The following is a 56,372-nucleotide window of genomic DNA, read 5'->3' as shown; positions in this document are numbered from 1 at the left end:
CTTCGCCCGGGTGGACGGAAGGATCATTGGCCACGCGTCCTGCGAAGTTCCGCTCAAGGACAACATCCAAACCGCGTGGCTCGAGGTAGATGTGCTGGAGGCGTACCGCCGGTACGGAATTGGAACCGCGTTGCTTCACACCGTAGAAGGCATCGCGAAGGCCCAGGGGAGGCACGTCCTGCAGGCGCACACCGAACACCCCATCGGCCTCGCAGGAGCAGAGGGAGTACCCGGGGGAGTACCCGACGTTGCTCCGGGCGCAGCCTTCTGCCTCAAGAACGGTTACACCTTGGAACAGGCCAGCAGATTCAGCACGTTGGACATGGACCACAACGCGGAATGGGCAAGGCTGGAGTTTGCGGCGCACTCCAAAGCAGACGCCGATTACGGGGTCCTTGCCTGGACGAACCGTTGCCCCGCCGAATACGTGGACCGCATGGCCGGGCTGATGGGCCGGATGAGCACGGATACTCCGGCGGGAGGCCTTGAGATCGAGGCAGAGGACTGGGACGCTGCCCGCGTCAGGCAACTCGAAGACACCATGCTTGCCGAGGGCCAGACTGCCCTCGTGGCCGCCGCACAAGACCGGCGGACGGGGGAGCTCGTTGCGTACACCGTGATCTACCTTGATCCCGCGAAGCCCGGTGTGGCCGAGCAGGACGATACTTTGGTGGCACCGCCGCATCGGGGCCATGGGCTGGGAATGCTCGTCAAACTGGCCAATCTGCGCAGGCTGCAGACGGAATATCCGGCCGTGGGGCGCGTCATGACTTTTAACGCCGAGGAAAACGAACATATGCTGTCCATCAACGTACAGCTCGGCTTCAAACCGGCCGGATACGACGGCGAATGGCAAAAGAGGATCAAATGACGAGCACGGTGGAGATCGGCCAACTCTGGATCCCGGATTCCCTTGACGCCGATGACGCAAAGGATTTCCTGGCCGCCGTCGAAGTCAGCCGCAGGGTCCGCATGCAGATCTGGGGCACGGACGATCTTGCCTACACGCCGTTGGAAAAACTGCTCGAACTCGGCGACCCTTACGAACGCCAGGTCATTCTCGTGGCCCGCGTCGACGGCCGCATTGTCGGTACGGTAGACATCGCGCTTCCCCTTGCCGACAACATGGACCTGGCCGAGTTCACCCTCGACATCCTTCCCGAATTCCAGCGCAGGGGCGTCGGGCGGCAGCTCCTGGAAGCTGCCGAGCACTTCGCCAGAAGCGAGGGCCGGACCATGATCATGGTGGACACGAACCATCCTGCCGAGTCCCTCCGGGGTGGTGCCGAAGGGCAACTCGTGCCTGGCAGCGGCCTGGGCTTCGTTCCCTTGGCCAGCCGCGAGGTCGATTTTGCCCGGCGCACCGGCTACACCCTGCAGCACATCGAACAGTTCAGTTCCTGCGCGCTCCCGCTGGATTCAAAGCTCGTAGCCGAGCTTGAGGCTGAAGCCGAAGACGCGAACGCCGGCCGTTACCAGGTCCACCACTGGACCGACCGGTGCCCCCAACAATGGCTCGAAGCTGTGGCTGCCCTGGAGAACGCAGCCGGCGAGGTGGTGTCGGAAGGCAACGAGGCCCCGGAAGCCGAACAGCAGCAATTAGTGTTCGACGCCGGTGTGTTGCGGCAGGCGGAGGACGCCGCCGTCGCGCAGGGACGCCGAACGGTGGTCACCGCCGTCGAACACGTCGCCAGCGGGCGGATTGTCGGACTCACCACGATCGGGGTCCTGGCGCAACGCCAGGATGTCGTCTTCCAAGACGACACGATCGTGCTGCAGGAGCACCGCGGAAACAAGCTCGGGCTCCTCATCAAGGTGGCCAACATGCAGCGCCTCAGCGAACAGTTTCCCGATGCCCGCGTGATCTACACCTGGAATGCCCCGGAAAACCGGTACTTGCTGACGGTGAACAAGCAACTGGGATTCACCACGGCCGGGGTCACGGGGTTGTGGCAGAAGGAACTGCCGAACATGGGGCCGAAGGTCACCTCCTCCGAGTAGGCGGCGCGATTTGGCGATGCACTTGCCCGTCCCGTAAGCTTGAACTACCAAAGACCGTCGGTTGATGGGAATCCACTCCTCCGGGCACAGCTCAACTCTGTAGCTGCGTGCGGAAGAATCAAGTGGTTTCCTAGACGAAGGACCCTGACAAAGGGCGGCCGGCGCAGGTGAACGAAGCAAATCTCCATGATCGTTGGATCGTGTTGAGCCAAGCCCCGTGCATCTGCGCGGGGCGTTTTTTAGTTGCAGCTCTTTTGAGCGGGGACCCGGAAAACCGGCTTTATTCCCCGGAAGGAGGGTTATGGCAACGCCTAGCAAGATCTCTGCAGTAGCTGAGATCACCAACGATTTCAAGGAATCGAACGCCGCTGTCCTGACCGAATACCGCGGGCTCTCTGTTGCACAGCTCAAGCAGCTGCGTGTTTCTCTCGGCCTGGACACCAAGTTCTCGGTCGTCAAGAACACCCTGACCGCCATTGCAGCCAAGGAAGCTGGTGTCGAAGCATTCGACGGTCAGCTTGCCGGCCCCACTGCAATCGCATTCATCAAGGGTGACGCGGTTGCTGCCGCCAAGAGCCTGACGGACTTTGCCAAGGCCAACAAGCAGCTTGTCATCAAGACCGGCTACTTCGAAGGCAAGGCACTGAACGCAGCAGAGGTTGCCGCACTGGCAGCCCTCGAGTCCCGTGAGCTGCAGCTCGCCAAGGTTGCAGGCATCCTCAAGGCACCTGCTGCCGCGGCTGCACGCATCATTGACGCTCTGCGCCTCAAGCTTGAAGAAGAGGGCGGCGCTGTAGCACCGGCCGCTGACGAAGCACCGGCTGCCGACGAGGCTCCCGCCGAGGCTGCTGCAGAAGAGGCTGCCGCTCCGGCTGAAGCCGCTGAAGCAGCAACCGAAGAGAACTAAGTTCTCCCCACTCAAACTGCGGTGCAGTAACGGACAACGTCCGTGGCAGCACCACCTATAGGAAGGACGCCAAACATGGCGAAGCTCAGCAACGAAGAGCTCATTGAAGCTTTCAAGGAACTGACCATCATCGAGCTCTCCGAGTTCGTCAAGCTCTTCGAAGAGACCTTCGAAGTTACCGCTGCTGCTGTTGCAGTCGCCGGCCCTGCCGGTGGCGCTGCTGCTGAAGAGGCCGAAGAGAAGACTGAATTCGATGTCGTCCTCGAAGCTGCCGGTGACAAGAAGATCGCAGTGATCAAGGAAGTTCGCGCCATCACCTCCCTCGGCCTCAAGGAAGCCAAGGACCTGGTTGACGGTGCACCGAAGGCTGTTCTCGAAGGCGCCACCAAGGAAGCCGCTGAGAAGGCCAAGGAGCAGCTCGAAGCTGCCGGCGCCACGGTTACTGTCAAGTAACTCGCGTTCGCGCTTTCAGGAAGCCCCGTCCGGATTCGTCCGGGCGGGGCTTTCCTGCGTTTAACAGCAACGCGGGGTCGCTGATGTCGGCTACGATCGCGCCCAAGGCCTCAGTGAGGGAATCCGCTTTCACGAAAGCGCTGAATCCGTGTTCGCCTGCTCCCATGGAGATCCTGCGTCCGGCGATGCTGGCATCCGCATAGACCGGCCAGGGCGTCGAACTTCCCAGCGGCGTGATGGTGCCGCGCTCATAGCCGGTTGCCTCGAAAGCGATGTCGGCCGAGGGCATCGACAGCTTGTTGACGCCCAGGAGGGCGCGCAACTTGGGCCAGGAGATCTGCCGGTCACCCGGAACCAGCGCGAACAGGAACGAGCCGTCCCGGTGTTTGACCACAAGGGACTTCACGATGTCCGCCGGTGTGACCCCCATGATGCGGGCAGCTTCCTCAAGGCTGCTAGCCGCCGCCCGCTCTACGAGTTGGACGTCGAGTCCGCGTGCGGCCGCGTCAGCCAGGAATCGCTCAGTGCCCCGCATACATGCTCCATTTCCGTTCACGGCCACTCCGCCGCCGAACTCGCCGAATATCTAGTCGCGGTAGAGAAGCAGTGCTTCACCTTGGCCGCCGCCACCACAGAGCGCAACCGCCGCCTTACCCTTACCGCGGCGCTTCAGCTCGTGGGCCGCGTGGAGGGCCAGCCGCGCTCCTGAGGCACCGATCGGGTGTCCAATCGCGATTGCTCCGCCGTGCACATTGCACTTCTCCAAGGGATAGTCCAGGTCCTTCAAGGACTGTACCGCCACCGAACCGAAGGCTTCATTGATCTCGATGAAGTCCAGGTCGGCCGTTGTCCACCCAGCACGGTCCAGCGCGTGCCGTATCGCGTTGGAAGGCTGCGAATGCAGGCTGTTGTCGGGTCCCGCCACCTGGCCGGGCTTGCCGACGACGGCAAGGTAGTCAAGGCCGTTCTCCTCGGCGAAGCGGCGGCTCGTGAGCACGAGTGCGGAGGCGCCGTCGGACAGGGGAGAGGAGTTGCCTGCGGTGATGGTTCCGTCGGTGGCAAAGGCGCCCTTCAAGGGGGCCAGGGTCTCGAGCGTGGTCTGCGGGCGGACGCCTTCGTCCCTTGTCAGCACCAAGGGTTCTCCCTTGCGCTGCTTGACGCTGATGGGGGTGATCTCGCCGTCGAACACTCCTTGCTCGGCGGCCGCGGCCGCACGCTGGTGCGAAGCGGCGGCCACTTCATCCTGGGACCGGCGGTCGATGCCCAGCGAGAGGTTCTTGATCTCGGTGGACAGGCCCATTGACTGGCCATCAAAGGCGTCGGTGAGCCCGTCGTGGGCAGCGACGTCGAGGGCCTGGATGGCGCCGTAGCTCCAGCCTTGCCGGGAACCGGGCAGCAAGTGCGGAGCGCGGCTCATCGATTCCTGGCCGCCGGCAACCACGACGGCGGCATCGCCACTGCGGATCATTCGCGCTGCGTCGATCACGGCGGTCAGTCCGGAGAGGCAGACCTTGTTGATGGTGACGGCGGGGATGTTCCAGCCGATGCCGGCGGCGATGGCGCTTTGCCGGGCCGGATTCTGGCCGGCGCCTGCCTGCAGGACCTGCCCCATGATCACTGCGTCCACTTTGTCCGCGGTGAGCCCGCTCGCCGCAATGGCGCCTGAAATGGCGTGAGCGCCGAGCTCGACGGCGGTGAGCCCGGCCAGTTGCCCGTTCAACCGTCCCTGTGGGGTACGGCTGGCGGAAAGGATGACAACGTCGTTGTTGTTGTCCGTTGTGTCTGAGGGGGTGCCCATTTTCTCTCTTCCGATCAAGGGTGGTGAGCCTAGGTTACCGTGGCGTAGATCACCTCTCCATTCAACAATGGAGCCTGGATCAACATTCCGCCCGCGCCAGCAAGAGGCCGTTGCCGCATAGGTGCCTGCGGCAACGGTGCTTGCATTCAGGCGGGATGTGGGGTAGACAGGTGGGTTGATTTGCCGTATTGTGGATATTTGCGTCTTCCCTGTTAACCTTCAGCCTTCATATAGCGGTGGGCTTTACCTCTCAGCTGCGCCATCGACGTGCCGTTAAGAACGAGCATGGTCTTGGTCAGCCGGGGTCCCGGGTCATATAGCGGAACCGGAAAGGTACACTGCGGATTCAATCTGCAGGGTGCAAGCGGGGGAGATCTGAAAACGCCTGAAGGTCTGTGGAAGGATCCCTCTTGGTCGCCTCGAGCACCTCTAATAACGAAACCGCTAATACGGCAAGCACCGATGGTGCAACTCGCCGGCTCTCATTCGCAAAGATTCACGAACCGCTGGACGTTCCGAATCTGCTCGCACTGCAGACAGACAGCTTTGACTGGCTGGTCGGAAACGAACGCTGGCAGTCGCGGGTAGCGAAGGCTGTCGAGGAAGGCGACCTGAGCGTCGCCACCACCTCCGGACTTGCCGACATCTTCGAAGAGATCTCCCCCATCGAGGACTTCCAGGGCACCATGTCCCTGAGCTTCTCCGAGCCGGAGTTCGCTGATCCGAAGTACACCATGGCCGAATGCAAAGACCGTGACGCCACTTACTCGGCACCGCTGTATGTCAAGGCCGAGTTCATGAACAACAACACGGGTGAAATCAAGCAGCAGACCGTGTTCATGGGCGATTTCCCTCTCATGACCGAGAAGGGAACGTTCGTCGTCAACGGCACCGAGCGTGTCGTCGTCTCCCAGCTGGTCCGTTCGCCGGGCGCCTACTTTGAGCGCACCGCCGACAAGACCAGTGACAAGGACATCTTCACTGCAAAGATCATCCCGTCCCGCGGTGCATGGTTCGAACTCGAAATCGACAAGCGCGACCAGGTCGGCGTACGCCTCGACCGCAAGCGCAAGCAGTCGGTCACCGTTCTGCTGAAGGCCCTCGGCTGGACCGAAGGCCAGATCCTCGAAGAGTTCGGCCAGTACGACTCCATGCGCGCAACGCTAGAGAAGGACGCCACCGAAACCCGCGAAGACGCCCTGCTGGACATCTACCGCAAGCTGCGTCCGGGCGAGCCGCCCACCGTCGAGGCTGCCCAGTCCCTGCTGGACAACCTGTACTTCAACGCCAAGCGCTACGATCTGGCCAAGGTTGGCCGTTACAAGATCAACCGCAAGCTCGGCATCGACCGCTCCCTTGGCGACAAGGAAGCTTCGGTCCTGCACGTTGAAGACATCGTGGCCATGATCAAGTTCCTCGTCGCGCTCCACGCCGGCGAGAAGACCCTCATGGGCAAGCGCGATGGCGAAGACCACGAGCTCCGCGTCGAGATCGATGACATCGACCACTTCGGCAACCGTCGCATCCGCGCCGTCGGCGAACTGATCGAAAACCAGGTCCGCACCGGCCTCTCCCGCATGGAACGCGTCGTCCGCGAACGCATGACCACGCAGGACGTCGAAGCGATCACGCCGCAGACCCTGATCAACATCCGCCCCGTTGTGGCAGCCATCAAGGAGTTCTTCGGAACGTCCCAGCTGTCGCAGTTCATGGACCAGAACAACCCGTTGTCGGGTCTGACCCACAAGCGCCGCCTGTCGGCCCTTGGTCCGGGTGGTCTGTCCCGTGACCGCGCAGGCATGGAAGTCCGAGACGTTCACCCGTCCCACTACGGACGTATGTGCCCCATTGAAACTCCTGAAGGCCCGAACATCGGCCTGATCGGTTCGCTGGCTTCCTACGGCCGCATCAACCCGTTCGGTTTCATCGAGACTCCGTACCGCCTGGTGTCCGAGGGCGTCGTTTCCGATGAGGTCCAGTACCTCACCGCCGACGACGAAGCCGAAGTCCTGATTGCACAGGCCAACGCACCGCTGGATGCCGACAAGAAGTTCGCGGAAGAGACCGTGCTTGTCCGTGCCCGTGGTGGTGGAGGCGAGCCCGTTCTGGTTCCGGCCGGCGAAGTTCAGTTCATGGACGTTTCCCCGCGCCAGATGGTGTCCGTAGCTACCGCCCTGATTCCGTTCCTCGAGCATGACGATGCAAACCGCGCACTCATGGGTGCCAACATGCAGCGCCAGGCTGTGCCGCTGGTCCGTTCCGAGGCCCCGTTCGTGGGTACCGGCATGGAGCGCGCTGCCGCCGTCGACGCCGGTGACGTCGTCATCGCGAAGAAGGCCGGTGTCGTCAACGAAGTTTCCGCTGACCTCGTCACCATGCTTAACGACGACGGCACGGAAACCAGCTACCGCATCAACAAGTTCGCCCGTTCCAACCAGGGCAACTGCTACAACCACCGTGTCCTGGTCAACGAAGGCCAGCGCCTCGAAGTCGGCGGCATCATCGCTGACGGCCCGGCAACGGACCAGGGTGAGCTCGCCCTCGGCAAGAACCTTCTCGTGGCATTCATGTCCTGGGAAGGCCACAACTTCGAGGACGCCATCATCCTGTCGCAGCGCATCGTCGCTGAGGACGTCCTTTCCTCCATCCACATCGAGGAGCACGAGATCGATGCCCGCGACACCAAGCTTGGTGCCGAGGAAATCACCCGTGACATCCCCAACGTGTCCGAGGAAGTCCTCGCAGGACTGGACGAGCGCGGCATCATCCACATTGGTGCCGAGGTTGAAGCCGGCGACATCCTGGTCGGAAAGGTCACCCCGAAGGGTGAAACCGAACTGACTCCGGAAGAGCGCCTCCTCCGCGCGATCTTCGGCGAGAAGTCCCGCGAAGTGCGTGACACCTCCCTGAAGGTTCCCCACGGTGAGTCCGGCACGGTTATCGGCGTGCGCGTCTTCGACCGCGACAACGACGACGAGCTGCCCCCGGGCGTCAACCAGCTGGTCCGCGTCTACGTTGCCGCCAAGCGCAAGATCACCGACGGCGACAAGCTCGCCGGCCGCCACGGTAACAAGGGCGTCATCTCCAAGATCCTGCCGATCGAAGACATGCCGTTCCTTGCCGACGGTACCCCTGTGGACATCGTCCTGAACCCCCTGGGTGTTCCGGGTCGTATGAACGTCGGCCAGGTGCTCGAAACGCACCTTGGATGGGTTGCCAAGACCGGTTGGAAGATCGAAGGCGAGCCGGAGTGGGTCAAGAACCTCCCGAACCTGCCTCGTGAAACCGGCCAGACGACCGTTGCCACCCCGGTGTTCGACGGTGCACGCGAAGAGGAAATCACAGGTCTGCTGGATTCCACCAACGTGACCCGCGACGGCGACCGCCTGATCGACTCCTCCGGCAAGACCCGTCTGTTCGACGGCCGCTCCGGCGAGCCGTTCCCGGACCCGATCTCCGTGGGCTACATGTACATCCTGAAGCTCCACCACCTGGTGGACGACAAGATCCACGCACGCTCCACCGGCCCGTACTCCATGATCACGCAGCAGCCGCTGGGTGGTAAGGCTCAGTTCGGTGGCCAGCGCTTCGGTGAAATGGAAGTGTGGGCGCTCGAAGCATACGGCGCTGCCTACACCCTCCAGGAACTGCTGACGATCAAGTCGGACGATATCCACGGCCGCGTGAAGGTCTACGAAGCCATCGTCAAGGGCGAGAACATCCCCGAGCCTGGCGTTCCGGAATCCTTCAAGGTCTTGATCAAGGAAATGCAGTCGCTGTGCCTGAACGTGGAAGTCCTTTCCACGGATGGTACGACGATCGAAATGCGTGACTCTGATGACGCAGTCTTTACGGCTGCGGAAGAACTGGGCATCGATCTGTCTCGCGCAGAGCCCAGCTCCGTAGAAGAGGTCTAAACAGCCGCTCTGGCTGGCGGTGCAGACCGCCAGCCAAGGCTGCTGCCTCTTTCCGTAAACCCAAGACTTCAGAATTTAGAGAACAAGAGAGAACAGGGACCATATGTCCAGCGAATCCTCCTTCGGCCTCATGCAGATCGGCCTCGCCACCGCGGAAGACATCCGCGGCTGGTCTTACGGTGAGGTCAAGAAGCCGGAAACTATCAACTACCGCACGCTCAAGCCCGAGAAGGACGGCCTCTTCTGCGAGAAGATCTTCGGCCCGTCCCGGGACTGGGAATGCTACTGCGGCAAGTACAAGCGCGTGCGCTTCAAGGGCATCATCTGCGAGCGTTGTGGCGTTGAAGTCACCCGCGCCAAGGTGCGCCGCGAGCGCATGGGCCACATCGAGCTGGCCGCTCCCGTCACGCACATCTGGTACTTCAAGGGTGTTCCCTCCCGTTTGGGCTACCTCCTTGACCTGGCACCGAAGGACCTTGAAAAGGTCATCTACTTCGCTGCCTACATGATTACGAGCGTCGACACCGAGAGCCGTCACGCGGAACTGCCGAACCTTCAGGTGGAGCACGACCTCGAGAAGAAGCAGCTCGTCGACAACCGCGACAGTGACATCGCCACGATTGCCCGCGACCTTGAGGACGAGCTTGCCCGCCTCGAAGGTGAAGGCGCCAAGGCTGCGGACAAGAAGAAGGCCCGCGACTCCGCGGACCGCCAGATGGCCAACGTCCGCAAGCGCGCGGATGCTGAGATCGAGCGCCTCGAGCAGGTCTGGGACCGCTTCAAGAACCTGAAGGTCGCCGACCTCGAGGGTGACGAAGGCCTGTACCGCGAACTGCGCGACCGTTACGGCATGTACTTCGAAGGCTCCATGGGTGCCGAAGCCATCAAGAAGCGTCTTGAGAACTTCGACATGCAGGCAGAGTCGGAGTCCCTCCGCGACACCATCCAGAACGGCAAGGGCCAGCGCAAGACACGTGCCCTCAAGCGCCTGAAGGTTGTCAACGCTTTCCTGACCACCAACAACAGCCCGCTTGGCATGGTGCTGGACGCCGTCCCGGTGATCCCGCCAGAACTGCGCCCGATGGTCCAGCTGGACGGTGGCCGCTTCGCGACCTCCGACCTCAACGACCTGTACCGCCGTGTGATCAACCGCAACAACCGACTCAAGCGACTGCTTGACCTCGGCGCTCCGGAGATCATCGTCAACAACGAGAAGCGCATGCTTCAGGAAGCTGTTGACAGCCTCTTCGACAACGGCCGTCGCGGCCGTCCCGTCACGGGTCCGGGCAACCGTCCGCTGAAGTCCCTGAGCGACATGCTCAAGGGCAAGCAGGGCCGTTTCCGCCAGAACCTCCTCGGCAAGCGCGTCGACTACTCCGGCCGTTCGGTCATCGTCGTCGGTCCGCAGCTGAAGCTGCACCAGTGTGGTCTGCCCAAGCAGATGGCCCTGGAGCTCTTCAAGCCGTTCGTGATGAAGCGCCTGGTTGACCTCAACCACGCGCAGAACATCAAGTCGGCAAAGCGCATGGTCGAGCGTTACCGCCCGCAGGTCTGGGACGTGCTGGAAGAGATCATCACCGAACACCCGGTGCTGCTCAACCGTGCACCTACCCTGCACCGCCTCGGCATCCAGGCATTCGAGCCGCAGCTTGTTGAAGGCAAGGCCATCCAGCTTCACCCGCTGGTGTGTGGCGCCTTCAACGCCGACTTCGACGGTGACCAGATGGCAGTCCACCTGCCGCTGAGCCCCGAAGCGCAGGCTGAAGCCCGGATCCTGATGCTGTCCTCCAACAACATCTTGAAGCCGTCAGATGGCCGTCCGGTGACCCTGCCTTCGCAGGACATGATCATCGGTCTGTACCACCTGACCACCAAGCGCGTTGGTTCCGCAGGCGAAGGCCGTATCTTCTCCTCGGTTTCGGAAGCCATCATGGCCTACGATGCCCGCGAGCTGCACCTGAACTCCCAGGTCAAGATCCGCCTTGAGGGCTTTGTGCCTTACGCCGGCTGGGAAGCTCCGGAAGGTTGGGAGCCGGGTCAGACCGCACTGGTCCAGACCTCCCTCGGCCAGGTTCTCTTCAACGAGACCCTGCCGGAGGACTACCCGTGGGTTGAGGCTGTTGCCGACAAGGGCGAGCTTTCCCGTATCGTCAACGACCTCGCAGAGCGCTACCCGAAGGTTGTCACGGCTGCAACGCTGGACAACCTGAAGGACGCCGGTTTCTACTGGGCAACCCGCTCGGGCGTCACCGTGGCAATCTCCGACATCGAGGTGCCCACCTCCAAGCCGGCCATCCTTGCCGGTTACGAGACCATGGCTGCCAAGATCCAGGGCCAGTACGACAAGGGCCTGATCGACGACGACGAGCGTCGCCAGGAACTGATCGAGATCTGGAACAAGGCCACCAACGAAATCGCCCAGGCGATGCGTGACAGCCTGTCCCCGATGAACACCATCAACCGCATGGTGTCCTCCGGTGCACGTGGTAACTGGATGCAGGTCCGCCAGATCGCGGGTATCCGTGGTCTTGTGGCCAACCCGAAGGGTGAGATCATCCCGCGTCCGATCAAGTCCTCGTACCGCGAGGGCCTGTCGGTGCTGGAATACTTCATCGCCACGCACGGTGCCCGTAAGGGTCTCGCCGACACCGCGCTGCGTACCGCCAACTCGGGTTACCTGACCCGTCGTCTGGTGGACGTTTCGCAGGACGTCATCGTCCGTGAAGAGGACTGTGGCACCGAGCGTGGTCTCATGACCGCAATCGCCGTGCCGGACTCCAACGGTGAGCTGGTCCTTGACGAGAACGTCGAGAACAGCGCCTACGCACGTACCCTCGCCGTCGACGTCGTCGACTCCAAGGGTGCTGTGCTGGCAGCTGCCGGCACTGACTGCGGCGACGTCGTCATTGCCGAGCTGCTCGCAGCCGGCATCACCGAGGTCAAGGTCCGTTCCGTGCTCACGTGTGAGTCCAAGGTCGGTACCTGTGCGCTCTGCTACGGCCGTTCGCTGGCCACTGGCAAGACCGTGGACATCGGAGAGGCCGTCGGCATCATCGCCGCACAGTCCATCGGTGAACCCGGTACCCAGCTGACCATGCGTACGTTCCACACCGGTGGTGCTGTTTCCGCCAGCGGTGGCGACGACATCACCCAGGGTCTGCCCCGTATCCAGGAGCTCTTCGAAGCCCGTACTCCGAAGGGTGTTGCACCGATTGCTGAAGCAGCCGGCCGCATCGCCATCGAAGAGTCCGAGCGCCAGATGCGCCTCATCATCACCCCGGACGATGGTTCCGAGGAGATCGCCTACCCGGTGCTGCGCCGTTCCCGCCTCCTCATCGAGGATGGCGAGCACGTCAGCGTCGGCCAGAAGCTGATCAACGGTCCTGTGGACCCGAAGCAGGTTCTGCGCATCATGGGTCCGCGTGCCGCCCAGAAGTTCCTGGTGGACGAGGTCCAGGGCGTTTACCGCAGTCAGGGCATCGGCATCCACGACAAGCACGTGGAAGTCATCGTCCGTCAGATGCTGCGCCGCGTGACCGTCATCGAATCCGGCGACTCCGATCTGCTTCCGGGCGAGCTCGCTGAGCGCAGCCGCTTCGAAGACGAGAACCGTCGCGTGGTGTCCGAAGGCCGTACCCCGGCTTCCGGCCGTCCGGAACTGATGGGTATCACCAAGGCATCTCTGGCAACTGAGTCCTGGCTGTCGGCCGCTTCCTTCCAGGAGACCACCCGCGTTCTGACGCAGGCGGCCATGGAAGGCAAGAGCGACCCGTTGCTCGGCCTCAAGGAGAACGTCATCATCGGTAAGCTCATCCCGGCCGGTACGGGTTTGCCCCGTTACACCGAGGTCACCGTGGAGCCGACTGAAGAAGCAAAGGCAAGCCTGTTCACGGGCCCCAGCGCCTTCACCGACTTCTCGTATGACGCCCTGGGCGGCGACGGAGCTCCCGAGTTCCACGCCATCCCGCTGGATGACTACGATCTCGGCAACGACTTCCGCTGAGAAGTCTGAAACGCAAGGACCCCGTACTCACTGAGTGCGGGGTCCTTCCCGTTAAGCGCCCGACGACGGCGGCCGGCACCCGCCGTCGTGGTTCACCCCTCTACACCCGATTAAGGCCTCAGATCAAGCCATGCTAGAATTTTGGTAATTGTTCTGTGTGGCAGTGGATGAAGGCCGCCGCAGCATCATTTCGGTTTTGTTCTCATGATGTTGGGCGGAGCCTGTTTCCGGGTTGCGGGCTACGTGCGCAACGAATGCCGCACTTTTGCACGCCCACCGGTCTTCGGGCCAGGGTCGCATGGACAACGCCAAAGCTCTCACGCAAACACAGGCCAACGCCTGGGCGCGGAGCAGAGATCAACCAACGGAGAACACGAAAGTGCCTACGATTAACCAGCTGGTCCGCAAGGGCCGCACGCCGAAGGTCTCCAAGACCAAGGCTCCCGCGCTTAAGGGCAGCCCGATGCGCCGCGGTGTTTGCACCCGCGTTTACACGACCACCCCGAAGAAGCCGAACTCGGCTCTCCGTAAGGTTGCTCGTGTCCGCCTCAACGGTGGCGTTGAAGTTACCGCCTACATCCCCGGTGTTGGCCACAACCTCCAGGAGCACTCCATCGTGCTGGTCCGTGGTGGTCGTGTGAAGGACCTTCCGGGTGTCCGTTACAAGATCGTCCGTGGTGCCCTCGATACCCAGGGTGTCAAGAACCGCAAGCAGGCCCGCAGCCGCTACGGCGCAAAGATGGAGAAGAAGTAATATGCCTCGCAAGGGTCCGGCCCCGAAGCGGCCGCTAGTTTCCGATCCCGTTTACGGTTCCCCGTTGGTCACCCAGCTGATCAACAAGGTTCTGATCGACGGCAAGAAGTCCACCGCAGAGCGCATCGTTTACGGCGCACTCGAAGGTGCACGCGCCAAGTCCGGTGGCGACCCCGTCGCCGCCCTCAAGAAGGCCATGGACAACGTCAAGCCTTCCCTTGAGGTCCGCTCCCGCCGTGTCGGTGGCGCAACCTACCAGGTTCCCGTTGAGGTCAAGCCGGGCCGCTCCACCGCCCTCGCTCTCCGCTGGCTGGTTGGCTACTCCAAGGCCCGCCGCGAGAAGACGATGACCGAGCGCCTCCAGAACGAAATCCTGGATGCGTCCAACGGTCTCGGTGCCGCTGTGAAGCGTCGCGAAGACACCCACAAGATGGCCGAGTCGAACAAGGCCTTCGCACACTACCGCTGGTAAAACTTCCCGTACGCCGCCGGCTCCCTGAGCTGGCGGCGAACGTGTAGTCCATCCGAAAGGGAGACACCGTGGCACAGGACGTGCTTACCGACCTTAGCAAGGTCCGCAACATCGGCATCATGGCCCACATCGATGCCGGCAAGACCACCACCACCGAGCGCATCCTGTTCTACACGGGTGTGAACCACAAGATCGGCGAAACGCACGACGGTGCTTCGACGACTGACTGGATGGAACAGGAAAAGGAACGCGGCATCACCATCACGTCTGCCGCCGTGACCTGCTTCTGGGACAAGAACCAGATCAACATCATTGACACCCCGGGCCACGTGGACTTCACGGTTGAGGTCGAGCGCTCGCTGCGCGTCCTCGACGGCGCCGTTGCTGTCTTCGATGGCAAGGAAGGCGTTGAGCCGCAGTCCGAGACTGTTTGGCGCCAGGCCGACAAGTACAACGTGCCGCGTATCTGCTTCGTCAACAAGATGGACAAGCTCGGCGCTGACTTCTACTTCACCGTAGACACCATCATCAGCCGCCTCGGCGCCAAGCCGCTGGTTCTCCAGCTGCCCATCGGTGCAGAGAACGACTTCATCGGCGTCGTGGATCTCCTTGAGATGCGCGCACTGGTGTGGCCGGGCGATGCCAAGGGTGACGTCACCATGGGTGCCAAGTACGAGGTCCAGGAGATCCCCGCCGATCTCCAGGCCAAGGCTGAGGAATACCGTGCACAGCTCGTTGAGACTGTTGCCGAGGCTTCCGAGGAACTCATGGAGAAGTACCTCGACGGTGAAGAACTCACTGTCGAGGAGCTCAAGGCCGGCATCCGCAAGATGACCATCAACTCCGAGCTCTACCCGGTTCTCTGTGGTTCTGCCTTCAAGAACCGCGGCGTACAGCCGATGCTGGATGCTGTTGTTGACTTCCTGCCGAACCCGCTCGACGTCCCGCCCATGGTCGGTCACGACCCGCGCGACGAAGAGAAGGAGCTCACCCGCAAGCCTTCCGCCGAGGAGCCGTTCTCGGCCCTCGCGTTCAAGATTGCGGCGCACCCGTTCTTCGGTCAGCTCACCTTCATCCGCGTGTACTCCGGTCACGTGGAAGCAGGCGCCCAGGTGGTCAACTCCACCAAGGGCAAGAAGGAGCGCATCGGCAAGCTGTTCCAGATGCACGCCAACAAGGAAATGCCTGTTGAAGGCGCTACCGCGGGCCACATCTACGCAGCAATCGGTCTGAAGGACACCACCACGGGCGACACCCTGTGCGACGCCAACAACCAGATCGTCCTCGAGTCCATGAGCTTCCCGGAGCCCGTGATCTCGGTTGCCATCGAGCCGAACACCAAGGGTGACCAGGAGAAGCTCTCCACGGCCATCCAGAAGCTCTCCGCTGAGGACCCGACCTTCCAGGTCTCCCTCAACGAAGACACCGGTCAGACCATCATCGCCGGCATGGGCGAGCTCCACCTGGACATCCTGGTGGACCGCATGCGCCGCGAATTCAAGGTCGAGGCAAACGTCGGCAAGCCGCAGGTTGCTTACCGCGAAACCATCAAGCGCGCTGTAGAGCGTCACGACTACACGCACAAGAAGCAGACTGGTGGTTCGGGTCAGTTCGCAAAGATCCAGATCGCTATCGAGCCGATGGATACCGCCGACGGCGAGCTCTACGCGTTCGAGAACAAGGTCACCGGTGGCCGCGTGCCCCGCGAGTACATCCCGTCCGTTGACGCGGGCATCCAGGATGCGCTCAACGACGGCGTTCTGGCAGGCTACCCGGTTGTCGGCATCAAGGCCACGCTGATTGACGGCGCGTACCACGATGTTGACTCCTCGGAAATGGCGTTCAAGATCGCCGGCCGTATGGCTTTCAAGGAAGCCGCACGCAAGGCGAACCCGGTTCTGCTCGAACCGCTGATGGATGTTGAGGTCCGCACCCCTGAGGAATACATGGGTGAAGTAATCGGTGACCTGAACTCCCGCCGTGGCCAGATGCAGTCCATGGAAGACGCCGCTGGCGTCAAGGTGATCCGTGCGCACGTTCCGCTGTCCGGCATGTTCGGCTACATCGGTGACCTGCGTTCGAAGACCCAGGGCCGTGCTGTGTACTCCATGACGTTCAACAGCTACGCCGAGGTCCCGAAGGCAGTTGCCGACGAGATCATCCAGAAGAACCGCGGCGAGTAATCACCGACGGATAAACCAGGATGTTGGCCCGTTCCGGGAAAGCATTCAGCGCAGGCGCCGGGCTGTAGCCCAGGCCGCAGTCCGGTCCTTGCGCGAACAGACTCCAGGTACCAACATTGGTCCCTGAATCTGCAATTTCACCAAATCCAAAGCCCCCAAGTAGACTTGCTGGAGTTTCTGCCGCGAAAAGCGCGGCCGAGGAGCAACTCACTTGAAATCGTTCTAGGAGGAACCTGTGGCAAAGGCAAAGTTCGAGCGGACTAAGCCGCACGTCAACATCGGCACCATTGGTCACGTTGACCACGGTAAGACGACGCTGACTGCCGCCATTTCCAAGGTGCTGTACGACAAGTACCCCACTCTCAACGAGCAGCGCGACTTCGCGTCGATTGACTCTGCTCCGGAAGAGCGCCAGCGTGGTATTACCATCAACATCTCCCACGTTGAGTACCAGACCGAGAAGCGCCACTACGCACACGTAGACGCTCCGGGTCACGCTGACTACATCAAGAACATGATCACCGGTGCTGCCCAGATGGACGGTGCGATCCTCGTGGTTGCCGCCACTGACGGCCCGATGGCTCAGACCCGCGAGCACGTTCTGCTCGCCCGCCAGGTTGGTGTTCCCTACCTGCTGGTCGCGCTGAACAAGTCCGACATGGTCGACGACGAAGAGCTTCTCGACCTCGTTGAAATGGAAGTTCGCGAGCTGCTCAGCGCTCAGGGCTTCGATGGCGACGACGCTCCCGTTGTTCGCGTTTCCGGCCTCAAGGCACTCGAAGGCGACCCGGTTTGGGTCAAGTCCGTCGAGGACCTCATGGAAGCTGTCGACAACTCGGTTCCGGACCCCGTTCGTGACCGCGACAAGCCGTTCCTGATGCCGATCGAAGACGTCTTCACGATCACCGGTCGTGGCACCGTTGTTACGGGTCGCGCCGAGCGCGGTACCCTCGCGATCAACTCCGAAGTTGAAATCGTTGGTATCCGTCCGGTCCAGAAGACCACCGTTACCGGTATCGAGATGTTCCACAAGCAGCTCGACGAAGCATGGGCCGGCGAGAACTGTGGCCTCCTGCTCCGCGGTCTGAAGCGCGACGACGTCGAGCGTGGCCAGGTTGTCGTCAAGCCGGGTTCCATCACCCCGCACACCGACTTCGAGGCCAACGTCTACATCCTGTCCAAGGACGAAGGCGGACGTCACAACCCGTTCTACTCGAACTACCGCCCGCAGTTCTACTTCCGTACCACGGACGTAACCGGCGTTATCACCCTGCCGGAAGGCACGGAAATGGTTATGCCTGGCGACAACACTGAGATGACCGTTGAGCTCATCCAGCCGATCGCTATGGAAGAGGGCCTCGGCTTCGCAATCCGTGAAGGTGGCCGCACCGTTGGTTCGGGACGTGTTACCAAGATCATCAAGTAGTTTCTACTTGTAGATCGGTGGAGGATCGGACGCCTGGCGTCCGGTAGCAAAGCAAAGAAGAACCCCGTCACTATTGTGGCGGGGTTCTTCTTTGCTATGATTTATCTATCGAATGGATTAATGACGAAGTGTGGATCCGTGACTTCGCGGATCCGCAGGCCGTGCGGCTTCGTCGCCCTTGGACAGGAGAGCAGGAATGTCTGGCTTCTTTGGCACCATCCTCGTAATGGTTTTTGTCCTGGTCACTGCTTTGGTGTCGTATTCCTCAGGGAAATCGAAAGGGCGTTGGCTTGCCGAACGTGCTGCCTCACGGCTTGCAGACGATTCCGTCAGGCAGTATCGCTCAGGCTATCTGGCCGGCCACCTTGCAGGGTGGCGCGACGCCGAGGCCCACCGCGGCGCTGCTCCCGCGGAGTACCGGGAGTCCGGCCCGTCGCGCCCGGAGGGTTGGCAAACGCGCGCGACAGCTCCCGTCCAGGACGTCCCGGCCCTAGCAACTCCAGGCCAGGCCGCCCCAACCAAGACCGTTCCGGCCCTGCCCGTTCCACTTGAACCTTGGCCATTCCCCATCCAGCCGCAACCAGCCCGGATGCAAGCAATCCAGTCGCCAGAGGCCCGGATCCCGCCGGAGGCCCTGCGGGAAGAGGAAGCGGCCCGGAAGCGGAAGCGGGATCGGCAGAACATCAACATCACCCTCTACGTGGCAAGCCTTCTGCTGGTCGCCGCTTCGGCGCTGTTCATCGGCTCCAGCCTTCCGTCCGTTCTCCGCTTCGTCGGCGTCTGGGCCATCACGGCTGCCTTCTATGCTGCGGGTTTCATCCTCCATGCGAGGGCTTCCAGGCTTCGGCCCGCCGCGATCGCCTTCGCGGGAACAGGCCTTGCGTTGATCCCCGTGACGGGCCTGGCGATGTACAACTTCGCGTTGCACAATGGCCCGGCGGCCTGGCTGGTTACGTCCGTCGTCGGGACGGTGGCCTATGTTGTCGCCGCGGTGCGACTCGACAACAGGGTTCTCGCTTTCCTGTCGTTGAGCTTCGTGGTCTCCGCGGCGTGGTCGGGCGTGTCCATGCTGGGCGGTGCCCTCGTCTGGTATTTCGCATGCCTGATCGGATTCGCCGTAGTCCTGACCCTGATAGCCAGGCGCAGACCGCGCTGGCTTCCGCCGGTCTATGTCCGGCCCTTGATGTCCCTCCACCCCTATGTGGTGCCGCTCGTTACGCTTGCCGCGAGCTTCGTTCCCCAACATTTGGGGAAGGGCGAGTACGCCATCGTCATGATGGCGTGTGGACTGTATTTTGCCGTGATGGCGGCCCTTCCGCAGGGCATCTTCCGGCTCCCACAGTTCTATGCCGCGCGGCTCTCATTCACGGTGGCGCTCCTCGTACTCCTGTCCGACGCGGGGCTTGGACTCCCGGAAGTGCTGCTGGCCGGCGTCGTTCTCCTTGCGGCGCAGTCGCTATGGTCGGCATTCGACAGCAGCCGGCTGGTCCGTTGGTTCCCTGGGCCGGGCACATCCCAGGCGATCCGGCGCTGCCGCATTGATGCCGTGGCGTGTTTTGGCCTTCAATCGGCGGCTGCCTTCATGGCGGGCCTTGCCATCCTGGTCCGGCATTCCGGGACGCCCGTGGGGATCCCGTTGTTCGCGACCCTCCTGTGCGGTCTGGTCCTGGCGTGGAAGCTGGGCGGCGAGGCCGAGTGGCTCCCTGTTTCCGCTCTTGTGATTGCTGCCCCGTTTGCCGATGAGCTGGGCGGTTGGCCGACAGCGGCATTGTTGGCTATCGCCGGCGCGTTCTGGCTGCTGCGCGCAAGCAGGCCTAGGGAGGGCAAACGCAAGGTCTTTGTCCTCGCGGGGCGCATTGCGCTCACTCTCAGTGTCCCGGCAGCGACGGCGGCGGTAGTGCCGGAGACTCCCGAGCGCCTTGCCGCCGTCGTCCTGGCGTTCCTCGCCGCAGTGACGTTCCAGTTGCTATTGGAGGCCGCGCTGGTCCGCTCGGGTGTCAGCACCTTCGCGCCGACCGCCTGCCTCGCAGCCTTTGCCGGTACCGGCATGGCAGCGCTGCCTTTGCTTTTTTGCTGGACCAAGCATCGGGCCAGCCCCTCACTGTATCGGCCGTGGTGATTCATGTCCTTGCAGTCGCTTTGCTCGGCTTGACGCTGTTCCCGAAAGCTGTGGGCGACGCCGTGAGGACCGGAAGGGTGGTCGAGTTCCTCGCCCCGGCGGCATTTGCCTGGTCGGGGGCGTTGTCCTTCGGGGCAGTGTCCGTGTCGTTGGGAAACACGGTGTTGCTCGTCGGTGCGCTGTACTTCGCCGTTCAGGCGCTCCGCCTTCCCCGCACCCTGCATCGCCGCAGCTATTGGTGGGCAGCCCGTGCGCTCGTCACCCTGCTCGCCGGCACAGGCTATCTGCAGCTGCTCCGGGACGGAGGCGATTTGGTGGTGGCGGGGGAGAGGCTTCAACTTGCCACCGTGGTGTTCGTCGCCTTGACAGTCCAACTGATTCCGCCCCTCGTGGAGGCGGTCCGCGGTATTGACCGGGGCCTTGCGACAGTCGATTCCGCCGTGGTGCTCCCCTTCATGGCCGGCGCCGTCGCCGTCGTCAGCGTCTCCGGGAGGTACTCCGACGGCTCCGTGGCCGGAAGCTGGCAGGCGGTGGCGATCTCGATCACCATGGCGGCGTCGGCTGTGGCGGCGGGGTTCCTGCTTCGCACCGAGGCCGCCTCCGCGGTCTTCGCGCCGGCGACGTTGGCGCTCTTGCTATTGCTTCGCGGTGGGCACATTCACGAGGTCGAGGCTTTGCTTGCCATCTTCGCCGTATTCAGCGCCGTCATGGTCGCTGCGGTGCCCGCGCGCATGTCGAAGGGCGTCTACTTCATCGCCGCCAGGATTCTCACGGCCGCCGTTGCCGCGGTATTTGCCCACGACGTATCAGCCTCCGCCACGGCGGTGTCGCTGACTTTCGCGGGAGTCCTGGTGTTGCAGCACATCATCCGCGGGCTCATGCGGAACCGATTGCAGCAGATTCCCTTCCAACAAGCAGCAGTGTGGGTGACGCTCAGCGCGCAAGCAGTGCTGCCGGCGACGTACCTTTCGTCTGTGTCTCAGCCGGAAGCCCACGACGGCGGACGCTGGGTGCTGCTGCTTGAGCTGGCCGTGCTGTTGGTTTCCGCCGTGGTCGCTCATCGGATCTTCACCGCCCGAGGCGCTGTGTATTTCACCATTCCGGCGTCGATTGCAGTGGTGGTGGCGGCCGGACCCGAGGTGTCCTTCCCTCCCGGGACCTGGCTGGCCGAACCCGTGCTGGGCCACACGGCGGTGCCCCTGGTGCTGCTCGCTATGTCACTCGTGGTGACTTGCGTGAGGCTACTCGTCCAACCAGGAAGCGGCGTCCCTGAACGTTGGTTCTGGCTGGCGGCGTCGCTGGCCTTCGGCGGTGCCGGAGGGGTGGCGTCCGTTGATGTATCGGACACCGCCATGGGAATGGCTGGACTGGTGCTGGCGGTGGTCTGCTTCGTGGCCTCCCACGTCGAGGGAATGCCGGGCTTCTACCCGCTTGCCTCCGCCGCGAGCCTCGTTGGTGCTACGGTCTTGGCTGCTTCGGTCCTGGATGACGCTCGGCCCCTGTGGCTGTCTGGGGCTCAATGGGAGGATTTCCTGCCGTGGCTCCTGGGCTGCGCAGGATCGGCCGCTGTGCTTTACGCTGTCCGTTGGTCCCGGATCCCGGGCGTGGGATCGCACCCAGTGCGCAAGTTGTCGCTCGCTGTAACAGCAGGAGGGGGATTTGCCCTGGCCGCAGCTGCAGGCCTACTGCACGATGACACCGCTGTGGCAGGAACGTGCTTGCTCGGCGCTGCCGTGGCCGTGGCTTTCCTCGAGGTACCACGCGCCATCAGATTCGCTGTCGCGGAGCTCGGTGCGGTGCTGGTGCTCTCAGCCGCACAGCGGGCGGTCCTCTTCGTCCATGGAGCCAGGCCCGAGTTCTTCTGGGTGGTGCAGTGGTTCGCGGTCCTGGGTGCGGTTTTGGCAGGGGTGCGCTATTACGTTGGGGACACGCTGGAGGGGCGTATCAGAGGGGGGATCGCTTCAGGCTTGTTGTCCTTCGGAGGCCTCCTCTCGATAGTGCCAGGAAGCCTCTTCCCGGGCACTGTGCCACAGCAGCTATGGGTCCTCGTCGGATTTGCGGTGCTAGTGCTTGCCGGACTTGTCCTCGCCGAGCGCACGTTCGTGTGGTGGGGTGCCGTGGGTGTTGCGCTCAGCGTGATGTGGGCCCTTCGTTCCTATGCCTTCGCGATGCTCGCCGTGATCGCCTTGGCATTGATTGTCCTTGCGGTCTGGCGCCTCAACAGGACTGCGCCCTGATACCGTTGCCTCAAGGGAGGAATGCGAAATGGGAACGCTGATTTTTCTGGTCTTGGTGGTTGTTGTGGTAGCCGGGGTGTTGTGGGGAAGGAAATACTTCCGCCGCGAGATCGAGCGCGCCAAGCGCATCAATCGGGCGAACAGGAAAGACTGATTTAGCACAATCGGTCCACGAAGGGACTTCGAATCAGCTCCGTCGCGCCTTGCTCAAGGACTGGTACCAGTAGTACGAGTCCTTGGGGGTTCTCTCAAGGGTATCGAAATCAACGTGCACCAGGCCGAACCGTTGCGAATAGCCTGCGGCCCATTCGAAGTTGTCCAGTAGCGTCCAGACGTAGTAGCCCAGAAGTTTGACGTCGTGGGCGATCCCGCCGGGGGCAGTGGCCCTCAAGGCCTGGCCAAGGTGCGAGGCAAGATAGCTGATGCGGTCGGCGTCGTGCACCGGACCCTGGGTGTGGTCCGGTTCCGGAAAGCTCGCTCCGCTCTCCGTGATGAACAGCGGAGGCAGCGCCGCTCCGTAGCGGTCCTTCAGCTCCCGCAGCAGGATTCCGAGGTGTTCGGGAGCCACAGGCCAACCGAATCCTGTCGTCTCGTATTCGGGAAACGCCGCCAGATGGAACGGCAGCTTGGCCATCATGTCCGGGGTGTTCCAGTGGGCGGTTCCGTCGCCGCGGCCCGAGGCCACCTTGACGGGGTAGTAGTAGTTCAGGCCGTAGAAATCCAACGGCTGGTGGATGGTTTTGAGGTCCTCGTCGCGGACCTTGCCCAAGGCCCGGAACCAAGGCCTTACCTGGAGCGGCGGCTTTGGGTACTTCCCCAGGAGGATGGGATCGGCGTACACCCGGTTGAAGATGAGGTCGAAGGCCTTGGCCATGAGACCGTCTGCAAGCCGCTTGCTTGCGGGCCGGACCGGAGAGTGGACATTGGCGACGCCGACAGTTCCCGCCACGCCTGCGGCGCGCAGCGCCTGGACGGCGAGGCCGTGCCCCAGCAACTGGTGGTGGGCAGCCGGCAGGGCATCGAAGAGCAGCCGCCTGCCGGGAGCGTGGACACCGAGGGCATAACCTTGCAACGCGACCGAAACCGGTTCGTTGAGGGTGACCCATTGCGCCACGCGGTCACCGAAGCGGTGTGCGGCCGCGGCGGAGTATTCGGCGAACCGTTCCGCAGTCGCCCGATTCAGCCAGCCGCCGTCGTGCTCCAACGGCAGGGGAGTATCCCAATGGAACAGGGTCACCATGGGGGAGATCCCGGCCTTCAGGAGCTTGTCGATCAGGCGGTCGTAGAAATCCAAGCCCTGTTGATTGATGGGCCCCTTGCCGCCGGGTTGGATTCGCGGCCAGGAGAGGGAGAAACGGTAGGAATCCACGCCCAGGTCCTGCATGAGGGCAATGTCCTCGTCCGTGCGGTTGTAGTGGTCGCAGGCGACTGCCGGGGAGTGCCCGTCGACGATCGCGCCCGGTTTCTCGGCAAACGCGTCCCAGCTCGACGGTCCTCGTCCGTCCGCTGTGAGCGAGCCCTCGATCTGGAAGGCCGCCGCAGCGACACCCAAAGTGAAGTCCGGCCGGATGCGGCCTGCAAGATCCCCCACAGTGGCAGCATCTTGGACGGTCATGCCCCCATCATCCCGAGCGCAGGTGCCGATGGCAATGGTCAGGGAGGCCCGATTGGCTTATGCCGGGGAATTCCGGCATACTAGGTGAGTTGTTCAAGCGCTTCTTCGCGTCCCGATCCGGATAATGCCGGGTGTCAGGGTCCAAGCTGAAGCCCAAACATAACCCAGATCCCCAAAGGAATACGGACGCGTTTGCGTGGAAATCGCGACACGCCCGACCGCGGGGGTCGGTTACACCGGCAAGTTGAGGAACCCGGATCCCTCCGGATTCAGCTTGTGCGGCGGGTGGTAGTACTACTTCAAATGCTTCGGCAGCCACATACAACACGTAAGTGAACAGGGCAGCCTTTATTCGAGGGCAGCACAGACTGAAAGAGAGTCAGGCGACATGGCGGGACAAAAAATCCGCATCCGGCTGAAGTCATATGACCACGAGGTCATTGATGTTTCAGCGCGGAAGATCGTTGAGACGGTCACGCGCGCAGGCGCAACGGTAGTGGGCCCCGTGCCGCTGCCGACGGAGAAGAACGTGTACTGCGTTATCCGCTCTCCCCACAAGTACAAGGACAGCCGTGAGCACTTTGAAATGCGTACTCACAAGCGTCTGATCGACATCATCGACCCCACGCCGAAGGCTGTTGACTCGCTTATGCGTCTCGACCTGCCGGCCGACGTGAACATCGAAATCAAGCTGTAGGGAGGTGCTGAGAAAACTATGACCGCAACCCGTAACGTAAAGGGCCTGCTGGGCACGAAGCTCGGCATGACCCAGGTCTGGGACGAGAACAACAAGCTCATCCCGGTAACTGTCGTCCAGGCTGACTCCAACGTCATCACCCAGCTGCGCAACGCAGAGACTGATGGCTATGTCGCCGTTCAGATCGGCTACGGCCAGATCGATCCCCGCAAGGTCACCAAGCCGCTGGCTGGTCACTTTGAAAAGGCTGGCGTAACTCCTCGCCGCCACGTCGTCGAACTGCGCACTGCAGACGCCGCGTCTTACGAACTGGGCCAGGAGCTTTCTGTTGAGCTCTTCGAAGCCGGTCAGAAGATCGACGTCGTCGGCACCAGCAAGGGTAAGGGCTTCGCCGGTGTTATGAAGCGTCACGGCTTCCACGGTGTTGGAGCCTCCCACGGTGCGCACAAGAACCACCGCAAGCCCGGTTCAATCGGTGGCGCATCCACCCCGAGCCGCGTCTTCAAGGGTCTGAAAATGGCCGGTCGCATGGGCGCAGAACGTCACACCACGCTGAACCTCACGGTTCACGCTGTTGACGCCGAGAAGTCGCTGCTCCTTATCAAGGGTGCCGTCCCCGGTGCCCGCGGCCAGGTCGTCCTCGTACGCACCGCCGTGAAGGGAGCCTAGTTAAATGACTAGCACTGTCAAGGTAGACCTGCCTGCAGAGATCTTCGACGTCCAGACCAACGTGCCGCTGCTGCACCAGGTCGTCGTCGCACAGCTCGCTGCTGCTCGCCAGGGTACCCACAAGACCAAGACCCGCGCCGAAGTTTCCGGTGCAGGCCGCAAGCCGTTCAAGCAGAAGGGCACCGGCCGCGCCCGTCAGGGTTCCATCCGTGCTCCTCACATGACCGGTGGTGGCATCGTCCACGGCCCGACGCCGCGTGACTACAGCCAGCGGACCCCCAAGAAGATGAAGGCTGCCGCACTGCGTGGCGCCCTGTCCGACCGCGCCCGTAACGGCCGCATCCACGTCGTTTCTGAACTGGTTGCCGGCACCAAGCCGTCCTCCAAGGCAGCACTGGCCGCGTTGCGTGCAGTCTCCGAGCGTCGGAACCTGCTCGTTGTTATCGAGCGCGCCAACGATGTTGCCGCACTGTCCGTGCGCAACCTCGCAGATGTTCACGTTCTGTACGCAGACCAGCTGAACACCTACGACGTGCTGGTTTCCGACGACGTTGTCTTCACCAAGGCTGCGTTCGAGGCTTTCATCGCTGACAAGGCAAAGAACGAGGAGGATGCCAAGTGAGTGCAGCCACCATCAAAGACCCGCGCGACGTCGTCATTGCACCCGTCGTTTCGGAAAAGAGCTACGGCCTGATCGACGAGGGCAAGTACACCTTCCTGGTGGACCCCCGCTCGAACAAGGCCGAGATCAAGCTGGCCGTGGAGAAGATTTTCTCCGTCAAGGTCGAATCGATCAACACCATCAACCGTGCCGGTAAGCGCAAGCGGACCAAATTCGGCTGGGGACAGCGCAAGAGCACCAAGCGTGCAATTGTCACCCTCAAAGAAGGCACAATCGACATCTTCGGCGGTCCGCTCGCGTAGCGGAGACCACTTTAACGAGGAAATGAATTATGGGAATCCGTAAATACAAGCCGACTACCCCGGGCCGTCGCGGCTCGAGCGTAGCCGACTTCTCCGAAATCACGCGATCGACTCCGGAAAAGTCGTTGCTGCGTCCGCTGCACAAGACTGGCGGCCGTAACAACACCGGTAAGATCACTACCCGTCACAAGGGTGGTGGCCACAAGCGCCAGTACCGTCTGATCGACTTCCGTCGCCACGACAAGGACGGCGTCAACGCCCGCGTTGCCGAAATCGAGTACGATCCGAACCGCACGGCTCGCATCGCCCTCCTGCACTACGTTGATGGCACCAAGCGTTACATCATCGCCCCGAACAAGCTGTCCCAGGGTGACTTCGTCGAGGCTGGCCCCGACGCTGACATCAAGCCGGGCAACAACTTGCCGCTGCGCAACATCCCGGTTGGTACCACCATCCACGCAGTTGAACTGCGTCCGGGTGGCGGCGCCAAGATGGCCCGTTCCGCAGGTGCTTCGGTTCAGCTCGTCGCCAAGGAAGGCCGTTTCGCCCAGCTGCGTCTGCCCTCCGGTGAAATCCGCAACGTTGACGTGCGCTGCCGCGCAACCGTCGGCGAGGTCGGCAACGCCGAGCAGTCGAACATCAACTGGGGTAAGGCCGGCCGTATGCGCTGGAAGGGCGTTCGCCCGACCGTCCGTGGTGTCGCCATGAACCCGGTCGATCACCCGCACGGTGGTGGTGAAGGTAAGACTTCCGGTGGACGTCACCCGGTCAACCCGAACGGTAAGCGTGAAGGCCGCACCCGCCGCCCCAACAAAGAGAGCGACAAGCTTATTGTTCGTCGCCGCCGTACTGGCAAGAACAAGCGATAGGAGCCTGGACACATGCCACGCAGCCTGAAAAAAGGTCCTTTCGTAGACCAGCACCTCTTTGTGAAGGTCGCCAGGGAAAACGAAAAGGGCACCAAGAACGTCATCAAGACCTGGTCCCGCCGTTCGATGATCGTCCCGGACATGCTGGGTCACACGATTGCCGTTCACGACGGACGCAAGCACATTCCGGTGTTTGTCACTGAGTCGATGGTCGGGCACAAGCTCGGCGAATTCGCTCCCACGCGGACATTCCGCGGCCATGTCAAGGACGACCGTAAGGGCAAGCGCCGCTAAGGCGCTCGCTCTACGGCTAAGACGAGAGAAGGAAAGCAATGGAAGCCAAGGCTATTGCGCGTCACATCCGCGTAACGCCTATGAAGGCCCGGCGCGTCGTCAACCTTGTTCGTGGTAAGCAAGCGAATGAGGCTCTGGCAATTCTGAAGTTCGCCGAACAGGCAGCTTCGGAGCCGGTATTCAAGGTAGTTCAGTCGGCAATGGCAAACGCACGGGTCCTCGCGGACCGCGACGGCGTTGCCTTTGACGAAGGAGACCTCTACATCAGCGAAGCGTTTGTTGATGAAGGCCCGACCATGAAGCGGTTCCAGCCGCGTGCTCAGGGTCGCGCATTTCAGATCAAGAAGCGCACGAGCCACATCACCGTGGTAGTCGCTACCCCGGAGAAAGAGGAGGCTCGCTAAGTGGGACAGAAAGTAAACCCGCACGGGTTCCGACTCGGCATCACCACCGATCACGTATCGCACTGGTTTGCTGACAGCACCAAGGCTGGCCAGCGGTACAAGGACTTCGTTCGCGAAGACATCCGCATCCGCCAGCTCATGTCCACGGGCATGGAGCGCGCTGGCATCGCCAAGGTCGAAATCGAGCGCACCCGTGACCGTGTCCGCGTGGACATCCACACGGCCCGCCCGGGTATCGTCATCGGCCGCCGCGGCGCAGAAGCAGACCGCATTCGCGGCGAGCTCGAGAAGCTCACCGGCAAGCAGGTCCAGCTGAACATCCTCGAGGTCAAGAACCCCGAGATGGAAGCCCAGCTTGTTGCCCAGGGCGTTGCTGAGCAGCTGACTTCCCGCGTGGCTTTCCGCCGTGCGATGAAGAAGGCCATGCAGTCCGCACAGCGTGCGGGTGCCAAGGGTATCCGTATTGCTTGCTCCGGTCGACTGGGTGGCGCAGAAATGTCCCGCTCGGAGTTCTACCGCGAAGGCCGTGTGCCCCTGCACACCCTGCGTGCGAACATCGACTACGGCTTCTACGAAGCTAAGACCACCTTCGGCCGCATCGGCGTGAAGGTCTGGATCTACAAGGGCGACGTCACTGCCAAGGAACTGGCTCAGCAGGCAGCTGCTGCTCCGTCCCGCGGCCGTGGTCCGAGCGACCGCCCGGGCCGCCCGGGTGGCGCCGACCGTGGTGACCGCCGTCGTCGTACCGACCGTCCGGCAGCTGACGCAGCACCTGTTGCTGCAGAGGCTCCGGCAGCTGAAGCTGCTGCTCCCGCAGCAGAAGGAGGACAGGCTTAAATGCTTATCCCACGTCGAGTCAAGCACCGTAAGCAGCACCACCCGGGTCGTTCCGGCGCTGCAACGGGCGGCACCAAGGTCACCTTCGGTGAGTACGGCATCCAGGCGCTGAGCCCGGCCTACGTCACGAACCGTCAGATCGAGTCTGCCCGTATCGCGATGACCCGCCACATCAAGCGTGGCGGTAAGGTCTGGATCAACATTTATCCGGACCGTCCGCTGACGAAGAAGCCGGCCGAAACCCGCATGGGTTCCGGTAAGGGTTCTCCGGAATGGTGGGTCGCAAACGTCAAGCCGGGCCGCGTTCTCTTCGAGCTCGCCGGTGTCAATGAAGAGGTAGCTCGCGAGGCACTGCGCCTGGCAATCCACAAGCTGCCGTTGAAGGCACGCATTGTGCGTCGCGAAGGTGGTGAATAGAAATGGCAGTAGGGTCGAAGGATCTCGCACCCGCACAGCTGGACGGTTTCGACAACGAGCGTCTCGTTGAAGAACTCCGCAAGTCCAAGGAAGAGCTGTTCAACCTGCGTTTCCAGTCCGCCACCGGACAGCTGGAGAACCACGGTCGTCTGCGCGCGGTAAAGAAGGACATCGCACGCATCTACACCGTTCTCCGTGAGCGCGAGCTGGGCATTCGTGCCGAGGTTGCCGCACCGGTTGTGGAAGCCAAGGAAGAAAAGAAGTCCAAGAAGGCAGAAGCCAAGGCTGAGAAGGCCGAAGCCGAGGCTGGAGAGGACGCCAAGTGAGCGAACAGAAGGAAACTGTGACGGAAGCAGCAGCCAGCGCTGAACAGCGCGGTTACCGTAAGACGCGTCGCGGCTACGTTGTCTCTGACAAGATGGAAAAGACCATCGTTGTTCAGGTTGAAGACCGCGTGAAGCACGCTCTGTACGGCAAGGTCATTCGCCGCACCTCGAAGATCAAGGCTCACGACGAGCAGAACACCGCCGGCATCGGCGACCTCGTTCTGATCTCTGAGACCCGCCCGCTGTCCGCTACAAAGCGGTGGCGCCTGGTCGAGATCCTCGAAAAGGCTAAGTAATCCCGCGCCGGGCTTTGTCCGGCAGCGATATGGATTGGTGGAAGGCCCGTATTCCGGAAGGAATGCGGGCCTTTCGGCGTTTCGGTCCTTAGTATAAAACGTGCTAGGATATTGAGTTTGTATGGCGCCAGTTGTGCGTCAACAACCACCTCGTAAACAATCGTGCCGCGGCATACTGCCCCGCGCAGTTATTTCCGCAAGGGAAGCTGATGCTGGCGGCACGGGAGTTTAGGCCTGCACTGGCAAAATCCAGGCAGGTCAAGAGACACCCCGATCAACCGTTCCGCAAGGCTCATTCCGTATGCTCCATTTCGGTCTGAGAACCGGCGCGACGCAAGGAGTAAAAATTGATTCAGCAGGAGTCGCGACTGAAGGTCGCCGACAACACGGGTGCTAAGGAAATCCTTACCATTCGCGTTCTCGGTGGATCCGGCCGTCGCTACGCAGGCATTGGCGACGTCATTGTCGCAACCGTCAAGGACGCTATCCCGGGCGGCAACGTAAAGAAGGGTGACGTCGTCAAGGCTGTCATCGTTCGTACCAAGAAGGAACGCCGCCGTGCGGATGGTTCCTACATCAAGTTTGACGAGAACGCAGCTGTGATTCTGAAGAACGACGGCGACCCCCGTGGTACCCGTATCTTCGGCCCGGTTGGTCGTGAACTGCGTGACAAGAAGTTCATGAAGATCGTTTCGCTGGCTCCGGAGGTGCTGTAACCCATGGGTGCAAAGATCAAGAAGGGTGACCTGGTTCAGGTCATCACCGGCGCCAAGCAGGAACGTGGCGGCGACCGTGGCAAGCAGGGCAAGGTTCTTCGCGTGTTCACCGAGACCAACCGCGTCCTGGTAGAAGGCATCAACCGAGTCACCAAGCACACCAAGGTCGGTCAGTCGCAGCGCGGCACCAAGACCGGTGGCATCGAGGTCGTTGAGGCCCCGATCCACGTCTCCAACGTTGCTCTTGTTGACCCCTCGACCAAGAAGCCGACCCGCGTTGGTTTCCGTCTCGAGACCGTTGAGAAGGACGGCGTCTCCAAGTCCGTCCGTGTCCGCGTGTCCAAGGCATCCGGGAAGGACATCTAATGACTGAGACTCTCGAGACTCCAGCGAAGATCGTTCCGCGTCTGAAGACGAAGTACGCCGATTCCATCAAGCAGACCCTGGTTGAGGAATTCAAGTACGAGAACGTGAACCAGGTTCCCCGCCTGGTGAAGGTTGTTGTGAACATGGGTGTTGGAGATGCCGCCAAGGACTCCAAGCTGATCGACGGCGCTGTCCGCGACCTCACCCTGATCACCGGCCAGAAGCCGCAGGTAACCAAGGCCCGCAAGTCGATCGCCCAGTTCAAGCTGCGCGAAGGCATGCCCATCGGTGCACACGCAACTCTGCGTGGGGACCGTATGTGGGAATTCGTGGACCGCCTCGTGACCCTCGCCCTGCCCCGTATCCGCGACTTCCGCGGCCTTAACGGCAAGCAGTTCGACGGCAACGGCAACTACACCTTCGGTCTGACCGAGCAGGTTATGTTCCACGAAATCGACCAGGACTCCATCGACCGCGTTCGCGGTATGGACATCACGGTTGTCACCACTGCAAAGACCGATGACGAAGGCCGTGCGCTGCTCAAGGCACTTGGCTTCCCGTTCAAATCCGAAGACTAATAACTACGTAGTAGGTCCGGCCGCGGCTGCTTTGCAGCCAACGCGGAAACCATTACGAGGAAGGGCAAGAGCCCACAATGACTATGACAGATCCTGTCGCAGACATGCTTACGCGTCTGCGCAACGCCAACTCGGCATACCACGACACCGTGAGCATGCCGTACAGCAAGCTCAAGGCACGCGTTGCCGACATCCTGAAGGCAGAAGGCTACATCGCTGCTTGGAAGGAAGAGGAAGCCGAAGTCGGCAAGAAGCTGACCATCGACCTCAAGTTCGGTCCGAACCGCGAGCGTTCGATTGCTGGTGTCCGCCGCATTTCCAAGCCTGGTCTCCGCGTTTACGCGAAGTCCACCAACCTGCCTCACGTGCTGGGTGGCCTGGGTATCGCAATCCTGTCCACCTCTTCCGGCCTCCTGACTGACAAGCAGGCCGGCAAGAAGGGCGTGGGCGGCGAAGTCCTCGCGTACGTCTGGTAACGGGAAAGGAAGAGAATAATGTCACGTATTGGACGTCTCCCCATCACCGTTCCTGCCGGCGTTGAAGTTAAGGTTGATGGCTCTGTCATCAACGTCAAGGGCACCAAAGGCGAGCTGAGCCACACTGTAGCCAGCCCGATCGAGGTCACCCTGGACGAAAGCACCTTGACTGTCACCCGCCCGAACGACGAGCGCGCTTCGCGTTCCCTGCACGGCCTGACCCGCACCCTGATCGCGAACATGATCGAGGGCGTCACCAAGGGCTACGAAAAGAAGCTTGAAATCGTTGGTACCGGTTACCGCGTTCAGGCCAAGGGTTCTGACCTTGAGTTCGCTCTCGGCTTCAGCCACCCGGTCAATGTCTCCGCTCCGGAAGGCATCACCTTCACGGTGGAGGGGCCGACCAAGCTCTCCGTCGCTGGTATCTCCAAGCAGCAGGTCGGCGAGGTTGCTGCCAACATTCGCAAGCTGCGCAAGCCCGACCCCTACAAGGGCAAGGGTGTCCGTTACGCCGGCGAAGTTATCCGCCGCAAGGTCGGAAAGGCTGGTAAGTAAACCATGGCCATCGCAATTAACAAGAAGCGTACGAACAAGAGCAAGTCTGCTGCACGCAGCCGTCGCCAGCTTCGTATCCGCAAGCGCATCACCGGCACGGCTGTTCGTCCTCGTCTGGTCGTCAACCGCTCCGCACGCCACATCTTCGTCCAGGTTGTCGATGACAGCAAGGGTGTAACCGTGGCTTACGCCTCCACTTTGGAAGCTGACCTTCGTGCATTCGACGGCGACAAGACTGCCAAGGCCAAGCGCGTCGGCGAGCTCGTTGCCGGGCGTGCCAAGGCTGCAGGCATCGAAGCTGTTGTCTTCGACCGCGGTGGTAACAAGTACCACGGCCGGATCGCCGCCGTCGCTGACGGCGCACGTGAAGGTGGGCTGGCACTGTGACCGTTGAGAATAACGAAAAGGACATTCAGGTGACTGAAGCTGCAGCTGCTGAGGCAACTGAGACTGCTGCTGCCACCGACGACCGCCGCGGCGGCCGTCGTGGCGAGCGTGGTGACCGTGGCCAGGGCCGCGGCGACCGTGGTGGCCGTGGTGGCCGCGACGGCGGTCGCGAGGCCGAGAAGAGCCAGTTCGTAGAGCGCGTTGTAACCATCAACCGTGTTGCCAAGGTCGTCAAGGGTGGTCGTCGCTTCAGCTTCACCGCCCTGGTCGTCGTCGGTGACGGCAACGGCCTGGTTGGCGTCGGCTACGGCAAGGCGAAGGAAGTTCCGGCAGCTATCGCGAAGGGCGTTGAAGAAGCTAAGAAGTCCTTCTTCCGCGTTCCCCGCGTTGGCAACACCATCCCGCACCGCGTGCAGGGTGAGGCCGCAGCAGGCGTTGTCATGCTGCGTCCGGCTTCCCCGGGTACCGGTGTTATCGCCGGTGGTCCGGTCCGCGCGGTACTGGAATGCGTCGGTATCCACGACGTTCTCTCCAAGTCGCTCGGTTCCTCGAACGCCATCAACATCGTTCACGCGACTGTTGACGCCCTGAAGCGACTGGAAGAGCCCGCTTCCGTGGCAGCCCGCCGTGGCCTGCCGCTGGACGAGGTTGCTCCTGCTGCTCTGGTGCGCGCACTCCAGAACCAGAAGGCAGGTGTCTAGTCATGGCTAAGAACCTGACTCCCTCCGACGCTCAGTTGGAGATCACCCAGATCAAGGGCGTCATCGGCGCCAAGCAGAACCAGCGTGAGACCCTGCGGTCCCTCGGCCTCAAGCGCATCGGACACACTGTTGTCCGTACCGCTGATGCCGTAACCGTTGGAATGCTCAACACGGTTCCGCACCTCGTGAATGTAGAGGAGGCGAAGTAATGGCCGAGAACAAAACCGCCGATAAGGCAGAGAACGTGGCTGCCGACAAGCAGAACACTCTGAAGGTCCACCACCTGCGTCCCGCCCCCGGTGCCAAGACTGCCAAGACCCGTGTTGGTCGTGGTGAAGGCTCCAAGGGTAAGACCGCAGGTCGCGGTACCAAGGGTACGAAGGCCCGCTACCAGGTCAAGGCTGGCTTTGCCGGCGGCCAGCTGCCGCTGCACATGCGCCTGCCGAAGCTTCGCGGCTTCAAGAACCCGTTCCGGGTTGAGTTCCAGGTTGTAAACCTGGACAAGCTCAACGAGCTGTTCCCGGAAGGTGGCGCTGTCACCGTCGAGTCCCTGGTTGAGAAGGGTGCCGTTCGCAAGAACCAGCCCGTCAAGGTGCTGGGCACCGGCGACATCACCGTCAAGGTTGACGTCACCGCCCACGCTTTCTCCTCCAGCGCAGCTGAGAAGATCGCAGCAGCAGGCGGAACCACCACTGCCCTCTAAGGGCTCTGGGCTATCGCTCGCTGTAAAAAGACTCCCGGTGCGGAGGGCTTCGGCCCCCTGCTCCGGGAGTTTTTTGATATGGCGCGCACCCCTCGATTGTTCGCATGGCGCATCAAACCGTTAGACTCGGGTGTTGGGTTTCAATGACCCCTTTCGACACCCTTGGACTTTTAACTCAGGAGGACGCTTGCTAAGCGCATTCGGCCGGGCATTTCGGACGCCTGATCTGCGACGCAAGTTGTTGTTCACGCTGGGAATCATCACAATCTTCCGCTTGGGAGCTTTTATCCCCTCGCCTGGTGTGAGCTACCAAAATGTTCAGCAATGTTTGTCAAGCAATCAGGACCAGGGCGGCCTCTACCAGCTCGTCAACCTGTTCAGCGGTGGTGCACTGCTGCAGGTTTCGATCTTTGCCCTGGGGATCATGCCGTACATCACGGCGAGCATCATCGTGCAGCTGCTCCGCGTGGTCATTCCGCGGTTCCAGCAGCTGTATGACGAAGGTGCCTCGGGCCAGTCGAAGCTGACGCAGTACACGCGTTATCTGACCATTGCGCTGGGCCTGCTGAACGCCACCACGCTGGTGTCCCTGGCACGCTCCGGACAGCTGCTGCCGAACTGCCAGCTGCCGATCATCCCGGACACGAGCATCATCGCCACGATCCTCGTGGTCATCACCTTGACGGCCGGCACAGGCCTCATCATGTGGATGGGCGAACTGGTTACCGAGAAGGGCGTGGGCAACGGCATGTCCCTGCTCATCTTCACCTCCATCGCTGCCGGCTTCCCGACCTCGCTCGGTGCCATCTGGAACTCCAAGGGACCGGGCACCTTCTTCACGGTGTTGGCGATCGGCCTCGTAACCGTCGCGCTCGTGGTCTTCGTGGAGCAGTCCCAGCGGCGCATTCCGGTCCAGTACGCCAAGCGTATGATCGGCCGGCGCACCGTGGGCGGCACCAGCACCTACATCCCCATCAAGGTGAACATGGCCGGCGTCGTGCCTGTCATCTTTGCCTCCTCGATGCTCTACCTGCCGGGGCTGATTGCACAGTTCAACCAGCCGAAGGCCGGAGAGTCCATCGCCCCGTGGGTTGAGTGGATCAACAACAACCTCACCAAGGGCGACCACCCCATCTACATGGCGCTGTATTTCGTCATGATTGTGTTCTTCACCTACTTCTACGTCGCGATCACCTTCAACCCTGAAGAGGTCTCGGACAACATGAAGAAGTACGGCGGGTTCATTCCGGGCATCCGGGCGGGTAAACCGACCGCGGACTACCTGCAGTACGTGCTTTCCAGGATCACCCTCCCCGGCGCCTTCTACTTGGGCTTCGTGGCGTTGATTCCGCTGGTCGCACTCGTCCTGATCAGCGCCAACCAGAACTTCCCGTTCGGTGGCACGTCGATTCTGATCATGGTGGGTGTGGGCCTGGAAACCGTCAAGCAGATTGATGCGCAGCTACAACAACGTCACTACGAAGGGCTTTTGCGATGACGAGAATGCTGATCATTGGACCCCCGGGTTCGGGCAAGGGAACCCAGGCTGAGCGGATTTCCGAGCGCTTGGGCGTAGTCGCCATCTCCACCGGCGACATCTTCCGTGCGAACGTCAAGGGCGAAACCCCGCTGGGTATCGAGGCAAAGAAGTACATGGACGCCGGCGATTTCGTTCCGGACAGCGTCACCAACAAGATGGTCCGCGACCGCCTGAGTGAGAGCGACGTCGAGAACGGCTTCCTGCTCGACGGCTACCCGCGCACCACCGCCCAGGTGGAATACCTGGACCGGATCCTCGCCGACACGGAAGAGAAGCTCGACGTCGTGCTTCAGCTGACGGCCGACGACGAGGAACTTGTTACTCGTTTGCTGGGCCGTGCCAAGGAGACCGGGCGCTCGGATGACAACGAAGGCGTCATCCGCCACCGCCTGGACCTCTACCACGAGCAGACCGAGGCCGTCGTGGCCAAGTATGCCGAACGGGGCATCCTGACCCAGGTCGATGGCATTGGCGGCATCGACGAGGTCACGGATCGCGTGCTGCTGGCCATCGAGGCAGCCAAGGCGGTCTAGCCGCCGCACGACTGTTGAAGAGGGTGTGTCCCGCGCCGGAGCTGACTGCTCCCGTGCGGGACACGCCCTTTTTGCTTCCCCGTTTGAGCGCCTGAAATCAGAACCAATTCACGGGCGTTTGTGGCTCCGGTTTCGGGCTGGGCCGCTGATGCGGGAAAATAGGAAGCCAGAGGGGGTCTGGATCTGCAGCCCACCACAAGCAGCACACGACAAGAGGAGACCATGGCGTTCGGCCAGCCCCGCATCGAATACAAGACCAATGAGCAAATGCGCAAAATGCACGAGGCCGGATTGGTCCTCAGCAGAGCGCTCGACGCAGCCGTTGAAGCTGCGAAACCGGGCGTGACCACGCGCGAGATCGACGCCGTTTTCGCCGCGGTCCTCATCGACGCTGGAGCGAAGTCGAACTTCCTCGGATACCACGGCTTCCCCGCCACCATCTGCACATCCGTCAACGAGGAAGTGGTTCACGGCATCCCAGGCGACCGGGTCCTGCAGGATGGGGACATCATTTCGATTGATGGCGGGGCGATCGTTGACGGTTGGCACTCCGACTCCGCACGCACTGTGATAGTCGGCGCGGCGGATCCTGAAGATCAGCGGCTCTCGGATGTCACCCAAGCCGCCATGTGGCGCGGAATCGCTGCTTTGGCCAAAGGCAAGTTCGTCGGCGATATCGGCAACGCCGTGGACGACTACGTCTCCTCCGTCCCGGGAAAGCCGCTGGGCATCCTGGAAGACTACGTAGGCCACGGCATCGGCTCCGAGATGCACATGGCCCCTGACGTGTTGAACTACCGCACCACCCATCGAGGCCCGAAAATCAGGCCGGGACTGTGCCTTGCGATTGAGCCCATGCTCGTCCGCGGCAGCATCGAAACAGCAACCCTCGACGACGACTGGACTGTGGTGACCACTGACGGCAAGCGCTCGTGCCAGTGGGAGCACTCGGTCGCCGTCCACGAAAAGGGCATCTGGGTGCTTTCCGCGCCCGACGGCGGCGCGGAGCAGCTGGCGCCGCTCGGCGTCGTGCCCGTTCCGATTCCCTGATCAGACGCGGCTGCCCAACTAGCTCGCATTAGATGTCGTTCTGACGCGTCAAAACGACATTAATTGCAAGCTAGTTGGGCAGCGGGCAGCACTCGGTGCGTAGAGCCTTAGCTCTTGAGCTTGGGCTTCACGTCCTTGGTGTAGATGCCATCGAGGGTTGTCTTGAGGTCCGTCATGGTGGCCTTCACGTCGCCCTGCTGGGTGAGGATCTTCGCAGCGGCCTTGGCCATTTCCTGATCGGCGCCGGGCAGGAATACGCGGGCGTTGTCCTGCAGCTTGGTCACGGCGAGCTGGTCCATGGCCGTCTTGATTTGCGGAGTCTTGGCGAGGACTGCAGTCATGTCCGCGGAAACGCGGGTGGGCATGTAGCCGGTGGCAGCGGAGAATGCCGCCGTGTTCTCCGGTTCGGTCATGAATTTCAGGAAAGTGGCAGCCGCGAGCTGGACTTCCTTGCTGACGCCGCTGGGAATCCCGAGTCCCGCGCCGCCGGTGGGGCAGACGTTGGTCTCGGCCTTGGGGCCGCCCGGCAGGAAGCCGACGCCGACGTTGAACTTGGCGGACTTCAGCACGCCCAGCAGGTCTCCGGTGGAGGAGATCGTGGTGGACGTGATGCCTGCGGAAAAGTCGTCCGCGGCGTTCTTGGAGGAGACGCCGGCCCACTTGTCCTTGTAGATGGAGTCCTGGGCCCACTGCAGGGCCGTGACGGACTCGGTGGAGTCGCAGTTGAAGGTCCAGCCGTTGGACCAGCTGCCGCCCCAGCCCCACAGGTTGTTCTGCAGGGTCCAGCCGGCGTATCCGGCAAGGGCCGGGTAGATGTAGGCGTACTTAGCGCCCGAGCTTGCCTGGAGCTTGGGGGCCCACTCGGCGAACTCCTGCCAGGTCTTGGGAGCCCGGTCCGGAAGGCCGGCGGCCTTGAAGTGGTCCTTGTTGTAGTAGAAGAGCGGGGTGGAGCGGCCGTAGGGGAGCGCCCACTGCTTGTTGGCGTACTGGTAGTCCGCGACGAGGGACTTCTGGAAGTCGTCAATCTTGACGTCCAGCTGCTTGATGAGTCCGTCCAACGGGATGATATTGCCGTTGGTGTAGTAGCGGAACCACCAGACGTCGGAGAGCACCACGAGGCCGGGGAGGGCCGACTTCGCTGCCTGCGAGGTCTGGAACTTCTGCGCGATTTCCTCGTAGTTGGCGCCCGCCGTCACGAGGTTCACCTTGATGTCCGGGAACTTCGCCTGGAACTTGTCGATGATGGATTGCTCGACGGCCTGGGACTGCCCGGGGTGGCTGGTCCAAAAGTCGAAGGAGCCGGCCGGCTTGACCCCCGTGAAGTCGATGTCCGAGGGGCTGCTGCTCGTTGCGCTGCCGCCCGTCGACGGACCGCCGCATGCTGCAAGGGCGGCGGCGCCGACTCCGAGTCCGGCGAGCCCCAGGAAGTTTCTACGATCAAGATTCATTGCCATGGTTGGTCCTCTCAAGGATGCAAAGGTGGTGATGGGGTTGTGTGGACGTGCTGTGCTGTTAGCCGGTGACGCTGCCCTGGGTGAGCCCGGCAACGATGTAGCGTTGCAACGCTGCGAAGACCAGGAGGATGGGAATGATCACCAGGACAGCTCCTGCCATCAAGATCCCCCAGCCTGCGCCGTTTCCCTCGGAGTTTTGAAGGAGAGTCAGGCCGACCGGGAGGGTCATGGTTTCCGGGCGGTCCGTGATGATCAGGGGCCAGATGTAGTCGTTCCATTCGCTGACGACGGTGACGAGGGCAACGGTGGCGATCGAGGGGAGCGAAACGGGGACAACCACTTGCCAGAGCCTGCGCCAATGGCCCGCACCGTCGATTTCCGCCGCTTCGAGGATGGACCCCGGAAGGGTCTTGAAATGCTGGCGAAGGAGGAAGGTTCCGAAGGCCGTGCCGAGTCCCGGGAGAATGATTCCCCACAGGGTGTTCTTCCCGCCGATCCCTGCGATCAGGATGTAGTTGGGGAGGATCGACACCTGCGGCGGCACCATCAGGGCCACGAGGATCACGACGAAGATGACGTTCTTGAACGGGAAACGGACAAAAACCAGGGCGTAGGCCGTCAGGATCGCCAGGATCACCTTGACCGTGGAGCCGACCGTGGTGACGATCAGGCTGTTCAGGAAGAACTGTGCGAACGGCACAGTGGTCATGGCCGTGTGGTAGTTCTCCAGGTTCAGGCCCTGCGGGAGTATCTTGAGATCCGTGGTGACGATCTCGCCGGGCTGCTTGAAGGAACTCAGCAGCATCCACAACAGCGGCAGGACTACCACGAGGGTGGCCACGATCAGCGGGATGTAGCCGCCTGCCAGCGTCTGGATGAGGTTCGCGCGGGAGAACGGCTTGTCGCGCTGCGCCGGCAGGTCCGGACCGCCGTCGGGAGCTTTAAGGGTCCCGACGCCGCTCGCGGGGTTGGGGCTGACGGGGGAGAGCGTGCTCATGAGTAGTGCACCTTCCGTTCGACGAACCGCAACTGGAGCACGGTGATGATGAGCAGGATGGCGAACAGCACCACTGAAATGGCGGCGGAGTAGCCGGCTCGGTTGTAGGCGCCAAAGGCCTGCAGATAGGCCTCGTAGATCAGGGTGCTGGTGCCGTTGCCCAGCGGCGTCATGATGCGGATCAGGTCGAAGGCCTGAAGTGAGCTGATCATCGTGGTGATGAGCAGGAAGAACGTGGTGGGCGAGAGCAGGGGAACGGAAATGCTCATGAAGCGGCGGAACCCGTTGGCTCCATCCAGGGAAGCGGCCTCCATGACGTCCTTCGGGAGCGATTGGAGCCCGGCGAGGTACACGACCGCGCAGTAGCCCAGGTTCTTCCAGACGTAGACAATGATGACCATCGCGAGGGAGAGTTGCGGATCGTTGATCCACTGGGGACTTTGCTGGCCGATGCCGCGGAGCAGCCAGGACAGCACGCCGTATCCGGGATCGAAGATGAACAGCCATACGAGGCCGACGCCCACTCCACTGAGGACGTAGGGGGCGAAGACGGCAGAGCGCGCAAATGTGGTGCCGCGGACCTTCGCGTTCAAGGCCAGGGCCACCAAGAGGCCCAGCACCATGGAGCCACCGACGGTGACCACGGTGAAGATGAGCGTGGTGCCGAGTACTTGCGGGGCGTCGGAGCTGGTGAAGAAGGTGACGTAGTTGTCGAGGCCCACGACGGTGGCCGAGGTGGAGCCCAGGGTCCAGTCAAGGGTCGAGTAATACATGTTGTTGATGAGGGGCAGATACGTGAACACCGCGATCAGCGCCAAGTTCGGCAATGCCAGTGCCAGGAATACGAAGAAGTCGCGTCGGGTTCGGCCGGACCAGCGTCCCCGGCGCTGAGGGGCCGGGACAGCCTGCGCGGTGGCCGCGGGGCTGCCAGTCAGTTGTGTTGTCATGGGGGTCTCTAACGGTTCGCAGATATCGGGGCGCGCCGGACTCGGACTGGTGGGTCAAGGGGGCGGCTAGTTTTTACCTCACCACACGCAAACACCTGTCAAGTCACAAAAGGGGGCGTTCGCGGGATTGTTGGACAAGCCTTCTGCGCTCGTTCACTCGATGTTTCGTGGCGGATGGGGCCGTGTTTACATTCGAGGCACGACTACCGTTTGTTCCCAGGCCGCCGAAGGTCCTGCGCGCTGCGCGGGTTCAGCGCAGGGGAAAGCTCGGCGGAAGGAGCTCGTGGATGGGGCGGCGGGCGTAATCCGAGTCGCTCAGCGAGGCAATGTACTGGTTCAGGAATGCCTGGGCACGTTCCCGGTAGTCGCTGGTGTCCACGGTGACGATTTCGCCCCGGTCCACAATGGTGCGGCCGGCCACCACTACCCGCGTGATGTCCCGTCCGTCCGAGTTCATGATGAGTGTGCGGATGGGGTCGGCGTACGGACCAATATGGCTGCTGCTCAGGTCCAGGACGAAGTAGTCGGCCTGCGCTCCAGGTGCCAGCCGGCCCAGATCGGAACGGCCGAGGGACTCGGCGGGGTCCAGGGTGGCCGAGCGGAACAGGTCTGCGGCCTGGGCGCTTGAGCGGTCCCCGGTGAGGGTCTTGGTCATCCCCATCGCCAGGTCCATGGCCCGGATCATGTTGGGCGGGGCTGAGTCGGTGCCCAGTACGATCCGCACCCCGCGGTCGCGGTAGGAGTCATAGTTGTCGAGCATCCCGCCGTAATGTGCCATGGGGATGGGGCATAGCAGGACCGACGTTCCGGACCCGGCGAGCAGCGCCAGATCGTCCCCGGTGCCTGCGGAGGCAGGCATGTGCGGGTGCCCGGGGATGGCCCAGGCGTGGGGGATGTAGGTGCGTTCCGCGAGGAAACCGAGATCGGCCAGGTAAGGGAGTGGACGCCGTCCCGTGCGGGCGATCATCGTCTCGACCTCGAAGAGCCCCTGGGCGGCGTGCAGGCGCACGGGGACCTTGAGCTCATCGGCGGCTTGCCGGGTGAGGCGGAGGGTCTGTTCGGTCTGCGTTTCGATCCGGGCCGGTAGCAATGCCGCCCGGATCAAACCATGGGCCCGCCCTTCGTAGTCCTGGGCGAAGCGAACGGCTTGGTCGAGGCCGTCGAGGCCGCGCCGTTCGTCCTCATGGAGCATCACCCGCTTGCCGTCCGTATAGGGGACTGCCGTACGGTAGCTCGGCCCCAGGTAGGCCCGGACGCCGAGGTCCTCCACGGCGGCGGCCGTGTCGGCAAGGTCCTCATAGTCCTCGCACCATTCGTGGTAGCTCTCGGACGCAATGGGCATGAGCGTGGTGATGCCGTTGCGGACCAATTGGGACAGGGCGAACTCGCGTCGGAACCGTGCCTGCTCGCGGGTGAACACGGCTCCGTGGTCCCCCAGGTAGGACTCGGACCAGACGAGGCCGAGCCGCCGGCCGGGATCCGGCCAGGAATCGAAAAGGGCGTGGTCGATATCTGCGAGGGCGTTCAAGTCAATGAATCCGGGGGACACGATTGCCTCCCCGGCGTCGATGTCAATGTCCACTTTCCCAGGGTAGTCCCGGCCCACGAAGACAATGGTTCCGTCCTCGTGGACCAGCTCCGCGTCGGGCAGGATGCAGTGGTCGCCGTCGGCATAGCCAATGATGAAGGCGGCCTTGATGCGCGTGATCACGGCTCTCCTTGATGGTGTTGTCGAGGTTCGGAGATCCTAGGACCCGGTGGAGCCGACGGGCTTGCCTTCCAAATCCGAAGCCTGGTTGTCCAGGATCGCTCCAGCCACCAGCATGGCGTCCTGTGTGGAGCGGTCGCGGATGGCGTCAAAAAGCTCGTCATGGCTATCGTGCTCGGCGTGGGCAGCACGGTTCAGGCCCTCGGGCGATGTCCACGAACCGTCGATGCTCTCCGCGAGGGAACCATAGATGCCAGCCAGGAGCTGGTTGTGCGCGGCGCCCACCACGGCCCGGTGGAAGTCGATGTCTGCCAGCCGGAATCCGTCCTCGTCGTGGGCTTCCGCGGCGGCGCGGCGTCGATCGAGCGCGTCCTGGAGCTTGTCCAAGTCCTCTTGGTCACGACGCTGTGCAGCGAGGGCGGCGGCAGGAATGTCAAGGCTGCGGCGGACTTCGATGGCTTCGAGCCGGTCCGCTCCCTGGAGGCCTTTGCGGAGGGCGACTTCTTGCTCGTCCACGGCGGCGACAAAGGTTCCGTCACCTTGCCGTGTCACGAGGAGTCCCGCGTGTACCAACGCGCGGAGGGCTTCCCGGAGGGGTGCCCGGCTGAGGCCCAAGGCCTTTCCGAGCTCCGGCTCTGGCGGAATACGGTCTCCGAGGCCCCATTCGCCCTCCCGGATCCGCAGGCGGATGTCATCGATCGCATCGTCGACGACGCTGCGCCGGCCATTCACCGTCATGGTGCCCTCCTTGCTAGGCAATTCGCCGATCCACTTCCGTCAACGAAGCGTCTCATATGGGGCTCGAAAAATCCACCCTTTCGTAAGACGTCTTACGAGTGTATCTTGGCAAACATGACCCAGATCACACACGTGCTACCTGATTCACGGGCCCTCGGCGCCGGCGAGCTGCCGGAGACGCGGCTGGGAGTCCAGTTCACCCGCTACCCTGGCCACGAAGACCGGCCACTGGTGGAATCGCTTCGGGCCGCCTTGGACGACGGCTTCACCCTGGTGGTGCTCAACAGCATCTCTGCGGAACTTTCGAGCGAAGCGCCCGGCCAACCGAACAAGGCCGGAGAACTGAACGAGGTTGCAGAGGAAGCCCGGCATGCCGGCGTCGAACTCCAGCTGGGCTTGGGCTGCGCAGGGCCGTTCGATGATCCCGCCATGGTTCGGGCCGGACTGAACAGGACCCTGGTTCGCGGCCTGGAACTAGGCGTCACCGAGTTCTTTGTTTACACCCGGTCAATTCGCGAAGGGGCCTCGGAACAAGGCAGGTTCCTCGACCACCCTGCCCAGCTCCGGCTCATCCGGGCGAACCTCGAGACGCTTGCGTCCACAGCACGTGACGCCAGGGTCCACATCAACGTCAAGACCCATGAAGACCTGGCTTCACCTGAAGTGCACGCGCTGGTCCAGTCCTTGGACCCCGCAGTCTTCGGAATCGGATTCGATGTGGCCAACCTGGTGGTTCGTGGAGAGGATCCTGTCGATGCGGCCGGGGCGCTCGGGCCGCAGGTCCGGATGACGCATTTGGAGGACGCGGTCCTGTTCCCGCTGCCGCACGGCTACCGTCGTCGCTTGCGGGCGGTCGGGGAGGGGGTCTTCGACTGGGAAGCGATACTCGGCCACCTTTTCCGTGCCGGGGTGCGCGACTTCACCCTGGAACAGCACCGGGGAAAGTTCGACGCTCCGGTTTTCGACCGTTCGTGGTTCACCCACGAACCCCATCTCGACGCTGCGGGGCTGGGCCAGTTGGCCCGGCTCGGTGTTGCGACGCACGACGGCGTGGCGCGCGGGCGTATCCCGGCGCTCGCCGACTGGGACGACGAGCCCGCCCCCGCCGAGCGCCGTCGTCAACTGCTCCACAGTGCCGCCACTGTGCGGACGATCCTCACATCAATGGGTGCCGGCGTGAAGAAGCCGGCCACGATCCTTTCCGGAGAGGAAGGACTCTCATGACAGCCATTGCCGCCCCACAGATCGTTGTCCCGGTCAGAAGGAGACCCTTCAGGAGCTTCCTTCGTCGGGACAGGGCATTGACCATGACCTTGTCGTTCCTGGCCGCCCTCATTGTGGCCACCTTGATTGGCCCCTTGGTCTGGCGCGTGCAACCCGATGCCATCAACCTCGGCGCCGTCCTGCAGTCTCCAAGCCTGGGACACCCTATGGGCACGGACGACACCGGGCGGGACGTGTTGGCCCGGGTCCTGGCGGGTGGGCGGACGTCAATCCTGGCCGGTCTGACCATTGCACTGATCGGCGCGGTCGCCGGGTGTATCGCTGCCCTTTTGGCGGGATCGATGCGCGGCTGGGTAGACACGCTCTTTACCTGGCTGACCAACTCCATCCTCTGCTTCCCTGCCATCCTTCTGGCGATGGCGATCGCGATGGCACTGCAGCCGGGAGTCACGGCGGTGGTCATCGGGCTTTCGCTGCACTCGTTCCCCTGGTACATGCGGACGCTTCGCGGGGAGGTGATGCGCTTGTACGGCCAGGACTTCGTTCGCTCCACCGTCGCGCTCGGAGCACACCCCGCCCGCGTGCTGTTCCGCCACGTTTTCCCGCACCTGGTCCCGATCATGATTCTGCAGATGGCCGCCGTCTTCGGTGCGTCGGTGCTCTCCCTGGCAGCCCTCGGTTACCTTGGCCTCGGCGCTCAACCTCCGACGGCCGAATGGGGAGAAATGATCACCGATGGCCAGCAATTCTTCCTGACCGGTCAATGGTGGATCGCGGGCTTCCCCGGCCTGGGCCTGCTCCTTGCCGTCAGCCTGACCACCATGATCGCGGACAGGGCCCGGGAAGTCCTGGATCCACGCGGCGAATTCATCCAGGCGAAATGAGGCTTTTTCGATGATTAGCACCATTTTCAAACGGCTCGGCATAGCACTGGCCACGGTCTTCGGGGCTTCGATCTTCGCCTTCATCCTCCTCCGCAAGGTTCCCGGTGACCCGGCCCGGGCCATTGCCGGCGATGCGGCCACCGACGACGCCATCGCGGCGCTGCGGAAGTCCATGGGACTCGATGACAACCTCTTCGTCCAGTACGGGAACTACATGGGCTCGCTCCTCCGCGGTGACTTCGGCTTCTCTTACAGCACCGGCAACAGCGTCGGTAGCCTCCTTGCCCAACGGCTGCCGGCGACGATCGAACTGGGGCTGCTGTCAGTAGTCATTGCCATTGTGGCGGCGGTCCTCGCCGCGAGCATCGCAGTCTACTCACGACGCCGCTGGCCGGACCGGTTTCTTCGCATCGCATCCTCCCTGGCCATGGGATCGCCACCCTTCTGGATCGCCCTCCTTGCCTTGCTGGTTCTCTCGATCCAGCTCGGGATATTCCCGGGTCCTGAAGGCCGGCTGTCACCCGGGATGCTCCGTCCGCCGAACGTCACCGGCATGTTTACGGTGGACGCCCTGCTTGCGGGACAGTGGGGGACTTTCGCCAATGCGAGCTGGCACCTGATCCTGCCCGCAACGATTATCGCCTTGGGTCCGTTCGCCTTCCTCAGCCGGCTGTACCGGAACCAGCTTCGTGGCACGCTGCGGGAAACCTTCGTCACAGTCGCCCAGAGCCATGGCCTCCGCAGGTTCCCGGTCTACTCGCGCCACGTGGCCCCGCACGGGCTGTTGGCACTGTTACCGGCTGCTTCGCTGTTGTTCGCCGATCTCCTGGCTGGAAGCCTGCTGGTCGAGAAAGTTTTCGGATGGCCGGGCATAGGTTCCATGACCGCCGACGCCATCATCCAGAAGGACTTTGCCGTGGTCCAGGCGGTACTCCTTTTGGCCGCCATCCTCTACGTGGTAGTCAGCCTCGTCTCGGACCTCATCATGACCGCGGCAGATCCCCGCACCCGAGTAGGAGCCCGCTAATGTCGCACACCAACGCACTTCCCTTTCCTTCCCGAAGCATTGCCAGCGACGGGATCCCGGGCCAGGCGCCCGTCCTGAGCGTCAAAGGACTAACAACCAATTTCGACACTTCCTCGGGAACCGTCCACGCGGTGCGGGACGTGTCCTTCGACCTCTACAAACGGCAGCGATTGGCGATCGTCGGCGAATCGGGTTCCGGGAAATCCGCCCTCGCCATGTCCCTCGTAGGGCTCGTTCCGCCACCGGGCCGCATTGTGGGCGGCAGCGTCAAGCTCCACGGGACAGAGCTCGTGGGCCTTGACGACGCCGGGATCTCCAAGATCCGGGGGCGGGACATCGGCCTGGTATTCCAGGACCCGATGGCTGCCCTGGATCCCCTCAAGACCATTGGAACCCAGTTCGTGGAAACCATCCGGGTTCACCAGGACGTGTCAGTCAAGGTGGCCCGGCGGATGGCCTGCGAACTCCTTGCCGAGGTGGGCGTCAACGATCCGGAACGGAGGATCGCAGACTACCCCCACCAGTACTCCGGGGGGATGAGGCAGCGCGTGCTCATCGCCATGGCCATCGCCAACGATCCCGCCGTGGTCATCGCCGACGAACCGACGACGGCCTTGGACGTCACCACGCAGGCGCAAGTCCTCGACCTCCTGGCCAAAATCTGCGACGAACGCGGCAACGCGCTGGTGATGATCACCCACAACCTGGGGATCGTGGAAGAACTCTGCGACAGCGTCAACGTCATGTACGCGGGACGGTTCGTCGAATCCAGCAGCACCCGGTCACTTTTCGGCACGCCGGCCCACCCGTACTCGAAAGCGTTGCTGGACTGCGTCATCGACCCCGCTACGGCCAAGCGCGGCGCGTTGCCGGCCATCCCCGGCTCGCCCCCGGACCTTTCGGTCGATGAGCCCGGATGCCCGTTTGTGTCCCGATGCCCGATCGGCCGGGACGAACTACGGTGCGCAACGGAACGGCCCGAGGCGCGCACCTTGGCGGGCGGCGCCGTCGTCCGCTGCCACTTCGCGAGCGATACCCCAGGAGATGCAGCATGAGCAACGCAGCCACAGCCCCGCTCTTGCGGGTGGCGAACCTCAACAAGTCCTACGGCAGGGGTGTCGGTTCCAGGAACAGGACCCAGATCCTGCGGGATGTCTCCTTCGAACTACGACGCGGAGAAACACTGGGGCTCGTGGGGGAATCGGGCAGCGGCAAGTCCACCACGGCTGCGTGCGTCATGGGCCTGACCGCGGTGGATAGCGGACTCATCGAGTTCGACGGCGTGGACCTCACCTCCTTGTCGAAGCCGGAGATGCGGCGGATGCGCAAACGCATCCAGATGGTGTTCCAGGATCCCAACGGATCACTCGACCCGCGCTTCACGGTTGCCGACCTCGTGGAAGAGCCGCTGGTCATCCACGGGGTCTCGGACTCGGCGGAGCGCTCGCGCCGGGTCGAGGAAGTGCTTGACCGCGTCGGGATCACCCTCAAGCAGGCACAGCGCTATCCGTTCGCGTTTTCCGGCGGTCAACGCCAGCGGATTGCGATTGCACGGGCACTGGTCCTCAATCCGGACCTGGTCGTCCTGGACGAGCCGGTGAGCGCGCTGGACGTCTCGATCCAGGCCCAGGTCCTCAATCTCCTGAGCGATCTCCAGGACGAGCTGGGGTTGACCTACTTGTTCATCGTCCATGACTTGGCCGTGGCGCGGCTCATGAGCCATCACATCGCCGTCATGAACTCGGGACAGATCGTGGAAGCCGGAACCTCAGAGGACGTTTTCGACAACACCACCCACCCCTATACCCGTGCGCTGCTGGACGCGGTCCCGGGCGCTCGCCGTCGGGCCAAGGCCCTTGCGGCGGCCGGTACGGCCGTAGCCGTGGAAGGAAAGTGAAATGAGGACCTTGCCCTCCCTGCGTACCCTGACGAAGAGGACGACGGCGTTCCTCGCCGCCGCGGGCCTGCTCGCCCTGGCGGGCTGTGCCAGTCCGGCCGCTTCGTCCGCCCCGAGCAGCCGGCCCTTCACCGTGAACTGGGCCACGACGCTGACCAACATTGATCCTGCATTCGTGTGCGCCGGCAATGAGAACAGCTTCGCCAGCAACTTTTACGCCCGGCTCGTCAAGCTCGACGAGGATCAACAGCCCGACGGAACGCTCGTGGCCAACACGGACCCTGCCCGCGTCAAAGGGGACTTGGCCACGTCCTGGACGGTTTCCCCCGACGGGAAGGCCTACACCTTCTCCTTGCATCCGGGAGCCAAGTTCGCCAACGGCAACCCTTTGGATGCCGAGGCCGTCCGGTACTCGATCATGCGGAACCTCACCATCGGTGGCTGCGGATCCCTCGGCCTGCAAATCGGCCTGACCGACCCGCCCCTGATCAGCAGCGTCGTCGTAGTGGACGCCCAGACTGTCCGGCTCGAACTGTCACGTGCCTACCCCGCAATCCTCGTGACGTTGGCGCAGAGCCGCGGATCGATCTATGACCCGAAAGTCATCAAGGACCACGGCGAGGACAAGAAGGGCGTGCCCAATCAGTGGTTGGCCGCGCATACCGCCAGCAGCAGCGGCCCCTATGTCCTGGACGAGTACGTGGCCAACAACTACGCGGTGCTCAAGCGCAATCCCAACTATTACGGCCAGGCCGCCAAGGAACCGGTGGTCCGCGTCAACTTCATCACCTCGATCCCCACCCTGATGCTGCAGGCACGCCGGGGCGAGGCGGATGTGACCCTGGGGCTGCCACCATACGTTGTTCACGAACTAAGCCAGAACGACTGCTGCACGGTCACCGCGGCCCCCGCTTTTGCCCCGGTCACGGTGTCCTTCGACAATTCCTCCGGCGTGACCTCGAATCCGAAATTGCGCGAAGCGCTGACGTACGCGGTGCCCTATGAACAGATCAAGGCCAGTGTGGCTTACGGATACGCGGACAGCTACTACGGCCCCTTCGTTCCAGGAACACCAGGATTCGACCCGCAACGCTCGGCCGCCCGCCCCCTCGACAAGGACCGGGCACGGGCCTTGGTCAAGGAGTCCGGGCTGGTGAACCCCCAGATCGACCTCATGATCAACCCGACATCGCCTGGGGTCTCCACGCTTGCGACGATCCTGAAAGCCTCGTGGGAGGACATAGGCGTCACGGTCAACATCGATTCGCAGACGCCCACGGCCTTCGCCACGAAGTTCAACACGGGCAAGTACCAGTCTGCGCTGCTGTTCGAGAGCGCCGGCGCGGTGGCTGCCTACGAACTCCGCAAGAAGATGACCTGTGGCAGCAGCTTCAACAACCAGCACATCTGTATCCCAGGGACACCGGACCTCATGAAGAAGCTCGACAACGCCCCGGATCTCCAGGCGCAGCAGCCGTACATCAACGCGCTGGTGGACGCGTGGCGGGCCAGTTCGCCCACCATCATCCTCTACCGTGCGCAATTCACGGCGGTGCTGGCCCACTCGGTGAAGGCCTTCGACTACGCCTCGTCAACCACTTTCTACAACTGGGGACGGTAGGGGCGACCTCCCTGGATACCGCCGGGGCTCCGGAGAGCACCGCGGCGGACAAGACAACACGAAGAACTAGCTAAGGACGCGAAATGCGAATTGGTGTCGATGGAAGCAAAATCCCCCACGAAGCGGACGACTCGGCGATCCGTATCCTCGAACGGGCGCACGGCATGGGGATGGAGGGAGTGTATTTCCGCAGCGTCATGGACGTCTCCCCAACCCTGGACCGCGGCTTGCTCGCAGAGGTCCGGGACTGCGCGGATTCACTCAACCTCTACCTCCAAATGGGCCTCGCGAAGGTCAACCCGTACGCGACGGCTGAAGCTCCGCACGTCCGCAGGCTCGGCGATGGCGACTACACGCGCGGCATGATCAAGATGATCGAGGCCGCGCACGAGGCGGCAGGCGTGACGGACTTGTGGGTGGCGTGTGCCAACTACCAGCGCGGCATGCCGGGCTACTACGTTTTCGACCGCTTCCGGACAGACGCGCCGTGGGCCGACCAGCTCGTGGCGATCGAGAAGTTCCTGCGGCTCCTTGCCCCGGTGGCCCGGGACCACGGCGTGCACATGAACATCGAGACCCACGAAGAGATCACGAGCTATGAAATCGTCCGCCTGGTGGAAGCCGTGGGGCCGGACGTCCTCGGGGTCACCTTCGATACGGCCAACGTGGTGGTGCGAGGGGAAGACCCTGTGGCTGCTGCGCGTCGCGTGGCACCGTACACCCGGGCCACGCACTTGCGGGATTTTGTCCTCGGTGAACAGGACGGCGTCTTTGGCAGGGTCTTCGCGCCGATCGGCCAGGGCTCGATCGATTGGGACGCGGTGCTCGGCATCCTGCACGCCGAGAACCCGGACCTGCCGCTCTCGATCGAGAACGCAGGTCCCACCCTGCACTTGCCGATCGGCCTCGACGATCCTGAATGGATTGCCATGCACCCTGACCTTGATCAGGACGAGGTGGCCAGCATCCGGGGCATGGCTGCCGAGTACGCGGAACGGACGGAAAGGGGCGAGGCGCCGCGGATCAGCGACTTGCGCGCGGCAACTTACGACGGTGCGCACTTCATCGACGTCTCGGCGAAATCCCTGAGGGACGCACTGTCCCGGATCGGAGCCGCGGTGTAGGCACGACTGCGCTGTCCCCACCCAACTGCCTCGCAGTTGTTGTCGTTTAGACGCTTCAGAATGACATTAACTGCCAGTCAGTTGGGTGGGGAGGAGCAGAATAGGCCCATGACTTCCAAGATCACTGATGTGCCGGGAATCCGGGTGGGACATGTCCAGCGGATCGGCGACGGCTGGCTCAGCGGGGTGACCGTTGTCCTTCCGCCGCCCGGGACTGTGGGTTCCGTGGATGTGCGCGGCGGCGGGCCGGGCACGCACGAGACGGACGCCCTCGATCCCACCACCCTAGTGCCCACGGTCGACGCGGTCGTGCTCACCGGCGGTAGCGCCTTCGGTTTGGTCACGGCGCACGGCGCCCAGCGATGGTGCGAAGAACAAAGACGCGGTTTCGCAGTGCCGGGGGGAGTGGTACCGATCGTTCCGGCCGCCGCGATCTTCGACCTGGGTCGCGGCGGTGACTTCGCCGCCCGCCCCGACGAAGCCATGGGATACGAAGCGGCAGGCGCGGCTGCGGCTTCAAGCGAGCACGCCGACGTCGGGCGCGGAAACGTCGGTGCCGGCACCGGTGCCGTGATCGGCCGCGGCGCGTTCAAGGGGGGAGTGGGCACCTCGTCCATCACCCTGGACAGCGGCGTGGTGGTGGGTGCGCTCGCAGTGGTCAACGCGCTCGGGCTGCCTTTCGGCATATCGTCCCCGCGGGCGGAAGCCGGCACCTCCGAACCGGGGCCTCCGGCACTGAACACCACGCTCGTCGTCGTCGCCACCAACGCCGTCCTCGACCCGGCTGAATGCAAGCGCACCGCAAGTGCCGCACACGCCGGCCTCGCCAGGGCGTTGAGTCCGTCCCATACCCTCGCCGACGGCGACACCGTGTTCGCGCTGGCGACCGGCGCCGTCGTGCTTGACCGCAGTTCGGAACAAGCGCGGCAAGTCTCGCTCATCACCCTGCAAAGCGCGGCGGCCGACGCCGTCCGCCTGGCTGTCCTCAACGGTGTCGTGGCCGCGGAATCAATCACGACGGCGGCAGGCACCTACCCTGCCTACGGCGCGGTTTAGCGGGATCCAAGGGGGTTCCGCGGCCAGGGGAAGCGTGACACCGTGCCGGTGTCTGCGCTAGCATGGGCGGATTTAACTTTCGAGCCGTCTTGGCGTAGAGTTGTCTGTTGGTTGTCTGCACAGCCACGCCCATTTAACAGGTCGCGAGTCCTGCTTCGTGGAGTGGCAGGGGCCGGACGGTCAAACAAACAAAAAACGTCCGCAGATTTTCCGGTGCCTAACCGGAGGGCTGCGGCAAACAACAGTTAGCGGAGGATATGGCCAAGAAGGACGGGGTCATTGAGATCGAGGGCGTTGTGACTGAGGCGCTGCCCAATGCGATGTTTCGCGTTGAGCTCACCAACAAGCACATCGTTCTTGCACATATCTCGGGGAAGATGCGACAGCACTACATCAGGATTCTCCCTGAGGACCGCGTAGTGGTGGAGCTAAGCCCTTACGACCTCACACGTGGTCGCATCGTCTACCGCTACAAGTAATTGCTGGGCGGCAGCCTTGGGAAACCCGGGTAGTTGCCGCTCCAGCCGACCAACTGCAACACGCAAAGGAACGCCATGAAGGTCAAGCCGAGCGTTAAGCAGATCTGCGACAAGTGCAAAGTGATCCGCCGTAATGGCCGGGTCATGGTGATCTGCGAGAACCCGCGCCACAAGCAGCGCCAGGGCTAATTCCCCGCAAGGGAGCTAGCGCCCGCGAGGGCAAACCTGGGTTGCTAACCCACGCAAGTAAATAAAGGCAGCACAAGCTGAATTGGGACGTATGGAGCCCGGACAGCTAACCCCCGGTCGGAGGCTGGGGCCGCACTGAAAGTGCGGGTGTACTGCCTACGACCTCCGGTTTATTCAAGGAGTACTGCCACTATGGCTCGTCTCGCTGGCGTAGACATTCCCCGCGAAAAGCGGTTGGAAATTGCGCTTACTTACATCTACGGCGTGGGCAAGACCCGTGCACACGAAACCCTGGCTGCCACCGGCATCAGCGCTGACGTTCGCGTCAAGGACCTGACTGACGCCGAACTGGTTCAGCTGCGTGACTACATTGAAGGCAACTACAAGGTTGAGGGTGACCTTCGCCGCGAAGTAGCAGCAGATATCCGCCGCAAGGTTGAAATCGGCAGCTACGAAGGCCTGCGTCACCGCAAGGGCCTGCCCGTACGCGGTCAGCGTACGAAGACCAACGCTCGTACCCGCAAGGGCCCGAAGCGCACCGTCGCCGGCAAGAAGAAAGCCGGCCGCTAGAAATAGCAGCTGACTTTCCCCCGATAACTTTCTGTAGGAGAAATAATGCCCCCGAAGACTCGTGGCGCGGTTCGCAAGCCGCGTAAGAAGGACAAGAAGAATATCGCGCTTGGCCAGGCGCACATCAAGAGCACCTTTAACAACACCATCGTGTCCATCACGGACCCGAACGGTGCTGTAATCTCCTGGGCTTCCGCCGGTGAGGTTGGATTCAAGGGCTCCCGCAAGTCCACCCCGTTCGCCGCCCAGATGGCTGCCGAGGCTGCTGCAAAGCGCGCCCAGGAGCACGGTCTGCGCAAGGTTGACGTGTTCGTCAAGGGACCGGGATCCGGACGCGAGACCGCAATCCGTTCGCTGCAGGCCGCTGGCCTCGAGGTTGGCTCCATCCAGGACGTCACCCCCAGCGCCCACAACGGTTGCCGCCCGCCGAAGCGCCGCCGCGTCTAATTGGATTCTTGGCCTTGCCGGCCGGGTCCGCCACGGAACAGCCTGACTGTTCCGTGGCGCCCGGCCGGCAAAGCCGGAACCAAGCCGATTTCCACCACCTGTGTTGCGTCATATAGCGGATGCTCGCCGAAAGGAAACCTAAGTGCTTATTGCACAGCGCCCCACTCTGTCTGAAGAAGTAGTCTCCGAGAACCGCTCGCGTTTCATCATTGAACCGCTGGAACCGGGCTTCGGTTACACCCTCGGAAACTCCCTCCGCCGTACCCTGCTCTCCTCCATCCCCGGTGCTGCTGTAACCAGCATCCGGATCGATGGCGTGCTGCACGAGTTCACCACGGTTCCGGGTGTCAAGGAAGATGTCACTGAGATCATCCTGAACATCAAGAACCTCTCCGTGTCCTCCGAGCACGATGAGCCGGTTGTTGCATACCTGCGCAAGCAGGGCCCCGGAGTCGTCACGGCCGCGGACATCGCTCCGCCGGCCGGTGTCGAATTCCACAACCCGGATCTGCACATTGCCACGCTGAACTCGAAGGGCAAGTTCGAACTCGAACTGACCATCGAACGCGGCCGCGGCTACGTTTCGGCAGCTCAGAACAAGTCCGGCGACTCCGAGATCGGCCGTATTCCGGTCGACTCGATCTACTCGCCGGTCTTGAAGGTTACCTTCCGCGTGGAAGCTACCCGTGTTGAGCAGCGCACTGACTTCGACAAGCTGATTGTCGACGTCGAGACCAAGCAGGCAATCGCCCCGCGCGACGCCGTTGCTTCGGCAGGCACCACCCTGGTGGAACTGTTCGGTCTTGCACGTGAGCTGAACACCGCAGCTGAAGGTATCGAGATTGGCCCGTCGCCGACGGACGCTGCCCTGGCAGCCGACATGGCACTGCCGATCGAGGATCTGGACCTCACCGTCCGTTCCTACAACTGCCTCAAGCGTGAGGGCATCCACACCGTGGGTGAACTCGTTGCCCGCTCCGAGGCTGACCTGATGGACATTCGTAACTTCGGTGCGAAGTCCATCGATGAGGTCAAGGCAAAGCTGGTTGAACTGGGTCTGTCCCTCAAGGATTCCCCTCCCGGTTTCGATCTTGCAGCCCGCGCCGCAGCCATCGAAGAGGACGACGCCGCGTTCAGCGACGACGAGCTCTAACAAGCAGATCTTGGCCACCGAGTCCACGTTCGGACCCGGACGGCCTTCATTACAGGAGAAATTACTATGCCTACCCCCACTAAGGGTCCGCGCCTCGGAGGCGGTCCGGCTCACGAGCGCCTGATGCTCGCGAACCTGGCAGCATCGCTGTTCGAGCACAAGCGCATCACCACCACGGTCACCAAGGCCAAGCGCCTGAAGCCGTACGCAGAGCGCCTCGTGACCTTCGCCAAGCGCGGCGACCTGTCCTCCCGCCGTCGCGTGCTCGGCCTGATCAGCGACAAGGGCATCGTCCACGAGCTGTTCACCGACATCGCCGGCGCCGTTGCCAACCGCGATGGTGGCTACACCCGTATCACCAAGATCGGCAACCGCAAGGGCGACAACGCTCCCATGGCTGTCATCGAGCTGGTCCTTGAGCCGGTTTCCCCGAAGCAGGCTGTAGTTGCCGAGGCAACTGCCGCCGCCAAGAAGGACGCTGAGAAGGCTGCTCCAGCCGCCGAAGAGACCGCTCCGGTTGCTGAGGAAGAGGTCGTTGAGACCGAAGCCCCAGAGACCGAAGCCGAGGCTCCTGAAGCTGAAGCTGCTGAAACCGAAGAGGCTCCGGCCGCTGAGGAAAAGAAGTAATTCACTGAATTCTTCACAGTAGACTTAAGTCTATGAACGAACGAAAACCCGCTGCCCCCGTTTTGGGGGGCGGCGGGTTTTTGCGTGTCCGGATGGATCTTTCGTACGACGGCGGCCCTTTCAACGGGTGGGCGCTCCAGCCCGGTCTCCGGACCGTGCAGGGATCGCTGGAAGAGGGGTTGGCGCTGATCGTGCGGCGCCCTGTGCGGGTCACCGTGGCGGGGCGGACCGACGCCGGTGTCCACGCCCGGGGACAAGTGGCGCACATTGACCTGTCCGAGGCCGAGTGGGACGGGCTGCCGAGGGGACACGAGATCGACCCCGCTGCCGCGTTGTTGCGGAGGCTTCGCGGCGCCTTGAGCCGGGTCCTTCAGGATGAAACCGGCGCCATTGAAGTGCACGACGTCGGACTGGCGCCGGACGGCTTTGACGCCCGCTTCTCAGCGTTGTGGCGACGCTACAGCTACCGGATCGCCGATGGGCCGGAACGCTGGGATCCTGTCTTGCGCAGGCTCACCCTCTGGCACAAGGCGGAGTTGGACGAGGCCGCGATGAACGCGGGGGCCGCGACGCTGCTCGGGCTCCAGGATTTCCGCGCCTACTGCAAGCCCCGTGAGGGAGCCACCACTATCCGCGAACTGCAGCGGCTAGAGTTCGTCCGTGGCAACGACGGCGTACTGCTCGCCAATGTCCAGGCCGACGCGTTTTGCCACAACATGGTGCGTGCGCTGGTGGGATCCGCATTGCGTGTGGGGGAGGGCCTGGAAAGTCCGGAGTGGCTGCACGAGCGTTTGCTCGCGGGGGTCAGGGACGCCAAGTCCGTGTTGGCTGCGCCGCACCCCTTGGTGCTTGAGGAAGTGGCCTATCCCTCTGACGACGAACTGTTTGCTCGGGCCGAGCTGACGCGGGCGCGGCGGGAGTAGGTTTGGGGGCTCTTCGTGGTTGGTGGGGAACTGAGTTCGTGTCGTTGAAGACAAGAGGGCCCGTGGCCCTGTTGGGATGAGTGT

Annotated in this window: 59 protein-coding genes (1 of these 59 running past the window's edge); 51 read left to right on the top strand and 8 right to left on the bottom strand. The window is 62.7% G+C overall.

What is annotated here, in order from left to right; all coding sequences use genetic code 11:
• The 4 genes from AC3WJU_RS11370 to rplL form a co-directional block, all read left to right on the top strand.
• On the top strand, positions 1–871 hold the 3' portion of the coding sequence (locus AC3WJU_RS11370) for a GNAT family N-acetyltransferase (RefSeq protein ID WP_492259888.1). The gene continues 206 nt to the left of window position 1, outside the view; the window shows 871 of its 1,077 coding nt (coding positions 207–1,077); the start codon falls outside the window, past its left edge; it ends in the stop codon at positions 869–871.
• A complete protein-coding gene (locus AC3WJU_RS11365; RefSeq protein ID WP_492259887.1) occupies positions 850–2,001 on the top strand; it encodes a GNAT family N-acetyltransferase in 1,152 nt (383 codons plus the stop codon). Before AC3WJU_RS11370 ends, AC3WJU_RS11365 begins: the two co-directional genes overlap by 22 nt.
• A gap of 301 nt (positions 2,002–2,302) precedes the next feature.
• Positions 2,303–2,908, top strand: coding sequence for a 50S ribosomal protein L10 (gene rplJ / locus AC3WJU_RS11360; protein ID WP_059387352.1), 606 nt, complete (start codon positions 2,303–2,305; stop codon positions 2,906–2,908).
• Between the two features lie 75 nt (positions 2,909–2,983).
• The gene (rplL, locus tag AC3WJU_RS11355; RefSeq protein WP_059387353.1) at positions 2,984–3,361 is read left to right on the top strand and encodes a 50S ribosomal protein L7/L12; all 378 of its coding nucleotides are present in this window, start codon (positions 2,984–2,986) and stop codon (positions 3,359–3,361) included.
• Here rplL and AC3WJU_RS11350 read toward each other — a convergent pair.
• Both AC3WJU_RS11350 and AC3WJU_RS11345 read right to left on the bottom strand, forming a co-directional pair.
• Positions 3,354–3,896 (bottom strand): aminoacyl-tRNA deacylase, encoded by a 543-nt coding sequence (locus AC3WJU_RS11350; protein ID WP_492259886.1) that lies wholly within the window; start codon positions 3,894–3,896, stop codon positions 3,354–3,356. The genes rplL and AC3WJU_RS11350 overlap by 8 nt on opposite strands.
• A 51-nt stretch (positions 3,897–3,947) precedes the next feature.
• Positions 3,948–5,159 (bottom strand): acetyl-CoA C-acetyltransferase, encoded by a 1,212-nt coding sequence (locus AC3WJU_RS11345; protein WP_306958978.1) that lies wholly within the window; start codon positions 5,157–5,159, stop codon positions 3,948–3,950.
• 410 nt (positions 5,160–5,569) lie between these two features.
• Here AC3WJU_RS11345 and rpoB point away from each other — a divergent pair, with 410 nt between their 5' ends.
• The 9 genes from rpoB to AC3WJU_RS11300 all read left to right on the top strand — a co-directional run bounded on the left by rpoB (position 5,570) and on the right by AC3WJU_RS11300 (position 22,424).
• Positions 5,570–9,076, top strand: a complete 3,507-nt coding sequence (rpoB, locus tag AC3WJU_RS11340; protein ID WP_059387358.1) for a DNA-directed RNA polymerase subunit beta — start codon at positions 5,570–5,572, stop codon at positions 9,074–9,076.
• Positions 9,077–9,179: 103 nt separating this feature from the next.
• Positions 9,180–13,079 (top strand): DNA-directed RNA polymerase subunit beta', encoded by a 3,900-nt coding sequence (locus tag AC3WJU_RS11335; protein WP_284755100.1) that lies wholly within the window; start codon positions 9,180–9,182, stop codon positions 13,077–13,079.
• Between the two features lie 379 nt (positions 13,080–13,458).
• Entirely contained in the window at positions 13,459–13,833 is a 375-nt protein-coding gene (gene rpsL, locus AC3WJU_RS11330; protein WP_009358312.1) for a 30S ribosomal protein S12, read from the top strand.
• A 1-nt stretch (position 13,834) separates the two neighbouring features.
• Positions 13,835–14,305 (top strand): 30S ribosomal protein S7, encoded by a 471-nt coding sequence (rpsG, locus tag AC3WJU_RS11325; protein ID WP_059387355.1) that lies wholly within the window; start codon positions 13,835–13,837, stop codon positions 14,303–14,305.
• Positions 14,306–14,373: 68 nt separating this feature from the next.
• Complete coding sequence (fusA, locus tag AC3WJU_RS11320; RefSeq protein WP_059387356.1) at positions 14,374–16,488, top strand: elongation factor G; 2,115 nt, start codon at positions 14,374–14,376, stop codon at positions 16,486–16,488.
• Positions 16,489–16,723: 235 nt separating this feature from the next.
• A complete protein-coding gene (gene tuf, locus AC3WJU_RS11315; protein ID WP_059387357.1) occupies positions 16,724–17,914 on the top strand; it encodes an elongation factor Tu in 1,191 nt (396 codons plus the stop codon).
• Positions 17,915–18,110: 196 nt separating this feature from the next.
• Positions 18,111–20,033, top strand: coding sequence for a hypothetical protein (locus AC3WJU_RS11310; RefSeq protein ID WP_492259885.1), 1,923 nt, complete (start codon positions 18,111–18,113; stop codon positions 20,031–20,033).
• Positions 20,027–22,270, top strand: a complete 2,244-nt coding sequence (locus AC3WJU_RS11305; RefSeq protein WP_492259884.1) for a hypothetical protein — start codon at positions 20,027–20,029, stop codon at positions 22,268–22,270. Before AC3WJU_RS11310 ends, AC3WJU_RS11305 begins: the two co-directional genes overlap by 7 nt.
• Before the next feature lie 28 nt (positions 22,271–22,298).
• Complete coding sequence (locus AC3WJU_RS11300; protein ID WP_284991831.1) at positions 22,299–22,424, top strand: hypothetical protein; 126 nt, start codon at positions 22,299–22,301, stop codon at positions 22,422–22,424.
• Between the two features lie 33 nt (positions 22,425–22,457).
• On the opposite strand, the gene AC3WJU_RS11295 is transcribed toward AC3WJU_RS11300, so the two are convergent.
• Positions 22,458–23,885, bottom strand: a complete 1,428-nt coding sequence (locus AC3WJU_RS11295) for a GH1 family beta-glucosidase (RefSeq protein WP_492259883.1) — start codon at positions 23,883–23,885, stop codon at positions 22,458–22,460.
• Between the two features lie 388 nt (positions 23,886–24,273).
• On the opposite strand from AC3WJU_RS11295, the gene rpsJ reads away from it, so the two are divergent.
• The 23 genes from rpsJ to map all read left to right on the top strand — a co-directional run bounded on the left by rpsJ (position 24,274) and on the right by map (position 37,223).
• Positions 24,274–24,582, top strand: a complete 309-nt coding sequence (rpsJ, locus tag AC3WJU_RS11290; protein WP_003803825.1) for a 30S ribosomal protein S10 — start codon at positions 24,274–24,276, stop codon at positions 24,580–24,582.
• An 18-nt stretch (positions 24,583–24,600) separates the two neighbouring features.
• On the top strand, positions 24,601–25,251 hold the full coding sequence (gene rplC / locus AC3WJU_RS11285) for a 50S ribosomal protein L3 (protein WP_059387360.1): 651 nt from the start codon (positions 24,601–24,603) through the stop codon (positions 25,249–25,251).
• Positions 25,252–25,255: 4 nt separating this feature from the next.
• Entirely contained in the window at positions 25,256–25,873 is a 618-nt protein-coding gene (gene rplD / locus AC3WJU_RS11280) for a 50S ribosomal protein L4 (protein WP_059387361.1), read from the top strand.
• On the top strand, positions 25,870–26,175 hold the full coding sequence (gene rplW / locus AC3WJU_RS11275) for a 50S ribosomal protein L23 (RefSeq protein WP_028265105.1): 306 nt from the start codon (positions 25,870–25,872) through the stop codon (positions 26,173–26,175). The genes rplD and rplW overlap by 4 nt, the downstream gene beginning before the upstream one ends.
• A gap of 29 nt (positions 26,176–26,204) precedes the next feature.
• Positions 26,205–27,044, top strand: a complete 840-nt coding sequence (rplB, locus tag AC3WJU_RS11270; RefSeq protein WP_028265104.1) for a 50S ribosomal protein L2 — start codon at positions 26,205–26,207, stop codon at positions 27,042–27,044.
• Between the two features lie 12 nt (positions 27,045–27,056).
• Positions 27,057–27,338, top strand: coding sequence for a 30S ribosomal protein S19 (gene rpsS, locus AC3WJU_RS11265; RefSeq protein WP_018773666.1), 282 nt, complete (start codon positions 27,057–27,059; stop codon positions 27,336–27,338).
• Positions 27,339–27,376: 38 nt separating this feature from the next.
• On the top strand, positions 27,377–27,742 hold the full coding sequence (gene rplV, locus AC3WJU_RS11260) for a 50S ribosomal protein L22 (protein WP_028265103.1): 366 nt from the start codon (positions 27,377–27,379) through the stop codon (positions 27,740–27,742).
• Positions 27,743–28,579 carry a 30S ribosomal protein S3 gene (gene rpsC / locus AC3WJU_RS11255; protein WP_028265102.1) on the top strand — a complete coding sequence of 279 codons (837 nt, stop codon included), beginning with the start codon at positions 27,743–27,745 and terminating at the stop codon, positions 28,577–28,579.
• Positions 28,580–28,996: a 50S ribosomal protein L16 gene (gene rplP / locus AC3WJU_RS11250; RefSeq protein ID WP_028265101.1), complete on the top strand. Its 417-nt coding sequence runs from the start codon at positions 28,580–28,582 to the stop codon at positions 28,994–28,996.
• Positions 28,997–28,998: 2 nt separating this feature from the next.
• Complete coding sequence (gene rpmC / locus AC3WJU_RS11245; RefSeq protein WP_059387364.1) at positions 28,999–29,322, top strand: 50S ribosomal protein L29; 324 nt, start codon at positions 28,999–29,001, stop codon at positions 29,320–29,322.
• Positions 29,319–29,618, top strand: a complete 300-nt coding sequence (gene rpsQ / locus AC3WJU_RS11240; protein WP_059387365.1) for a 30S ribosomal protein S17 — start codon at positions 29,319–29,321, stop codon at positions 29,616–29,618. The genes rpmC and rpsQ overlap by 4 nt, the downstream gene beginning before the upstream one ends.
• A 347-nt stretch (positions 29,619–29,965) precedes the next feature.
• Positions 29,966–30,334 (top strand): 50S ribosomal protein L14, encoded by a 369-nt coding sequence (gene rplN, locus AC3WJU_RS11235; protein WP_003803789.1) that lies wholly within the window; start codon positions 29,966–29,968, stop codon positions 30,332–30,334.
• A 3-nt stretch (positions 30,335–30,337) separates the two neighbouring features.
• Positions 30,338–30,700, top strand: a complete 363-nt coding sequence (gene rplX / locus AC3WJU_RS11230; protein WP_059387366.1) for a 50S ribosomal protein L24 — start codon at positions 30,338–30,340, stop codon at positions 30,698–30,700.
• Positions 30,700–31,278, top strand: coding sequence for a 50S ribosomal protein L5 (gene rplE / locus AC3WJU_RS11225; protein ID WP_059387367.1), 579 nt, complete (start codon positions 30,700–30,702; stop codon positions 31,276–31,278). The genes rplX and rplE overlap by 1 nt, the downstream gene beginning before the upstream one ends.
• Before the next feature lie 77 nt (positions 31,279–31,355).
• Positions 31,356–31,754, top strand: coding sequence for a 30S ribosomal protein S8 (gene rpsH, locus AC3WJU_RS11220; RefSeq protein ID WP_028265096.1), 399 nt, complete (start codon positions 31,356–31,358; stop codon positions 31,752–31,754).
• 18 nt (positions 31,755–31,772) lie between these two features.
• On the top strand, positions 31,773–32,309 hold the full coding sequence (gene rplF / locus AC3WJU_RS11215; protein WP_059387368.1) for a 50S ribosomal protein L6: 537 nt from the start codon (positions 31,773–31,775) through the stop codon (positions 32,307–32,309).
• A 3-nt stretch (positions 32,310–32,312) separates the two neighbouring features.
• Entirely contained in the window at positions 32,313–32,696 is a 384-nt protein-coding gene (rplR, locus tag AC3WJU_RS11210) for a 50S ribosomal protein L18 (RefSeq protein WP_059387369.1), read from the top strand.
• Positions 32,697–32,725: 29 nt separating this feature from the next.
• A complete protein-coding gene (gene rpsE / locus AC3WJU_RS11205; RefSeq protein ID WP_171983517.1) occupies positions 32,726–33,397 on the top strand; it encodes a 30S ribosomal protein S5 in 672 nt (223 codons plus the stop codon).
• Positions 33,398–33,399: 2 nt separating this feature from the next.
• Positions 33,400–33,606: a 50S ribosomal protein L30 gene (gene rpmD / locus AC3WJU_RS11200; RefSeq protein ID WP_059387371.1), complete on the top strand. Its 207-nt coding sequence runs from the start codon at positions 33,400–33,402 to the stop codon at positions 33,604–33,606.
• Entirely contained in the window at positions 33,606–34,100 is a 495-nt protein-coding gene (gene rplO, locus AC3WJU_RS11195; protein WP_284991834.1) for a 50S ribosomal protein L15, read from the top strand. The genes rpmD and rplO overlap by 1 nt, the downstream gene beginning before the upstream one ends.
• 187 nt (positions 34,101–34,287) lie before the next feature.
• Positions 34,288–35,598: a preprotein translocase subunit SecY gene (gene secY / locus AC3WJU_RS11190; RefSeq protein WP_059387373.1), complete on the top strand. Its 1,311-nt coding sequence runs from the start codon at positions 34,288–34,290 to the stop codon at positions 35,596–35,598.
• 5 nt (positions 35,599–35,603) lie between these two features.
• Positions 35,604–36,173 carry an adenylate kinase gene (locus AC3WJU_RS11185; protein WP_306959321.1) on the top strand — a complete coding sequence of 190 codons (570 nt, stop codon included), beginning with the start codon at positions 35,604–35,606 and terminating at the stop codon, positions 36,171–36,173.
• A 222-nt stretch (positions 36,174–36,395) separates the two neighbouring features.
• Entirely contained in the window at positions 36,396–37,223 is an 828-nt protein-coding gene (gene map / locus AC3WJU_RS11180) for a type I methionyl aminopeptidase (RefSeq protein WP_307052493.1), read from the top strand.
• A gap of 107 nt (positions 37,224–37,330) precedes the next feature.
• On the opposite strand, the gene AC3WJU_RS11175 is transcribed toward map, so the two are convergent.
• From AC3WJU_RS11175 to AC3WJU_RS11155, 5 genes are all read right to left on the bottom strand, one after another.
• A complete protein-coding gene (locus tag AC3WJU_RS11175) occupies positions 37,331–38,677 on the bottom strand; it encodes an ABC transporter substrate-binding protein (RefSeq protein ID WP_492259882.1) in 1,347 nt (448 codons plus the stop codon).
• 58 nt (positions 38,678–38,735) lie between these two features.
• Entirely contained in the window at positions 38,736–39,674 is a 939-nt protein-coding gene (locus AC3WJU_RS11170; RefSeq protein WP_307052495.1) for a carbohydrate ABC transporter permease, read from the bottom strand.
• A complete protein-coding gene (locus AC3WJU_RS11165) occupies positions 39,671–40,621 on the bottom strand; it encodes a carbohydrate ABC transporter permease (RefSeq protein WP_306958971.1) in 951 nt (316 codons plus the stop codon). The genes AC3WJU_RS11170 and AC3WJU_RS11165 overlap by 4 nt, the downstream gene beginning before the upstream one ends.
• 250 nt (positions 40,622–40,871) lie before the next feature.
• On the bottom strand, positions 40,872–42,332 hold the full coding sequence (locus AC3WJU_RS11160; RefSeq protein WP_332602046.1) for a chlorohydrolase family protein: 1,461 nt from the start codon (positions 42,330–42,332) through the stop codon (positions 40,872–40,874).
• Between the two features lie 36 nt (positions 42,333–42,368).
• Positions 42,369–43,067: a FadR/GntR family transcriptional regulator gene (locus tag AC3WJU_RS11155; RefSeq protein ID WP_306958969.1), complete on the bottom strand. Its 699-nt coding sequence runs from the start codon at positions 43,065–43,067 to the stop codon at positions 42,369–42,371.
• A gap of 114 nt (positions 43,068–43,181) precedes the next feature.
• On the opposite strand from AC3WJU_RS11155, the gene AC3WJU_RS11150 reads away from it, so the two are divergent.
• From AC3WJU_RS11150 to AC3WJU_RS11080, 15 genes are all read left to right on the top strand, one after another.
• Positions 43,182–44,291, top strand: coding sequence for a sugar phosphate isomerase/epimerase family protein (locus AC3WJU_RS11150; RefSeq protein WP_492259881.1), 1,110 nt, complete (start codon positions 43,182–43,184; stop codon positions 44,289–44,291).
• A complete protein-coding gene (locus AC3WJU_RS11145; RefSeq protein ID WP_084784298.1) occupies positions 44,288–45,175 on the top strand; it encodes an ABC transporter permease in 888 nt (295 codons plus the stop codon). The genes AC3WJU_RS11150 and AC3WJU_RS11145 overlap by 4 nt, the downstream gene beginning before the upstream one ends.
• Before the next feature lie 10 nt (positions 45,176–45,185).
• Entirely contained in the window at positions 45,186–46,202 is a 1,017-nt protein-coding gene (locus AC3WJU_RS11140; RefSeq protein WP_059387382.1) for an ABC transporter permease, read from the top strand.
• Positions 46,202–47,257, top strand: a complete 1,056-nt coding sequence (locus AC3WJU_RS11135; RefSeq protein WP_492259880.1) for an ABC transporter ATP-binding protein — start codon at positions 46,202–46,204, stop codon at positions 47,255–47,257. The genes AC3WJU_RS11140 and AC3WJU_RS11135 overlap by 1 nt, the downstream gene beginning before the upstream one ends.
• Positions 47,254–48,099 (top strand): ATP-binding cassette domain-containing protein, encoded by an 846-nt coding sequence (locus tag AC3WJU_RS11130; RefSeq protein ID WP_306958966.1) that lies wholly within the window; start codon positions 47,254–47,256, stop codon positions 48,097–48,099. The genes AC3WJU_RS11135 and AC3WJU_RS11130 overlap by 4 nt, the downstream gene beginning before the upstream one ends.
• Before the next feature lies 1 nt (position 48,100).
• A complete protein-coding gene (locus AC3WJU_RS11125) occupies positions 48,101–49,720 on the top strand; it encodes an ABC transporter substrate-binding protein (protein WP_492259879.1) in 1,620 nt (539 codons plus the stop codon).
• Positions 49,721–49,803: 83 nt separating this feature from the next.
• Positions 49,804–50,844, top strand: coding sequence for a sugar phosphate isomerase/epimerase family protein (locus tag AC3WJU_RS11120; protein ID WP_492259878.1), 1,041 nt, complete (start codon positions 49,804–49,806; stop codon positions 50,842–50,844).
• Positions 50,845–50,952: 108 nt separating this feature from the next.
• Positions 50,953–51,900: a P1 family peptidase gene (locus AC3WJU_RS11115; protein WP_492259877.1), complete on the top strand. Its 948-nt coding sequence runs from the start codon at positions 50,953–50,955 to the stop codon at positions 51,898–51,900.
• Positions 51,901–52,157: 257 nt separating this feature from the next.
• Positions 52,158–52,379 carry a translation initiation factor IF-1 gene (infA, locus tag AC3WJU_RS11110; protein ID WP_009358723.1) on the top strand — a complete coding sequence of 74 codons (222 nt, stop codon included), beginning with the start codon at positions 52,158–52,160 and terminating at the stop codon, positions 52,377–52,379.
• 75 nt (positions 52,380–52,454) lie between these two features.
• On the top strand, positions 52,455–52,568 hold the full coding sequence (gene rpmJ / locus AC3WJU_RS11105; RefSeq protein ID WP_011775570.1) for a 50S ribosomal protein L36: 114 nt from the start codon (positions 52,455–52,457) through the stop codon (positions 52,566–52,568).
• A gap of 192 nt (positions 52,569–52,760) precedes the next feature.
• A complete protein-coding gene (rpsM, locus tag AC3WJU_RS11100) occupies positions 52,761–53,138 on the top strand; it encodes a 30S ribosomal protein S13 (RefSeq protein WP_011775569.1) in 378 nt (125 codons plus the stop codon).
• A gap of 45 nt (positions 53,139–53,183) precedes the next feature.
• A complete protein-coding gene (gene rpsK, locus AC3WJU_RS11095) occupies positions 53,184–53,585 on the top strand; it encodes a 30S ribosomal protein S11 (RefSeq protein WP_028265083.1) in 402 nt (133 codons plus the stop codon).
• A 142-nt stretch (positions 53,586–53,727) separates the two neighbouring features.
• Positions 53,728–54,738 (top strand): DNA-directed RNA polymerase subunit alpha, encoded by a 1,011-nt coding sequence (locus tag AC3WJU_RS11090; RefSeq protein WP_011692778.1) that lies wholly within the window; start codon positions 53,728–53,730, stop codon positions 54,736–54,738.
• Positions 54,739–54,804: 66 nt separating this feature from the next.
• A complete protein-coding gene (gene rplQ, locus AC3WJU_RS11085; RefSeq protein ID WP_492259876.1) occupies positions 54,805–55,365 on the top strand; it encodes a 50S ribosomal protein L17 in 561 nt (186 codons plus the stop codon).
• Positions 55,366–55,397: 32 nt separating this feature from the next.
• The gene (locus AC3WJU_RS11080; RefSeq protein ID WP_332602038.1) at positions 55,398–56,288 is read left to right on the top strand and encodes a tRNA pseudouridine synthase A; all 891 of its coding nucleotides are present in this window, start codon (positions 55,398–55,400) and stop codon (positions 56,286–56,288) included.
• The last annotated feature ends 84 nt before the right edge of the window (positions 56,289–56,372 follow it).

This window comes from Arthrobacter sp. FW306-1B-F12A, assembly GCF_058781865.1.
The sequence above is the reverse complement of the archived record's forward strand: the minus strand, read 5'-3'. Positions and strand labels throughout refer to the sequence as shown.

What these genes read in the sequence shown, in the direction of transcription:
- AC3WJU_RS11365 (WP_492259887.1), top strand. Translation starts at nt 850, where the DNA reads ATGGCAAAAGAGGATCAAATGACGAGCACGGTGGAGATCGGCCAACTC.
- rplJ (WP_059387352.1), top strand. Translation starts at nt 2,303, where the DNA reads ATGGCAACGCCTAGCAAGATCTCTGCAGTAGCTGAGATCACCAACGAT.
- rplL (WP_059387353.1), top strand. Translation starts at nt 2,984, where the DNA reads ATGGCGAAGCTCAGCAACGAAGAGCTCATTGAAGCTTTCAAGGAACTG.
- AC3WJU_RS11350 (WP_492259886.1), bottom strand. Translation starts at nt 3,896, where the DNA reads ATGCGGGGCACTGAGCGATTCCTGGCTGACGCGGCCGCACGCGGACTC.
- AC3WJU_RS11345 (WP_306958978.1), bottom strand. Translation starts at nt 5,159, where the DNA reads ATGGGCACCCCCTCAGACACAACGGACAACAACAACGACGTTGTCATC.
- AC3WJU_RS11335 (WP_284755100.1), top strand. Translation starts at nt 9,180, where the DNA reads ATGTCCAGCGAATCCTCCTTCGGCCTCATGCAGATCGGCCTCGCCACC.
- rpsG (WP_059387355.1), top strand. Translation starts at nt 13,835, where the DNA reads ATGCCTCGCAAGGGTCCGGCCCCGAAGCGGCCGCTAGTTTCCGATCCC.
- AC3WJU_RS11310 (WP_492259885.1), top strand. Translation starts at nt 18,111, where the DNA reads ATGTCTGGCTTCTTTGGCACCATCCTCGTAATGGTTTTTGTCCTGGTC.
- AC3WJU_RS11300 (WP_284991831.1), top strand. Translation starts at nt 22,299, where the DNA reads ATGGGAACGCTGATTTTTCTGGTCTTGGTGGTTGTTGTGGTAGCCGGG.
- AC3WJU_RS11295 (WP_492259883.1), bottom strand. Translation starts at nt 23,885, where the DNA reads ATGACCGTCCAAGATGCTGCCACTGTGGGGGATCTTGCAGGCCGCATC.
- rpsJ (WP_003803825.1), top strand. Translation starts at nt 24,274, where the DNA reads ATGGCGGGACAAAAAATCCGCATCCGGCTGAAGTCATATGACCACGAG.
- rplC (WP_059387360.1), top strand. Translation starts at nt 24,601, where the DNA reads ATGACCGCAACCCGTAACGTAAAGGGCCTGCTGGGCACGAAGCTCGGC.
- rplD (WP_059387361.1), top strand. Translation starts at nt 25,256, where the DNA reads ATGACTAGCACTGTCAAGGTAGACCTGCCTGCAGAGATCTTCGACGTC.
- rplB (WP_028265104.1), top strand. Translation starts at nt 26,205, where the DNA reads ATGGGAATCCGTAAATACAAGCCGACTACCCCGGGCCGTCGCGGCTCG.
- rpsS (WP_018773666.1), top strand. Translation starts at nt 27,057, where the DNA reads ATGCCACGCAGCCTGAAAAAAGGTCCTTTCGTAGACCAGCACCTCTTT.
- rplV (WP_028265103.1), top strand. Translation starts at nt 27,377, where the DNA reads ATGGAAGCCAAGGCTATTGCGCGTCACATCCGCGTAACGCCTATGAAG.
- rplP (WP_028265101.1), top strand. Translation starts at nt 28,580, where the DNA reads ATGCTTATCCCACGTCGAGTCAAGCACCGTAAGCAGCACCACCCGGGT.
- rpmC (WP_059387364.1), top strand. Translation starts at nt 28,999, where the DNA reads ATGGCAGTAGGGTCGAAGGATCTCGCACCCGCACAGCTGGACGGTTTC.
- rplX (WP_059387366.1), top strand. Translation starts at nt 30,338, where the DNA reads ATGGGTGCAAAGATCAAGAAGGGTGACCTGGTTCAGGTCATCACCGGC.
- rplE (WP_059387367.1), top strand. Translation starts at nt 30,700, where the DNA reads ATGACTGAGACTCTCGAGACTCCAGCGAAGATCGTTCCGCGTCTGAAG.
- rpsH (WP_028265096.1), top strand. Translation starts at nt 31,356, where the DNA reads ATGACTATGACAGATCCTGTCGCAGACATGCTTACGCGTCTGCGCAAC.
- rplF (WP_059387368.1), top strand. Translation starts at nt 31,773, where the DNA reads ATGTCACGTATTGGACGTCTCCCCATCACCGTTCCTGCCGGCGTTGAA.
- rplR (WP_059387369.1), top strand. Translation starts at nt 32,313, where the DNA reads ATGGCCATCGCAATTAACAAGAAGCGTACGAACAAGAGCAAGTCTGCT.
- rpmD (WP_059387371.1), top strand. Translation starts at nt 33,400, where the DNA reads ATGGCTAAGAACCTGACTCCCTCCGACGCTCAGTTGGAGATCACCCAG.
- rplO (WP_284991834.1), top strand. Translation starts at nt 33,606, where the DNA reads ATGGCCGAGAACAAAACCGCCGATAAGGCAGAGAACGTGGCTGCCGAC.
- AC3WJU_RS11185 (WP_306959321.1), top strand. Translation starts at nt 35,604, where the DNA reads ATGCTGATCATTGGACCCCCGGGTTCGGGCAAGGGAACCCAGGCTGAG.
- map (WP_307052493.1), top strand. Translation starts at nt 36,396, where the DNA reads ATGGCGTTCGGCCAGCCCCGCATCGAATACAAGACCAATGAGCAAATG.
- AC3WJU_RS11175 (WP_492259882.1), bottom strand. Translation starts at nt 38,677, where the DNA reads ATGGCAATGAATCTTGATCGTAGAAACTTCCTGGGGCTCGCCGGACTC.
- AC3WJU_RS11170 (WP_307052495.1), bottom strand. Translation starts at nt 39,674, where the DNA reads ATGAGCACGCTCTCCCCCGTCAGCCCCAACCCCGCGAGCGGCGTCGGG.
- AC3WJU_RS11165 (WP_306958971.1), bottom strand. Translation starts at nt 40,621, where the DNA reads ATGACAACACAACTGACTGGCAGCCCCGCGGCCACCGCGCAGGCTGTC.
- AC3WJU_RS11155 (WP_306958969.1), bottom strand. Translation starts at nt 43,067, where the DNA reads ATGACGGTGAATGGCCGGCGCAGCGTCGTCGACGATGCGATCGATGAC.
- AC3WJU_RS11150 (WP_492259881.1), top strand. Translation starts at nt 43,182, where the DNA reads ATGACCCAGATCACACACGTGCTACCTGATTCACGGGCCCTCGGCGCC.
- AC3WJU_RS11145 (WP_084784298.1), top strand. Translation starts at nt 44,288, where the DNA reads ATGACAGCCATTGCCGCCCCACAGATCGTTGTCCCGGTCAGAAGGAGA.
- AC3WJU_RS11140 (WP_059387382.1), top strand. Translation starts at nt 45,186, where the DNA reads ATGATTAGCACCATTTTCAAACGGCTCGGCATAGCACTGGCCACGGTC.
- AC3WJU_RS11135 (WP_492259880.1), top strand. Translation starts at nt 46,202, where the DNA reads ATGTCGCACACCAACGCACTTCCCTTTCCTTCCCGAAGCATTGCCAGC.
- AC3WJU_RS11130 (WP_306958966.1), top strand. Translation starts at nt 47,254, where the DNA reads ATGAGCAACGCAGCCACAGCCCCGCTCTTGCGGGTGGCGAACCTCAAC.
- AC3WJU_RS11125 (WP_492259879.1), top strand. Translation starts at nt 48,101, where the DNA reads ATGAGGACCTTGCCCTCCCTGCGTACCCTGACGAAGAGGACGACGGCG.
- AC3WJU_RS11120 (WP_492259878.1), top strand. Translation starts at nt 49,804, where the DNA reads ATGCGAATTGGTGTCGATGGAAGCAAAATCCCCCACGAAGCGGACGAC.
- AC3WJU_RS11115 (WP_492259877.1), top strand. Translation starts at nt 50,953, where the DNA reads ATGACTTCCAAGATCACTGATGTGCCGGGAATCCGGGTGGGACATGTC.
- infA (WP_009358723.1), top strand. Translation starts at nt 52,158, where the DNA reads ATGGCCAAGAAGGACGGGGTCATTGAGATCGAGGGCGTTGTGACTGAG.
- rpmJ (WP_011775570.1), top strand. Translation starts at nt 52,455, where the DNA reads ATGAAGGTCAAGCCGAGCGTTAAGCAGATCTGCGACAAGTGCAAAGTG.
- rpsM (WP_011775569.1), top strand. Translation starts at nt 52,761, where the DNA reads ATGGCTCGTCTCGCTGGCGTAGACATTCCCCGCGAAAAGCGGTTGGAA.
- rpsK (WP_028265083.1), top strand. Translation starts at nt 53,184, where the DNA reads ATGCCCCCGAAGACTCGTGGCGCGGTTCGCAAGCCGCGTAAGAAGGAC.
- rplQ (WP_492259876.1), top strand. Translation starts at nt 54,805, where the DNA reads ATGCCTACCCCCACTAAGGGTCCGCGCCTCGGAGGCGGTCCGGCTCAC.
- AC3WJU_RS11080 (WP_332602038.1), top strand. Translation starts at nt 55,398, where the DNA reads ATGAACGAACGAAAACCCGCTGCCCCCGTTTTGGGGGGCGGCGGGTTT.